Genomic DNA, 52,445 nt, shown 5'->3' on the forward strand with positions numbered 1-52,445 from the left:
TCATGGGGGCGAGGGGCGTGCGAGCGCCGTGCGGACGGCGGCGGCGATCGTGTCGGGGGTGGCTTGCGCAAGGAGCGCAGCGCGGGGGGCGTACGAGCACGAAGCCGCCCGCTGCACTGGGGTCGAGGCCGAGGTGGCGTGCCAGCGTTTCGTCGACCTGCAAGGTGGGCAGGCCGCTGTCGCCGCCCACGGCCAGCAGGCGCAGCGGCAGTGCGGCCGTCGCATCGCATGCGGCCTGCGCCTGCGCGCGAGTCGGTGCGAACCACAGGCCCAGGCACTGCGTGCCCTCGGCCAGCAGTTGCATCAGCGTGGTCTGGCGCCCGTCGGCCCAGCGCAGTGGCAGGTTCTGCACCGTGCGCCCGCCCTCGGGCAGCAGCGGTGCGGCGGGGTAGTCGTTGGCGACCGACATGCGGCCCGTGTTGACCAGCGCCCGCGCGAAGGTGTGGCGCTTGGCCAGTGCCACCACGGCGCGGCGCAGCGTGTGCTCGGCCGGCGAGCGCGGCGCGAGGAAGCGCGCGGAACGGCTCGTGACCGTCAGGTTCTCCTGCGCGGCCGGGCGTCGCTCGGCGTCGTAGCTGTCGAGCAGCGCATCGCCGGCCTTCCCTTGCGCGACCAACGCGAGCTTCCAGCCGAGGTTGGCCGCGTCCTGGATGCCGGTGTTGCCGCCGCGCGCGCCGAAGGGGCTCACTACGTGCGCGGCGTCGCCGATGAAGCACACGCGGCCGTGGCGAAAGCGCTCCAGCAGGTGGTCGCGGTAGCCATACGGTCCGATCCACACGAACTCGAACGCTACGTCGGGCCCGAGCTGTTCGCGCAGCCGCGCGCCGGCCACTTCGGGGCGGCTGATCTCGGCCGGGTCGCAGTCCTCGGGCATCTGGTAGTCGATGCGCCACACGCCGTCGGCCATCAGGTGCTGCCACACGCCGCGGCCTTCGTTGAAGGGCGCATCGACCCAGGTCCAGCGTTCGGTGGGCAGCGGTTTTTCGAAGCGCACGTCGCTGATGCACCAGCGGTCGGTGCTGCGCGAGGCGTGCGATGCCACGCCGAGCTGCGTGCGGATCGGGCTGTTCGCGCCCGTGGCGTCGATCAGGTGGTCGGCCTCGATCGTGTAGCTGCCGGCGGGCGTCTCGATGTCGATGCGCACACCGTCGGCCAGCGGCTCGACGCGCGTCACGCGGCTCTTCCAGCGCAGGTCGGTCACGCCGAGCTCGAGGATGCGATCGACCAGGAACCACTCGATGTAGAACTGCTGCAGGTTCACGAAAGGCGGCTGCGTCGAGACGCTGCTGGCCTGCAGGTTGAAGTTGTAGACCTCCTCGTCGCCCGAGAAGGTGCGCCCGAACGACCAGGTGACGCCCTTGGCCGCGATGCGCTCGTAGATGCCCAGGCGCTCGAAAATCTCCAGGCTCTTTTGCGCATAGCAGATGCCGCGCGACGAGGCGCCGCGCACGCCCACGGTGTCGTCCTCGTCGAGCAGCACGGCGCGCACGCCGCGTTGCGCGAGGTCGCAGGCCAGCGTGAGGCCCGAGGGGCCGGCGCCGACGATCACGATCGGGTGGCGCACCACCTGCGCACTGCCGAGTTCGGGCGGTGGCGTGAAGGGCCAGACCGGCAGCTCGTAGGCCGGTGCGAATGCAAAGTTTTCCATGGCTCTTCTACAGCGCGTGCGCGAACTCGGCGATGGAATCGGCCGCCTGCGGGATCAGCTCGGGCTGGCCCGCCAGGTAGTGGTTGCCGCCGACGATGTCGACGTTGCGGATGCGCGCGCCGCCCGCGGCCATCCAGGCGTCGCGCGTGCTGGGGAAGGTCGACTGGTCGCCGGTGTAGGTCAGCAGCAGTTTCGGCACCGTGGTGCGCGCGAGGTTGGTCGGCCCGTCGGCCTGCGAGCGCGACGACCACTGCGAGAGGAACGCGGTGAGCGAGGTGGTGCGGCCCATCGCGTTGGCCGAATAGTTCACCTGCCGCGCATCGCCCCACACGCTGCCGGGCAGGCGCGCGTTCGCATCGAGCGACAGGTCGACGCAGCGCGGATCGGCGTGCGTGCGGTAGACGACGAAGGTCTGGTCGCGCGGTGCGCCAGGTGTGTTGCGCAGCAGCGCGAGGCGCTCGAGGCACCACTGCTCGATGCGGTCCATCCGCGCCTTCTGCGCCGCGCTGAAGCGGGCGAGAAAGTCGGCCTCGTAGGGCACGCGGTGGCTCGGGTCGTACATGTCGAGCTCGGGGTCGACCGAGAGCGGGTCGTGCTCGTCGGTGACCGACGGGTCGATCCAGTCGCGCATGAGCCGCGTGCGGCCCAGGTGCGCGGCGCACAGCGCGAGGCCGTCCACGGGCGGCAGGTCGCTGGCGTGCAGGTGCGTCGGGTCGCCATCGGGCAGGTGCGTGGCCGTGAGCTGCTCGGCCTGCGCCTGGTAGAAGGCCGAGAGCGCTGCGCCGCCGGAGTTACCGACCAGGAACACCTTCTCGTAGCCGGCCGCGCGCAGGTACTGCACGCCGGCGCCCAGGTCCTGGATCGCGCGCTCCATCAGCAGCACCGTGTCGTTGCCGACGAAGCGCGAGTTCAGGCCCATGCAGCAGATGCCGCGCTCGGCCAGCGGGCCGATGAGGTAGTGGCCCATGAAGTTGCTGGTCGGGTGCATCACGATGGCCGCGATCTTCTTCGGCCCCGGCGGCGCGCGGAAGGCGCCGTAGATGCGCGGGCGCAGCAGCTGCAGGCCCGACTGGCTGTCCATGGCCGCGCCGGGCTTCACGTCGATGACGGCGAGTTGCAGCTCAGACATGCGACGCGCCTTTCGCTGCGCGAAGCGCCGCCTTGCGCGCGGTCCACGCGTCGAGGTCGGCATGGGCATGGCGCGCGTGCGCGTCCATCTCGGTTTGCGGCACGGTCGGCGTGGTGAGTTCCACGCGGATGCCGTTCGGGTCGAAGAAGTAGATCGACTCGATGATGTGGTGGTCGGTCACGCCCAGCACCTCGACGCTCGCGCCTTCGAGCCGCGCCTTGGCGGCCAGCAGGTCGGCCACCGAGTCGACGCGCAGCGCGATGTGGTTCACCCACGAAGGCGTGTTGGGCGAGGGCAGCGCGGCGGTGTCGTCGCCCAGGTCGAAGAAGGCGATGTACGCGCCGTCGCGCATCTGGAAAAAGATGTGCACGTAGGGGCAGTACTCGCCCGTGCTCGGCACGTGGTCGTTCTTGATGACGTGGGCCAGCGGCAGGCCAAGCAGGTCTTCGTAGAAGTGGCGGGTTTCCTCGCTGTCGCGGCAGCGCCAGGCGAAATGGTGCAGCCCGCGAATGGGTGGGGGCGCCGTGGGGGTGGCGGTCGTCGGCATGTCGTGTCTCCGTTGAGGCCGCGATTGGGCAATGCCGCGTCTTATGATGCAATCGAAATTAATTCATCGATTGATGAAATAACCATATATATGAACCTCACCCTGCGCCAGCTGCGCGCCTTCGCCGCCGTGGCCGAAACCGGCAGCTTCACCACCGCCGCCGGGCAGCTGCACCTCACGCAGTCGGCCCTCAGCGTGCTGGTGCGCGAGCTCGAGCGCGAGATGGGCGTGCAGCTGCTCGACCGCAACACGCGCCGCGTGCAGCTGTCGGAGGCGGGGCGCGAGTTCCTGCCCTCGGTGCACCGGCTGCTCGGCGACCTCACGAGCGCGGTCGCGGGCGTGACCGACCTGCGTGACAAGAAGAAAGGGCTGTTGCGGCTTGCAGCGCCGCAGCTCATGGCCTGCACGCTGATGCCGCGCGTGATCGCCGCCTACCGCGAGGCGTACCCCGACGTGGACGTGCGCCTGGCCGACACGTTGCCCGAGCACCTGCTGCTGGGCGTGGCGGCCGGCGACGTCGAACTGGCCGTGGGCCAGGACGTGGCGGTAGACGCCGCCGCCATCGAGCGCCGCACGCTGTTCCGCGACCGCCACTGGCTGATCTGTCCGCCCGGCCACGCCTTTGCCAAGCGCCGCAAGGTGCGCTGGCACGAGCTGGGGCCCTACACCTTCATCGCGCCCACGCGCGACTTCCGCCAGCGCGTGCTGCCCGAGCTGGGGGCCGAGGAGCGCGCCTTTTTGATGCGGCCGGGCACGCAGGAGGTGTCGTACATGACGACCGCGCTGGGCATGGTGGCCTCGGGCCTGGGGCTGACCGTGTGCCCGACCTACTCGGCGTCGCTGGTGCGCGCGCACGGGCTGCAGATGGTGCGGCTCGAGTCGCCCGACTTCCACCGCGAGGTCTGCGTGTACAGCGCGGCGCGGCGCTCGCTGTCGCCCGCGGCGGCGAGCTTCGTCGGCATCCTGGAGCAGTTCGCGACCGCGCAGCCCAAGGCCTGAAAAAGCATCGGCGCCCCGCAAGAGACGCGCAGGGGCGCGAGAGGGTGAAAACTACAATGCGGGCAGTCCCGTCTTTCACCATCCTCAGACCCATGAACGTCATTCGATTCACCGACCTCTGTGCGCAAGGCAAGGCCGCCGGCCAGCGCGTCTTCATCCGTGCCGACCTCAACGTGCCGCAGGACGATGCCGGCCGCATCACCGAAGACACGCGCATCCGCGCCTCGGTGCCCTGCATCCAGTTGGCGCTCGACGCCGGCGCGGCCGTGATGGTCACCTCGCACCTGGGCCGCCCGACCGAAGGCGAGTTCAAGCCCGAAGACTCGCTGGCGCCCGTCGCCCAGCGCCTGGGCGAGCTGCTGGGCCGTGAAGTGCCGCTGGTGGCCAACTGGGTCGACGGCGTCGACGTCAAGCCCGGCCAGGTCGTGCTGCTGGAGAACTGCCGCGTCAACAAGGGCGAGAAGAAGAACGACGAAGCGCTGGCCCGCAAGCTCGCCGCGCTCACCGACATCTACGTGAACGACGCCTTCGGCACCGCCCACCGCGCCGAAGCCACCACCTACGGCATCGCCCAGTTCGCCAAGGTGGCCGCGGCCGGCCCGCTGCTGGCGGCCGAGATCGACGCCATCACCAAGGCGCTGGCCCAGCCCAAGCGCCCGCTGGTCGCCATCGTGGCGGGCTCCAAGGTCAGCACCAAGCTCACCATCCTCAAGAGCCTGTCGGCCAACGTCGACCAGCTGATCGTCGGCGGCGGCATCGCCAACACCTTCATGCTGGCCGCGGGCCTGAAGATCGGCAAGTCACTGGCTGAGCCCGACCTGCTCGACCAGGCCAAGGCCGTGATCGACGCCATGCGCGCGCGCGGCGCCGATGTGCCGATTCCCGTGGACGTGGTCACGGCCAAGACCTTCGCGGCCGACGCGCCCGCCACCGTCAAGGCCGCCACCGACGTGGCCGAGGACGACCTGATCCTGGACATCGGCCCGAAGACGGCCGCCATCCTGGCCGCGCAGTTGCGCGAAGCCGGCACCATCGTCTGGAACGGCCCCGTGGGCGTGTTCGAGTTCGACGCCTTCGCGGGCGGCACGAAGGCCATCGCGCAAGCCATTGCCGAAAGCAGCGCCTTCTCGATCGCTGGCGGCGGCGACACCCTGGCGGCCATCGCCAAGTACGGCATCGAAAAGCAGGTCGGTTACATCTCGACCGGCGGCGGTGCCTTCCTCGAGGTGCTGGAGGGCAAGACCCTGCCGGCCTTCGAGATCCTGGCCAAGCGCGCGGCGGGCTGATTCCGGTGGCGGTCCGGCCACGGGAGGGAAATCCCCCGTGGCGACTGACTTCCGTTCGACACACAAAGTGTATACAGTAGCGAATACAAAACGGAGACCCCCTTCATGAGCTCGGACCGCATCCCCCGCCACGCCACCAAGATCGTCGCCACCCTCGGCCCCGCCTCCAGCACGCCGGAATTGCTGGAACAGATGATCCTGGCCAAGGTCAGCGTGGTGCGGCTGAACTTCAGCCACGGCACGGCGCAGGACCACATCGACCGCGCCACCATGGTGCGCGAAGCCGCCCGCAAGGCCGGCCGCGAAGTGGCCATCATGGCCGACCTGCAGGGTCCCAAGATCCGCGTCGGCAAGTTCGCGCAGGGCAAGATCTGGCTGGAGCCGGGCGCCAAGTTCGTGCTCGACGCCTCGCGCACCGAGCTGGGCGACGTCGACGCCGTCGGCCTGGACTACAAGGACCTGCCGCGCGACGTGAAGCCCGGCGACAAGCTGCTGCTGAACGACGGCCTGATCGTGCTCACGGTCGACGGCGTCAAGGGCGAAGCGGTGCACACCACCGTCAAGCTGGGCGGCGAGCTGTCGAACAACAAGGGCATCAACAAGCAGGGCGGCGGCCTCACGGCGCCCGCGCTGACGGCCAAGGACATGGAAGACATCAAGACCGCGATGAGCTTCCAGGCCGACTACGTGGCCGTGAGCTTCCCCAAGAACGCCACCGACATGGAAATGGCGCGCCAGCTGTGCAACGTGGCGGCCGCCGAGTACGGCCACAAGCCCGGCATGATCGCCAAGATCGAGCGCGCCGAAGCCATTCCGAAGCTGGAAGAAATCCTGCGTGCCAGCGACGGCATCATGGTCGCCCGCGGCGACCTGGCCGTGGAAGTGGGCAACGCCGCCGTGCCGGCGCTGCAGAAAAAGATGATCCGCATGGCGCGCGACATGGACAAGGTGGTCATCACCGCGACCCAGATGATGGAGTCGATGATCACCAACCCCGTGCCCACCCGCGCCGAGGTGAGCGACGTGGCCAACGCCGTGCTCGACGGCACCGACGCCGTGATGCTCTCCGCCGAAACCGCTTCGGGCCGCTACCCGCTCGAGACCGTGCAGGAAATGAGCCGCATCTGCGAAGCCGCCGAAGCCGCCGAAGACAAGACGCTCGACGCCGACTTCAGCGGCAAGACCTACAGCCGCATCGACCAGTCGATCGCCATGGGCGCGCTGTTCACGGCGCACCACCTGGGCGCCAAGGCCATCGTGGCGCTGACCGAGTCGGGCTCCACCATCCTGTGGATGAGCCGCCACCGCGCGCACATCCCCATGTACGCCCTGACCTCGCGCCTGGCCACGCAGCGCAAGCTGGCGCTGTACCGCAACGTGCGCCCGCTGCTCATGGATTCGGAAAGCGACCGCGACACCGCGCTGCGCCAGGCCGAGAGCCACCTGAAGAAGCGCGGCATCGTGCAAAGCGGCGACGTGTACGCCATCACCTGCGGCGAGCCGATGGGCGCGCCCGGCGGCACCAACATGCTCAAGATTTGCCGCGCGAGCTGAGTTCGTTCGCAGCAAGACAAAAGGCCGGCACATGCCGGCCTTTTTCATGGCGCCGTCTGGTTCAGCCGTTGCGGAACAGGAAGCTGTAGGCGTTGAGGGCCGGCACACCGCCCAGGTGCGCGTAGAGCACCTTCGAGCCGGCCGGGAATTCGCCCAGCCGCACCTTCTCGATCATCCCGTGCATCGACTTGCCCTCGTACACCGGGTCGGTCAGCATGCCCTCGAAGCGCGCGCTCAACCGGATCGCCTCCAGCGTGCCTTCGTTCGGCAGCCCGTATTCGGGCCCGCCGAAGCGGCGGTCGAGCACCACGTCCTTCTCGGTGATGTCGCGGCCCAACTCGACCAGCTCGGCCGTGTTCTTCGCGATGCGCAGGATCTGCTCGAAGGTCTGCTGCGGCTTGGCCGAGGCGTCGATGCCGATCACGCGGTCGGCGCGCCCGTCGGCCGCGAAGCCCACCACCATGCCGGCCTGCGTGCTGCCCGTGACCGAGCAGACCACGATGTAGTCGAACTTGAACCCGAGCTCGGCCTCCTGCTGGCGCACTTCCTCGGCAAAGCCCACGAAGCCCAGGCCGCCGCGCGGGTGCTCGGAGCAGCCCGCCGGGATCGGGAAGGGCTTGCCGCCGGCCGCGCGCACGTCGGCCATGGCCTGTTCCCAGCTCTGGCGGATGCCGATGTCGAAGCCCGCCGCGTCCAGCCGCACGTCGGCGCCGAGGATGCGCGACATCTCGATGTTGCCGACCCGGTCGTACACCGCGTCGGAGTAGTTGACCCAGTTCTCCTGCACCAGCACGCACTTCAGGCCCAGGTGCGCGGCCACGGCGGCCACCTGCCGCGTCTGGTTCGACTGGATGCCGCCGATCGACACCAGCGTGTCGTAGCCGCCTTCGAGCGCCTCGGGAATCAGGTACTCCAGCTTGCGCGTCTTGTTGCCGCCGAAGGCCAGGCCGCTGTTGCAGTCCTCGCGCTTGGCGTAGAGCTCGACCTTGCCGCCCAGGTGGGCGCTCAGGCGCTTCAGCGGCTGGATCGGCGTGGGGCCGAAGGTCAGGGCGTGGCGGGGGAATTTCTTCAGGTTCATCGACGCAGCTCCAAAAGCGGTGAGGGTTGAAGCTGTCGATCGTAGGAAGAAGGCTTTGCAATGTGCTTGCGAAGTTGGCTGGCTTCGTCGCTCAAAAGAAGGCAGGATCGCCATACAGAAGGCTTTTCATCCGGAAAGGAAGCCATGAGCACAACAAAGTTGCGTGCCCCGACGGAGCTCGACCGCACCGACCGCGCCATCCTGCGCGCCCTGCAGCGCGACGCCTCGGTGTCGAACGTGGCGCTGGCCGCCAAGGTGAACCTCAGCGCGCCGGCCTGCCTGCGGCGGGTTGAGCGGCTCCGGGCCGCGGGCTTCATCAAGGGCGTGGTCGCCCTGCTGGACCCCGACGCGCTCGAGGTCGGCATGCTCGTGATGATCGGCGTGGTGCTCGACCGCTCCACGCCCGACTCCTTCGCCGATTTCGAGAAGGCGGCGCAGAAGGTGTCGGGCTGCCTCGAATGCCACGTCGTCACGGGCGAATTCGACTACTTCATGCTCGTGCGCACCCGCGACAACGACAGCTTCAACCGCCTGCATGCCGAGCAGCTGCTGTACCTGCCGGGCGTGCGGCAGATCCGGACCTTCGTGGTGCTCAAGCAGGTGCTGTCGACCACGCAGTTGCCGATCTGAAAAAGTTGAAAAAGAGCTGCGCGCCAGTACCCGTGGCGCCCGGGGTGGCGTCGGCCCTGTCCCACAAGGGGGCTCGGTAGAATCGGGGTAGTTTTCTCCCGACTTTCCGCCTTCTCTTTTTCCCGTCTTTTTCTATTCCCACGAGGTATTTCCCATGGCACTCGTCTCGATGCGCGAACTGCTGGACCACGCCGCCGCCAACGGCTACGGCATTCCGGCCTTCAACGTCAACAACCTCGAACAGGTCCAGGCCGTCATGGAGGCCGCCAAGGAAACCGGCGCGCCCGTCATCCTGCAGGCCAGCGCCGGTGCCCGCAAATACGCGGGTGAAGCCTTCATCAAGCACCTGATCCAGGCCGCCATCGAGCAGTACCCGAACATCCCGCTGGTGATGCACCAGGACCACGGCCAGAGCCCGGCCATCTGCCAGGGCGCGATCGACCTGGGCTTCTCGTCCGTGATGATGGACGGCTCGCTGCACGAAGACGGCAAGACGCCCGCCTCGTTCGACTACAACGTCGACGTGACCCGCAAGGTGGTCGAACTGGCCCACAAGGTCGGCGTCACGGTCGAAGGCGAACTGGGCTGCCTGGGTTCGCTCGAAACCGGCATGGCTGGTGAAGAAGACGGCATCGGCGCCGAAGGCGTGCTCGACCACGCGTCGCTGCTCACCGACCCCGAGGAAGCCGCCCAGTTCGTGAAGGCCACGCAGCTGGACGCGCTGGCCATCGCCATCGGCACCAGCCACGGCGCCTACAAGTTCACGCGCAAGCCCACGGGCGACATCCTGTCGATCCAGCGCGTGAAGGAAATCCACGCCCGCCTGCCCAACACCCACCTGGTGATGCACGGCTCGTCGTCGGTGCCGCAGGACCTGCTGGAAATCATCCGCAAATACGGCGGCAACATGAAGGAAACCTACGGCGTGCCCGTCGAGGAAATCCAGGAAGCCATCAAGTACGGCGTGCGCAAGATCAACATCGACACCGACATCCGCCTGGCGATGACCGGCGCCGTGCGCAAGTTCCTGGCCGAGAACCCCGAGAAGTTCGACGCCCGCGAGTGGCTCAAGCCCGCGCGCGAAGCCGCCAAGCAGATCTGCAAGCAGCGCTACATCGAGTTCGGCTGCGAAGGCCAGGGCGCCAAGATCAAGGGCGACACGCTGCAGGTCGTTGCCGCCAAGTACGCCAAGGGCGACCTGGCGCAGCAAGTCATCTAACGAAGACAGACTGCGCGCCGCAGGCCACCGCTCGCGGTGGCTTTTTTCTGCGCGCACAATCCGCTTTTCCCGTCACCGTTTCCCAGCCGAGCATCCGTCCATGACTACCGTTCACACCTCTTCCATCCAGAGCCTGCCCCTGCTTGCGCGCGGCAAGGTGCGCGACAACTACGCCGTCGGCGAAGACCGCATCCTGATGGTCGCGAGCGACCGGCTCAGCGCCTTCGACGTGATCATGGGCGAGCCGATCCCGGGCAAGGGCGAGATCCTCACCAAGATGGCGCTGTGGTGGTTCGACCGCCTGGGCGCGCTGTGCCCCAACCACCTGACGGGCGAGGCGCCCGAGAGCGTGGTGCAGCCCGACGAGGTGGCGCAGGTCACGGGCCGCTCGATGCTGGTCAAGCGCCTGCGTCCGATCCCGGTGGAGGCCGTGGTGCGCGGCTACCTGGCCGGCAGCGGCTGGAAGGAATACCAGGACAACCGCGCCGTCTGCGGCGTGCCGCTGCCCGAGGGCCTGACCAACGCGAGCAAGCTGCCGCGCCCGATCTTCACGCCCGCCGCCAAGGCCGCGGCCGGCGAGCACGACGAGAACATCAGCTACGAGCGCGTGGTCGAGGTCGTCGGCCCCAAGCTGGCCCAGCAGATCCGCGAGGTCAGCATCGTCATCTACGAGGCGGCGGCCCAGATCGCGCTCGCCAAGGGGATGATCATTGCCGACACCAAGTTCGAGTTCGGCCTGGACGAGAACGACACGCTGGTGCTGATGGACGAGGTGCTCACGCCCGACAGCTCGCGCTACTGGCCGGTCGAGGGCTACGAGGCCGCGCTGGCCGCCGGCACCAACCCGCCGAGCTACGACAAGCAGTTCGTGCGCGACTGGCTCGAGGCCACCAAGATCAACGGCAAGCCCTGGGACAAGACGCCCCCGGCGCCGCGCCTGCCGGCCGAAGTCATCGAGAAGACGGCCGCCAAGTACCGTGAGGCGCTGGACCGCCTCACCCACGGCTGATCCGGCTTTTCGTTTTTAGCGTGTCGTGCCGTTGCTGAGCAGCGCCACGGTGCGACCGCTCGCATCGAGCAGCGCGAGCCGCCCCGGCGCCAGCCGGTAGCTGGCCGTGTTCTGCAGCGCCGACAGGAACTGCGCCTCGTTGGCGCCGCGCACCGGGTCCGCGCAGGCCATGCGGGTCGCGGCCATCTGGCCGAGCTTGAGCGACACGCCCGCGCGCGTGAACGACCCCGTGACGCGGTTGCAGCCGCCCGACCCACTGACCCGTCCGCTGTTGCGGTCGAACTGCAGCTGCGCATCGCCGCCGGGCGCGATGGGCTCATCGCCCAGCTGCACCAGGCGCCACACCGGTCCTTCGATCGGCTCGTCGAGGCTGATGCCGCTGCCGCAACCGGTCAGGGCGGTCAGCAGCAGCGCGGCCGAGGCAATGGCGGGGAGCGCGGTACGGCGGGCGAAGGAACGCATGGCCAATTTTCCTTTTCAATCTGCAACAAGTTAAAACCGGCGCCATCGTATGCGACGCCGTGGCCGGTGCGAAGACAGGCCCGATGGCGCATCCGGGCTTCTTCAGGCCCCGAGGGCCGCCAGGGCCACGCCCCCCGCGAGGCGCGCCTCGACGCAGCGGCGCACGCTGGCCGGCGTACCGTCCTGCGCCAGCAGCGCGGGCCACTCGGCCTGGGCCTGGCGCGCCGTGTCGCGCGCGATGGCCATCAGACGCGCTGGCCGCAGCAGCCCGGCCGTGCGCAGCAGCGCCTCCAGCGCCGCCCCGTCGAAGGCGCGCAGCGTGGCGTCGATGGCGCGGTTGACGCCGTAGTCGCGCGCCGGCACGTCCTCGAAGAAGGCGGCCACGCAGACCGGGTCGTACAGCGGCGCGAGCACCGGCGCCACGCCGTCGGGGTAGCGCAGCGCCCAGTTCTTCAGGTGCGCGTCGCTGTTGCCCAGCAGCATGAAGGCCACGAGGCGGCGCACGCACTCGCGCACGTCGGCCACCGGGTTCGGCGACAGGCGGTCGAGCACGCGCAGCATGGCGGGCCAGTCGGTGGCCAGGCCGCGGCCGTACTTCTGGCGCGGCTCGTACTGCAGCACCTGCGCGAACTCTTCCATGTGGATGCGCCCGCCCTCGGGCGTGCGGTCGAAGCGGCGCACCGCCAGGATCTGCGCGAAGGGCACCTGCTCGGGCAGGTCGGCGTCGGCACGGTCGATCACGTGGGCCTGCGCGCAGTCGAGGCCGAGCGCGCCGCACAGGCGGTAGCCGGTGTATTCGTTGGCGACCAGGTCGGGGTGGCGCGTGCTCGGCAGCTTGAGGATGAACGAGCCCGCCGCGCCGTGGCGCTTGACGACGTAGCGCCGCCCGTCCTGCACCGCCGAGAACTTGGTCACCACGCCGGGGATGGCGGCGGCGTCTTCCACCGGCATCTCGACGAAGCCGGGTTCGAGCACGTCGAGCCCCAGCGCCGTGTGCCAGTGGCGCACGGTGTCGGGAATGCCCTCGGACGTCGGCACGGGCTCGACCTCGAGCGCGCCCATGAGGTCGTGGCCGGCGGCGGCCAGCAGCTCGAACTCGTCGTCGGCCGCGCAGCCGCGCTGCTGCGCCAGGCGCTCGCGGTTGTGGCCCTCGGGCAGCAGGTTCTGGAAGTAGCTGGGCCAGCGGCCGTCGCTGCGCGACACGCGGGTGTCGCGCGCCGAAGCGAGGATGGCGCGCGTGGCGGCCTCGTCGGCACCGCGGTACGCGAGGGACAGCGTGGGCCGGCCCGCATCGGCGATGTACGCCTCGTCGAAGGACACGCGCAGGATGTCGCCGTACTGCGAGAGGTAACCGATGGCGCGCCGCCCGCCACCGGGCAGGTGCAGGTGCATCCGCAGGTAGCGGATGCCCGTGTTGAAGGCGGCGCGCGTGCTCACCGCCTCACCGGCTCTCGTCGGCCAGGCTCTGCGCGATGGACGGCGGCGCGCCCACGCCCGCCGGCTGGCCGAGCAGGCGGCCGCCCGAGCGCACGAAGTCTTCGAGCTGCGGGCGCAGGCTGGCGGGCACGGGCATCAGCTCGAGCCCCAGCACGCGCGCCATTTCGAGCAGCGTCGACAGGCGCGGATCGATCTGCCCGCTTTCGATGCGCTGCACCGTCATGCGCGACAGCCCGGCGCGCGTGGCCAGCGCCTCCTGGCTCAGGCCGCCGGCCTTGCGGGCTTTTTCGAGTTCTTCGGTCAGTTGGAGCATTGCAATGCGCTTTTATCGGAAATTGAGTAGTAATGCTATCTATATGGGGCGGTGACGGCAATAAAAAAGCGACTCACAGGTCGCTTTTTTGTTCAATTGCGCACTGAAAGGCGCAATGCGTCGTTCAGCCGTTCAGCTCAACACCACACTGCTCAGGCGGCGGCGGTACGTGGCCACCACCGGATCGTCCGGCGGAATCTGCCCGTCGGCGACCTTCACCTTCGGCGGCTCGATCACGTCGAGGATCGCGATGTAGGTCTTGCGCGCGAGGTCTTCGCTCCAGGTCTTGTCGCGCATGAGGATGTCGAGCAGCTCGTCCATCGCGTCGGTCCAGCGCTGGGCGGCCATCAGCAGGCGGGCGCGGTTGAAGCGGGCGTCGAAGTCGCGCTTGTTGGCCGCGATCTTGTCGTCGAAGTCGCCCAGCGTCGGCGCGGAGCCGGTGACCGGTGCGGCGAAATCGATGGCGTCCATCCAGCGCTGCAGCGAATCGAAGCGGCGCACCAGCGTGGTCTTGGCAATCACCGGGGCAAAGGCGACCTTGGCGTCGTCGATGCGGCCTTCCTGCAGCAGCAGCTTGATGTAGTCGAAGCGCGCGTCGTCGTTGGCCGGGTCGGTGGCCACCGCGTGCTGCAGCTTCTCGAGCGCGCCCAGGGTGTCGCCCTCGGCCAGCGCTTCCTGCGCGGCGGCGCCTTCCGAAGCCGCCTCGGCCTCATCCGCGCCCGGCACGTGCTTGTCGAGGAATTCGCGGATCTTCTCGGCGGGAATGGCGCCCACGAAGCCGTCCACCGGCTGGCCGTCCTTGAACATCACGCAGAACGGGATGCTGCGCACGCCGAACATCTCGGACAGCTGCGAGGAAATCTGCGGCACCTTGTCGGCGTCCAGCTTGGCCAGCGTGAAGCGGCCGGCGTACTCGGTTTCGAGCTTTTCGAGCACCGGGCCGAGCTGTTTGCAGGGGCCGCACCATTCGGCCCAGATGTCCAGCAGCACCGGCGTGGCGACCGAGCCTTCGATCAGCTCGGCCTGGAAATTTTCGAGAGTGATGTCGATCATCGGGAACAGCTGGGGGTGAAACGTAAAATTGAAACCATGAACGAAACCATTCAGGTCGGTGTAGTGATGGGCTCGAACTCCGATTGGGAGACGATGCGCCACGCGGTCGAGATTCTCCAGCAATTCGGAATCAGCCACGAAGCGAAGGTGGTCTCGGCCCACCGGATGCCCGATGCGCTGTTCGCGTACGCCGAAAGCGCCGCCGGGCGCGGGCTCACCGCGATCATCGCGGGGGCGGGCGGCGCGGCCCACCTGCCGGGCATGCTGGCGTCGAAAACCACGGTGCCGGTGCTCGGCGTGCCGGTGGCCAGCCGCCACCTGCAGGGCGTCGATTCCCTCTACAGCATCGTGCAGATGCCCAAGGGCGTGCCCGTGGCCACCTTTGCCATCGGCACCGCCGGCGCGGCCAACGCGGCGCTGTTCGCCGTGGCCATGCTGGCGGTGAACAACCCGGCGCTGCGCGCCCAACTCGACGCCTTCCGCACGGCCCAGACCGCCGCTGCCGAGGCCATGGTGCTGCCGCCGCCCGAAGCGGGCGCGGCGGTGTCGCCTTTCTCGCCGCAAGGCGGGGGTGCACTGTGAGCACCGGTCATTCGGGCCATGCCGGCGATTTGCCCATCCTCCCGGGCGCCACGCTCGGCGTGCTCGGCGGCGGCCAGCTCGGGCGCATGTTCGCGCACGCGGCCCAGCGCATGGGCTACTTCACCGCGGTGCTCGACCCCGACGCCGACAGCCCCGCCGGCCGCGTGAGCCACCACCACATCCATACCGACTACGCCGACGTCGACGGCCTGGCCCGCCTGGCCGGCCTGGCCGACGCGGTGACCACCGAGTTCGAGAACGTGCCTGCGCCCTCGCTGGAGCACCTGGCGGTGGCGCGGCCGGTGTCGCCCGCCGCCTCGGCCATCGCCATCGCGCAGGACCGCATCGCCGAGAAGGCGCACTTCACGCGCTGCGGCGTGCCCTGCGCGCCCTATGCCGTCATCGAGACGGCGGAGCAACTGGCCGCCGTCGATGACCAGCTGCTGCCCGGCATCCTCAAGACCGCCCGCCTGGGCTACGACGGCAAGGGCCAGCAGCGAGTGAAGACGCGCGCCGAGCTGGTCGAGGCCTGGCAGGCCGCCGGCTGCGTGCCCTGCGTGCTCGAGAAGATGCTGCCGCTCGAGTTCGAGTGTTCGGTGATCCTGGCGCGCGGCCGCGACGGCCAGATCGTGCACTTCCCGCCGCAGCGCAACCTGCACCGCGACGGCATCCTCGCCGTGACCGAGGTGCACCCGCAGAACATGCCCAAGACCGTGGCGCAGGGCGCGGTCAATTCCGCCAAGAGCATCGCCAGCGGCCTGGACTACGTGGGCGTGCTGTGCGTCGAATTCTTCGCGCTGGCCGACGGCTCGCTGGTGGTGAACGAAATGGCGCCGCGCCCGCACAACAGCGGCCACTACACGATGGAAGCCTGCGACGTGTCGCAGTTCGAGCTGCAGGTGCGCACCCTCACCGGCCTGCCGCTGACCGCGCCGCGCCAGCACAGCCCCGCCGTCATGCTCAACCTGCTGGGCGACCTGTGGTTCCCGGGCGGCGAGGGCGACGGCGCCAAGCCGGTCGCGCCGCGCTGGAGCGAGGTGCTCGCCCTGCCCGGCACCCACCTGCACCTGTACGGCAAGCTGGCACCGCGCCGCGGCCGCAAGATGGGCCACCTGACCCTCACCGGCGCCACGCTCGAGAGCGTGCGCGCCAATGCCTCGCAGGCCGCGCTGCTGCTGGGCCTGCCGGCGCTCGCATGATCCTCGACGGCCACGCTCCCGACGCCATCGCCGAGGCCGCGCGCGTGCTGCGCGCGGGCGGGCTGGTCGCCTTCCCGACCGAGACCGTCTACGGCCTGGGCGCCGACGCCAGCAGCGACACCGCCGTCGCCGGCATCTTCGCGGCCAAGGGCCGGCCGGCCGACCATCCGTTGATCGTCCACGTGGCGGCGGGCGCCAAGGGCGCGCAGGCGCTGTCGCGTTTTGCCCAGCCGTTGCCGCCTTTCGCGCAGAAGCTCGTGCAGGCCTTCTGGCCCGGCCCGCTCACGCTGATCGTCACGCGCCAGCCCGGCGTGGGCACGGCGGCCGCTGGCGGGCAGGACACCATCGGCCTGCGCTGCCCCGCGCACCCGGTGGCGCAGGCGCTGCTCGAAGCCTGCGCCGAGCAGGGCGTGCCCGGCCTCGCGGGGCCCAGCGCCAACCGCTTCGGCCGCGTCAGCCCGACCACGGCGCAGCACGTGCACGACGAGTTCGGCGACGCGCTGCTCGTCGTCGACGGCGGCGCCTGCGAAGTGGGCATCGAATCGACCATCGTCGACTGCAGCCGCGGCGCGCCCGTGCTGCTGCGCCCGGGCCTCATCACGCGCGACCAGATCGAGGCCGCCGTCGGCGAGCCGCTGCGCGACCGCGAGGTGCTCGACACGCCCGACCCGCGCGCCTCGGGCACGCTGGAGGCGCACTACGCGCCCGACGCCAAGGTGCGGCTGATGGACCCCAAGGCCATCCAGACTGGCCTCGACGTGCTCGGCGCCAACGCCGCGCACATCGCCGTGTGGACGCGCAGCAACGTGCGCAGCCGCTCGCAGCGCGTGCTGCTGCGGCGCATGCCCGATGACGCGGCGGCCACCGCACAGCAGCTGTTCGCGGTGCTGCGCGAGTTCGACGCGCAGGGCGTGAAGCTGATCTGGGTCGAGACGCCGCCCGACACGCCCGAGTGGGAAGGCGTGAAAGACCGCTTGCAGCGCGCTGCAGCGGCCTGATCAACGCCTGATCGGCTGCTTGGCCGCGGGGCTCAGCCCCCGGCCGCCAGCACTCCCTGGAAGAACCCGCGCGCTGCCGCCAGGCAGAACGGTGGCGCCAGCGTGCCGTGGTAGGCCGCGGTCACGGCGCGCGCCTTGTCGGCGGCGCTGCCCGGCGTGCTCTGTGCCAGCAGGTCCTTCGCCTGCGCGAAGCCGGCGCGTGCGGCCGAGTAGCTGTCGGTGGTGCCGCGGTCTTCCAGGTCGACCACCGCGAGCGCGGCGGCCGGCATGCCCTTGGCGCGGAAGTAGCCGGCCGTGGCGCGGGTGCTCAGGAAGTTCACGGTCGGGTCGTTCGCGCCGCTGCACAGCAGCATCGGCTTGGTCGGCACCCAGTTGCGCAGGTCGTTGGCGATGGCCGCCTTGCGGAAGCCCGTGGCGGGCTTGCAGTCCAGCGGCGAGGCCGAACCGAGCGACGCGGCCGTGGCCGGCAGCGCGTTGCCGGGGCAGGGGGCCGACTGGATGTCGGTGGCCGCCTGCGTGAGGAAGCTCTGCTTGATGAGGTTGTTGGCGCCGTAGAAGATCGCCAGCTCGGGGCTCACCGGGCCCGGCTTGCCGTCGGCCGGGAACAGCGCCAGCTGCGGCAGCTTGCCGCTGGAGAACAGCGTGCCCGGCGTGAGGGTGGGCAGCAGGGTGTCGATGCCGGTGGCGTACTGCGCTTCGTAGACGTCGCTGGTGCTGTTGTAGACGTTGCCGAACTGCTGTTGCCAGCTGGTCGACAGCAGCGGCACGAACAGCGTGGCGCCCAGCGCCGGCCAGCCCAGGTAGGTGTAGTCGGTCAAGAGGCTGATGGCCGAGGGCGCGGCCAGCGGGGCCGAGGCCGTCACCGTTTTGCCGGTGGCCTGCATCTCGCGGTGCGCGGCCATCGCCACGTAGCCGCCCTGCGAATAGCCGGTGATGAACAGCGAGCCGGCGTCGTTCGCTCCGATGTCCGAGAAGGTCTTGCGCGCCGCGGTGAGCGCATCGACCATGTCCTTGCCCTGCTGGTCGCCGTTGAGGTACGGGTGGTAGGGCAGCGTCGACTTGTCGTAGCCCGCGTAGTTGGGCGCCACCACGATGTAGCCCTGCGCCGCGAACATGGCGGCCACCATCAGCCCTTCGCCGGCGGCCGGCTGGGTGGTGTCGGTCCACTTGGCGAGGTTGTAGTTGCGCGCCGGCGTGGTGCCGTGCGCGTACAGCACCACGGGGCGCGCGCCGCTGCAGGCGACGTCGGAACCCGAGGGCACCATGATCGCGGCGGTGGCGTTGGTGGCTTCGTTCTTGCCGCCGACGGTGCGGTACTCGAGGTAGCGCATGTCGACGCCGCACTTGGGCGCGCCGGTGACCTGCAGCAGCGCCTTGCCCTGGTCGGAGGCCTGCAGGCTGGCCCTGAACTGGTCGGCCGTGAGCTTGGTGCCCTGCTCGGGCGGGCTGGTGACGACCGAGCCGCGCCCGGTGTCGCTGCCGCCGCCCGGCGGCGGAAAGCCGATGCCGATGCCGCCCCCACCGCCGCCTCCGCCGCAGGCGGCGAGCAGCAACGTGGCGCCGGCGAGCGTCGCCGCGGCGGTGACCCGGCGGGCCGGGAAGGACGAGGGCTGTGAATGCCGTGGGTGCTGCAAGGTCAAGACGCGTCTCCTGGATAGGTATCGAAAACGAACGAGCGTCCGATTCTGGGCAGCGCCATGGCCGCGCGCAAGCAGCGTTTGCGAGCAGAACCTATTCAGTAGCGGGGCGCCTCGGGCCCCGTCCGAATCACTGGTCCTGCGCGGTCCAGTCGATCAGCGCGTCGAAGGCGGCGCGCGCGGCGCCGGCGTTCTCGCCGTTGGCGATGGCCACCAGCACGTAGCGCCGGCCGCTTGCGCCGTGCACGTAGCCGGCCACGCCCGAGGCGTCCCGCAGCGTGCCGGTCTTCAGGTGGGCCGCGCCGCCCGAGCGCAGCGTGCGCCGCTTCAGCGTGCCGTCCACGCCCATCGCGGGCAGCGAGGCCACCAGCTCGGGCATCACGGGCGAGCGCCACGCCACCTGCAGCATCTTGCCGAGCGCGGCGGCGCTGATGCGCTCGTCGCGCGACAGGCCCGAGCCGTTCTCGAACACCGGCGACGCCTCGCCGGTGCCGATGCGCTCGCGCCACCACTGGCCCAGCGCGCTGCGCGAGGCCTCGAAGGTGCCGCGCTGCTTCTGCGTGAGGCCCAGCGTGAGGAACACCTGCTGCGCCATCACGTTGTTGCTGTACTTGTTGATGTCGCGCACCACCTCGGCCAGCGGCGGCGACTCGAAGTCGAAGGCCGGCTTCAGGCCCGCGGGCACGCGGCCCTCGCGCATCTGGCCGCCCACGCGCCCGCCCATCTCGGCCCACATGCCGCCGATGGCGCGCAGGCTGTAGGTGCGCGGGTCGGCGTAGGCCACGGCCCAGCTCTTCTCGCCGCAGCCGGTGGGAAAGCCGCCGTTGAAGCGGATGCGATTCACGTCGCTGAAGTCGGGCTTGAGCGCGCCGCGCCAGTCGCCGCATTCGCCGGGCGCCAGCGGCACGGTGGGCGGCATCGCCACGCTGGCCAGCGGGGGCTCGTAGCTCACGCGCGCGTACTGGCCGGCGCGGTCGGGCGCGAAGGTCATGTTCACCGACTTGAAGTTCACCAGCAGCGCATCGGGCGAGGCGTTGTAGGGGCGCAGCGGCTCGCCGTCGAAGGCGGCCGGGTCGTTCTCGACCGTGGTCTCGAAGGCGCTGCGGTCGATCACGATGTCGCCGCTCACGGTGGTGATGCCCAGGCCCTGCACGTGGCGCAGCAGCAGCCACACGCGCTCCAGCACCAGCTTGGGATCGCCCTGGCCCTTGATGTAGAGGTTGCCGTTGAGCACGCCGTTGGCCACCGAGCCCTCGACGTAGACCGGCGTGTTCCAGCTGTAGGCCGGGCCGAGCAGGTCGAGCGCCGCGTAGGTGGTCACCAGCTTCATGATCGAGGCCGGGTTCACCGGCACCTGCGAGCGCCAGGCCAGGCGCGGTGCGCGGCCCGCGTCGGCATCGGCCACGAGCAGGGTCACGGCCTCGCGCGACACCTTGGCGCGCGCGAGGGCGGCATCGACTTGAGGCGGAAGGGCTTGCTGGGCGAAGGCGCCGGCCGGGGCCAGCAGGGCGAGGGTCAGCGCGAAAGTCTGCGCACGGCGGGAGGCAAAAGGCATCCGCCGATTATCCCGGCGGGAACACGTGCAGCTTCGCGTGGTACAGCAGCATGATCGTCTTGGCGTCGGCGATGCGGCCGTCGGCCACCATGGCCAGCGCCTCGTCGATGCCCAGCTCGAGCACCTCGATGTCTTCGCCCTCCTCCGCCAGCCCGCCGCCCGCGCCCACGCGCATCGAGGCCTCGTAGGGCGCGACGAAGAAGTGCAGCTTCTCGGTCACCGAGCCCGGGCTCATGAAGCTCTCGAACACCTTCTGCACGGTGCCGAGCCGGTAGCCCAGCTCTTCTTCCACCTCGGCGCGGATGCGTTCCTCGGGCGCGGCGTTGTCCAGCAGGCCCGCGGCGGCTTCGATCAGCAGGTCGTCGTGGCCGTTGACGAAGGCCGGGTAGCGGAACTGCCGCGTGAGCAGCACCGTGCGCTGGCCCAGGTGGTAGGGCAGCAGCGTGGCGCCGTTGCCGCGGTCGTAGGTCTCGCGGTGCATGCGCTGCCACTCGCCGTCATTGCGCCGCCAGTCGAAGGCGGTGGTGCGCAGCGTGTACCAGTTGTCGGACAGGAGGGTGACTTCGTGCACCCGGACGCGGTCGTGAATGGTCATGGCGGCGAGCATAAAACTGAGTTCGTGCAATATCAAGAAGATTCGTGCAATAGCGTGCAAACCCGTTACCATCGGCCCATGCTCACCCGACCGCGCAAGCAACACATCCTCTCGGTCCTGCGACGCGACGGCCAGGTCGTCGCCAAGGCGCTCAGCGAGGAACTGGCCCTGTCCGAAGACACCATCCGCCGCGACCTGCGCGAGCTCGCGGCCGAAGGGCTGCTGCAGCGCGTGCACGGCGGCGCGCTGCCGGTCGCGGCGGCCGAGGCCGACTTCAGCGGGCGCCAGCAGCTCGCGCCCGACGAAAAAGTGGCCATCGGCCGCGCCGCCGCGCGCCTCGTGAAGCCGGGGCAGGTCGTGTTCATCGACGGCGGCACCACGGCCGTGCAGCTGGCGCGCCACCTGCCGCTCGCGCTGCAGGCCACGGTGGTCACGCACAGCCCGTCGGTGGCGGTCGAACTGGCGGCGCACGCCGGCATCGAGGTGGTGCTGATCGGCGGGCGCCTCTTCCGGCATTCGATGGTGGCGGTCGGCGCGGCGGCCATGGCGGCCATTTCGCGCATCCATGCCGACACCTACTTCATGGGCGCCACCGGCGTGCACGCCGAGGCGGGCCTGACCACGGGCGACGCGGAAGAGGCCGAGATCAAGCGCGCGCTGATGGCCGCGGCGGCCGAGACCGTCGTGCTGGCCTCGTCCGAAAAGCTCGGGGCCGCGTCGGCCTGGGTGGTCAGTCCGCTGACAGGCGCGACGCAGCTGCTGGTGGCGCCGCAGGCCCCCGAGCAGGCGCTGGCGCCGCTGCGCGCGGCCGGGCTGGCGATCCTGCGCGCCGACGAGGCCGGCTGATTCGCCCCGCCCCTGCGCGGCCGGGGCCTGCCCTCGATAATGGCGGGATGCCCGCCGCGCCCCCGCAGACCTCCCCGCCCCTCCTGTCTCCCCGCATGCTCGGCATCGGCGCGGCCGTGGTCACCGTCGTGGTCTGGACCGCCTTCATCCTCATCGCGCGCGCCTCGGCCGCGCGCTCGCTCACGCCCTTCGACCTGGCCTTTGCGCGCATGTGCGGCGCCAGCCTGGTGCTGGTGCCCTGGGGCGCGTGGCTGGCGACGAAGCACCGCGGCGCGGTGTCCTCGTTCTTCGGCCTGTCGCCGCTGTCGCTGCGCGTGACGGCCACCGCCGGCATCTTCGGCGGCGTGGCCTACGCCCTCATCGCCTACAGCGGCTTCTTCTTCGCGCCGGCCGGCCATGCGGCCGTGCTGATGCCCGGCAGCCTGCCGCTGTGGACCACGCTGCTGGCCGCGCTGGTGCTGCGCGACCGCATCACGCCCACGCGCGCCATCGGCCTGGCGATGATCGTCGCGGGCGACCTCGTGGTCGGCGGGCGCAGCCTGCTGCACGCCTTCGAGGGCGGCGAGGTCTGGAAGGGCGACCTGATGTTCATGGGCGCCGCCTTCTGCTGGGCCTGCTACAGCGTGGTGGCGCGCCGCCATGGGCTGGACGCCGTGCGCGCGACCATCGCCATCACCGTGTTTGCCTTGATGACCTATGTGCCGGTCTACACCTTGCTGGTGGCGTCGGGCGCGGTCGTGAGCCACATCGGCAGCGCGCCGTGGGGCGAGGTCGCGTTCCAGATGGCCTTCCAGGGCGTCGGCTCGGTGGTGATCTCGGGCATCACCTTCACGAAGATGATTCAGCACTTCGGCCCCGTGCGCACCACCATGATCACGGCGCTGGTGCCGGGCCTGTCGGCCTTCGGCGCGGTGCTGTGGCTGGACGAACCGATGCACTGGAGCCTGGTCGCCGGCCTCGCGCTGGTGACGGCCGGCATCCTGTTCGGCGTGCGCGCGGCGGCCGTGCGCGTGGCGCCGGTCTGCCCGACGCCGTGCCCGGCGGGAATGGGGCGTCCGAATGTCTGACAAGCTGCTGGCCTTCGACACGAGCACCGAGCACCTGTCGGTCGCGGTGCGCCACGGCGACCGCGTGCTGGCGCACAGCGGCGTGGGCGGCGCGCAGGCGTCGAGCACGCTGCTGCCATTGATTCGCGAGTTGCTCGCCGACGCGGGGCTCGCGCTGGCCGAGCTCGACGCCATCGTCTTCGGGCGCGGCCCGGGCTCCTTCACCGGCCTGCGCACCGCCTGCTCGGTGGCGCAGGGCCTGGCCTTCGGCGCCAAGGTGCCGCTGCTGCCGGTCGACACCCTGCTGGCCGTGGCCGACGAGGCCCGCCATGCCTTCGGCGCGCAGCGCGTGGTGGCCGTGCTCGATGCGCGCATGGACCAGCTCTACGCCGCGCACTACGACTTCGCCACCGCCGGCCCGTTCGGCGGCGACCCCGAGCCGCTGCTGCTCGCCCCCGAGGCGCTCGAGGTGCCGGCCGGCTGGGCGCTCGCCGGCAACGCCTTCACCGCCTACGGCCCGCGCCTGGCGAGCGCCACGACCCGCCACGAAGTGCTGCCCACGGCCGCCGCCATGCTGCGGCTGGCGCCCGCGCTGCTCGCGGCCGGCCGCACCGTGCCCGCAGCACAGGCCTGGCCACTGTATGTTCGCGATAAAGTGGCGCAAACCACCGAGGAACGCGCCGCCATCAAGGCGGCGGCCGCCGTTCCGCCGAACCCCGCATGAGCGCCGTCCTCCAGTCCGTCGAAGCCCGTCTTGAACCGCTCACCGTCGAGCGGATCGATGCCGTGTGCGCGGTCGAGCAGACGGCCTACACGCACCCCTGGACGCGCGCCAACTTCACCGATTCCATGGCCGTGGGCTACCACTGCCAGTGCCTGCTGGCGCCCGGCGTGGCGCCGGGTGTCGAGTCGCCCTGCACGAGCCTGGGCGAAACGCTGATCGGCTACTTCGTCGCCATGAAGGGCGTGGACGAGGTGCACCTGCTCAACATCACCGTGGCGCCGGCCTTCCAGCGCCAGGGCTGGGCGCCGCTCATGCTCGAGGCGCTGGCCGGCTGGTCGCGCGGCGAGGGCGCGCTGTGGCTCTGGCTCGAGGTGCGCGAAAGCAACCGGCGCGCGCTCGACATCTACCTGCGGCAAGGCTTTCGCAGCGTCGGCGTGCGCAAGGGCTACTACCCGGCGTTCGACGGCAAGCGCGAAGACGCGGTCGTCATGAGCATGCGCCTCAACGAAACAGGCTCCGCCTGGGGAGCTTTGCGATGACGGACACCGCGGTCCACACCCTGCGCCTGGATGCGCGCCAACGCGCCATGCTCGACGAGATGGGCGTGAAGGTCTGGTGGCCCGTGCCACCGGAACCCGAGATCGAAGTCGAAGCCGAGCCGGAGGCTCCCGTGGCCGCTGATTCGGGCATGCCCGACATGCCCGAAGGCCCGCCGTTGGAACTCGACGAGCGCGACCAGCCGTACGACGCGCCGCCTCCGCCTCGCCCGGCCCCGGCGCCTGCCGCCCGCCCCGTGGCCGCCCCGGCACCGCGTCCCGTGGCGGCACCGCCCGTCGCGCAAGGCGCCGCCGTGCTGGTCGAAGCACCCTCCCGCCTGTACGCCGACAAGGCCGATGCCGCGGCGCCGGTGCAGGGCGGCTGGCTGGTCGTGGCCGACATGCCGCCCGAGGCCGACGGTCGCCACGGCGAGCCCTTCGCGGGCGACGCCGGTCGCCTGCTCGACAACATGCTGCGCGCGCTGAAGCTGCACGACGGTCGCACGCCCGTGCACCTGATGCGCACGCACCGCGGCGTGGCCGCCGGCCAGCCCGGCAGCCCGCAGCCGATCGACGCCGCCTTCGACGCCCACGCGGCGGCGCTGGCGCCCAGCATCGTGCTGGCGATGGGCCCGCTGGCCGCGCAGAGCCTGATGCAAAGCCGCGATCCGCTGGGCAAGCTGCGCGGTCGCGCCGTGCCGCTGGCGTCGGCCAACGGCGTGCCGGTGGTCGCCACGTACCACCCCGCCTACCTGCTGCGCAACCCGGCCGACAAGGCCCGCGCCTGGGCCGACCTGTGCCTGGCCGCGGAGCAGGCCACCCCTTCGGCCTGAGGCCGGCGGGCGGGGTCCGTAAAATCGGGCCCCATGACTTTCCTCGACAAGCTGGCCGCTGCACAGCAAACCAACGGTTCGTTGCTCTGCGTGGGCCTCGACCCGGAGCCAGCCAAATTCCCGGGGGCGTACAAGGGCGACGCCAGCCGCATCTATGACTTCTGCGCGCGCATCGTCGACGCGACGGCCGACCTGGTCATCGCCTTCAAGCCCCAGATCGCCTACTTCGCGGCCCACCGCGCCGAAGACCAGCTCGAACGCCTGATGGAGCACATGCGCCGCAACGCGCCCCACGTGCCCACCATCCTGGACGCCAAGCGCGGCGACATCGGCTCCACCGCCGAGCAGTACGCGCTCGAAGCCTTCGAGCGCTACGGCGCCGACGCCGTGACCCTGTCGCCCTTCATGGGCTTCGACTCGGTCGCGCCGTATCTCCAGTACGAAGGCAAGGGCGCCTTCCTGCTGTGCCGCACCAGCAACCCCGGCGGTTCCGACCTGCAGGGCCAGCGCCTGGCCAGCGTCGAGGGCCAGCCCTTCCTGTACGAGCACGTCGCCCGCCTGACGCAAGGCCCGTGGAACCTCAACGGCCAGCTCGGCCTCGTGGTAGGCGCGACCTACCCGGCCGAGATCGAGCGCGTGCGCGAACTCGCGCCGACGGTGCCGCTGCTGATCCCGGGCGTCGGTGCCCAGGGCGGCGACGCAGTCGCCACCGTGCGCGCCGGCTGGCGCGCCGACGCGCCGATCATCGTGAACTCGTCGCGGGCGATCATCTACGCCTCGTCGGGCGAAGACTTCGCCGACGCGGCGAAGAACGCGGCGCGCACCACGCGCGACGCATTGGAAGCAGCGAAGCCCTGACGGGCCTTCAGTTCCGCCGCAGGCGGGTGAAGAGCTCGAACTCCCAGTTGCGCATGCCCAGCAGCAGGGTGTAGCCCTCGCGGTCCTTGGCCGACAGCTTCTGGTCGGTCTGGTGCTGCTGCGCAAAGTCTTGCGCCACGCGCTGCAGCCGCTCCATGAAGGCGGGCGCGAGCGACCGGCTGATCGAGCCGTGCACCAGCAGCAGGCCCTCGGCCGGGCCGTCGAAGCCGCCCTTGTAGTAGTCGAGCACCACGTTCTCGCGGAAGAACTCCATCACCGGGCCGTGCGGGCGCCAGCGGAAGGTCTTCGCGAGCTTCAGGCGGTACCGGTTGAGCGGGCGCAGCTCGATGATGCCGATGCGGTCCAGCTGCGCCAGGCAGCCGATGCACTCGGCCTCGGTGATCCGGTACGACGACACGATCTGCTCCAGCGTCCACTGGCTCAGCACGCTGATCGCCACCAGCAGCAGCTTCTTGTCCTTGACCACGGCCTTTTCCTGCTCGTGGGTCAGCTCCTTCAGCAGCGGCTGGGCGTCGGCCACGCGCCGCGCCAGCTCGGCGAAATCGATCTTCAGGGCGCGGCAGATCGCATCGACGCGCGACAGCGGCATGTCGCTCTTGGCCAGCATGCGCTTGACGCTGGACTCCGCCATGTCCAGCGACCGGGCCAGGTCGGCATACGTCATGCGGGCGCTTTTGAGTTCGTTCTTGAGGGCCTGGACCAGGTCGACGGTGGTGCTCATGAAGGGAGGGTACGGGTTGAAGGTATAGAAAAAGGATACCGAAGGGAGTGAAATAGTGCCTCGTATCGATTCTCGATGCCTGGGGGAGGGCTGGCAACTAGATTCCACCCGCCAGCCACCACCCCACCGAGGAACGCCATGCTTCTGCCCACCCTGACACGTCGCGAACGCGGACTGTTGTTCACCTTCGCGCTGCTCTTGCTGATCGCCTTCTTCGGCCCGGCGCTGCCGGCCGCCGACGTGGCGATCGCCTCCGTGTTCGCCGACAACCGGCCGCTGTTTCATCTGCCCAACGCGATGGACGTGCTGAGCAACCTGCCGTTCCTGGCCATCGGCTGCCTGGGGCTGTACCGGCTCAACCGCATCGACCGCTCGCACCAGGAGGCGCTGGCCGGGTTCCCGCTGGCGCCGCCCGCCAACGACCCGCCCGACAACACGCTGGACTGCGCCTGGCTGTTCTTCGCCGGCCTGATCGCCACCGCCGCCGGCTCGGCCTTCTATCACCTGATGCCCGACGCGCCCCGCCTCGCCGCCGACCGCGCCGGCATGGCCGTGGCCTTCGCGGGCCTGATCGGCATCGCCGTCTGCGAACGCGTCAGCCAGCGCGCCGGCTGGCCGGCCGCCTGGTTCGTGCTCACGGCCGGCCTGCTGGCCGCCGAGGTCTGCCAGGAAACCGGCAACGTGCTGCCCTGGGCGCTGGTGCAGTTCGGCGGCATGGCGGTGGTGCTCACGCTGGCGCTGGCCACGCCGATGCGCGGCGCCGTCGGGCTCAAGCTGGGCTGGGTGATCGCGTTCTATGTGGTGGCCAAGGCCTTCGAACTGGGCGACCACGCCATCTACGAAGCCACCGGCCACCTCGTGTCGGGCCACACGCTCAAGCACCTGGTGGCGTCGCTGGCCGGCCTGCCTGTGCTGATGGCGCTGTACCGTCTTGAAAAGGGCTGGCGCGCCACCCTGCTGCGGCACAATCCCGACCCAGCCGCCATCGCGGCATGACGCGGCTTGGCCACTGGAACGCCGGTGGCGCAGCGGTAGAAGACAAAGAGGAGATTGCATCGCATGACAACCCCCGCCGCCGCCGCGACTGCGCCCGTGGTGCATGAGCCCAACGCCCACGCGAACCAGTTCGCCCTGCTCGGCCAGCGGCGCTTCGCGCCCTTCTTCTGGACCCAGTTCGCGGGCGCCGCGAACGACAACCTCTTCAAGTTCGCCTTCACCGTCATGGTGACCTACCAGCTGCAACTGAGCTGGATGCCGCCGGCCATGGCGGGGCTGGTGATCGGCGCGCTGTTCATCCTGCCCTTCCTGCTGTTCTCGGCCACGGCCGGGCAGCTGACCGACAAGTTCGACAAGACGAAGATGATCCGCTTCGTCAAGAACCTCGAGATCGCGATCATGGTGATCGCCGCCTGGGGCTTCGTGCGCGCCGACGCGGTGGTGCTGCTGGGCTGCGTGTTCCTCATGGGGTTGCACTCCACGCTGTTCGGGCCGGTCAAGTTCGCCTACCTGCCGCAGGTGCTCGACTCGCGCGAGCTCACGGGCGGCAACGGCATGGTCGAGATGGGCACCTTCGTCGCCATCCTGCTGGGCCAGGTGGCGGGCGGGCTGCTGGTGGCGATGCCGCAGATCGGCCACACCACGGTGGCCGTGGCCTGCCTGCTGCTGGCGTTGGTGGGGCGCGGCGTGGCGCAGGCCATTCCGCCCGCGCCGGCCACCGACCCCAGCCTGGTCATCAACTGGAACCCCTTCAGCGAAACCTGGCGCAACCTGATGCTGGCGCGCGAGAACATCGTGGTGTTCCGCTCGCTGCTGGGCATCTCGTGGATGTGGTTCTTCGGCGCGGTGTTCCTGAGCCAGTTCCCCAGCTTCGCGAAGGAAGTGCTGCACGGCGACGAGCAGGTGGCGTCGCTGCTGCTGGTGGTGTTCTCGGTGGGCATCGGCGTGGGCTCGCTGCTGTGCGAGACGCTGAGCCGCCGGCAGGTCGAGATCGGCCTCGTGCCGCTGGGCGCCATCGGCATGAGCGTGTTCGCCATCGACCTGTACTTTGCCTCGCGCGCCTTGCCGCCTTCGGCCGGCATGGGCCTGGGCGCTTTCGTCCACCAGGCCGCGCATTGGCGCGTGATGGCCGACCTCGCGCTGCTGTCGCTCTTCGCGGGCCTGTACAGCGTGCCGATGTACGCCCTGATCCAGTTGCGCAGCCAGCCCACGCACCGCGCGCGGATCATCGCGGCGAACAACATCCTCAATGCGCTCTTCATGATCGGCAGCTCGGTGCTGGCGGGCGCGCTGCTGGGCGCGGGCTTCACCATTCCGCAGATCTTCCTGTTCACCGGCATCGCCAACGCGGTGGTCGCGTTCTACATCTTCATGCTGGTGCCCGAGTACCTGCTGCGCTTCGTGGCCTGGGTGCTGTCGCGCTTCGTGTACCGCTTCGACATCAAGGACGACCAGCACATTCCCACCGAGGGCGCCGCCGTGCTGGTGTGCAACCACGTGAGTTTCATCGACGCGGTGCTGCTGATGGCGGCGAGCCCGCGCCCGATCCGTTTCATCATGGACCACCGCATCTTCAAGGTGCCGGTGCTCGGCTGGCTGTTCAAGCTGGCCAAGGCCATTCCGATCGCGCCGCAGAAGGAAGACCCGGCCGCTTACGAGGCGGCCTTTGCCAAGGCCATCGGCGTGCTGCGCGAGGGCGACCTGCTGGGCATCTTCCCCGAAGGCGCGATCACGCGCGACGGCGAGCTGCAGCCCTTCAAGGGCGGTGTGATGAAGATCCTCGAGGGCGCACGCGCCGAAGGCATCGAGCCGCCCGTGGTCCCGATGGCGCTGACCAACCTCTGGGGCTCGTACTTCAGCCGCATCGAGCTGCGCGGCGGCCAGCAGGTCGCCATGACCAAGCCTTTCCGCCGCGGCTTCTTCAGCCGCGTGGGCCTGCGCGTGGGCCACCCTGTGGCGCCGCAGGAGGTGCAGCCCGAGACGCTGCGCCAGCGCGTGGCCGGCCTGCTGGCCACCTGAGGCGTGCGCCCCAAAGTATCTCTTCGGGATACTGCGGGATGCCAGGATCGCAACTGGTTGAAGTATTCGAGCCCCGCGGCGTGAAGGCGAACCATCATTCGCTCACCTTCACTGCGCAGCGAGGCCTTCATGCAACCCCTCTCATCCTCCACCGTTTCGATCACCCAGCGCGACCTGCCGGCTTCGCGCAAGACCGCCCTGGCGCGGTCGATGGCCGCCCTGGCCTTCGCCGCCTGCGCCGCGTTCGCGGGTGTCGCGACGCCGCTGCCCGCACGGGCGCAGAGCGAGGCCTCGGCCGCGCTGTCGCTGCTGCCCGTGGCCTCGGTGGTCGGTGCTGCGTCGGTCGTCGGCGCCTCGGCCACCGCGGTGGTCGCCGTGCCCGCGGCGCTGTCGGTGGGTGGCTCGGTGCTCACCGTGATCGCGGTCGAGGCCTCGGTCGACGGCACCGTCTACCTGCTCGAACGCGCCTCGGACGGCGCCCGCGCCAGCGTCAAGGTGATGGGGCGTGCCACCCGCGGCGTGTCGGTGGTTGCCGGCACGGCCGTGGTCGTCAGCGTGATCGGCACGGGGGTCGTGCTCTCGGCTGCCGGCGAGGTGCTGGCCTTCGTGCCCAACGCGGTCGGCCGCGCACTGCTCCACAACGAAAGACTGTCGTGAAACCCGCCCTGCGCCCCGCGCTGCTGCTGGCGTTCGCCATCGCTGCGGTGCTGCCGCTGCAGGCGAATGCCGGCCGCTCGTGCGAACAGGTCAGGCCGACGCCGGCGCTGATCGTCAAGGGCATGCAGCTGGCCGAGCGCACCTCGCAGCAGCTCGACGCCAGCGGCGCGCGCGTGGTCATCCTGGCGCGCGCCGGACAGGACCTGAGCAAGTACGGCCTGCGCTATTCGCACCTGGGCATCGCCTACAAGACCGACGAGGGCCCGTGGCGCGTGGTGCACAAGCTCAATCACTGCGGCACGGCGGTGGCCGCGGTCTACCGGCAGGGGCTGGGCGAGTTCTTCCTCGACGACCTGTGGCGCTACGAGGCCGCCTGGTCCGTGCCCACGCCGGCGGTGCAGGCGCAGCTGATGGCCGCGCTGCGCGAGCCCGATGCGCGCCTCGTGCGCCTGAACGTGGCGCCCTACAGCATCGTGAGCTACGCCTGGGGCCAGAAGTACCAGCAGTCGAACCAGTGGGCCATCGAGACCCTGGCCGCCGCGATGGAACCCGCCACCATCGGCACCCGCGCGCAGGCGCAGGCCTGGCTGCAGTTCAAGGGCTACGAGCCCACCACGCTGAACCTCGGCCCGTTGACCCGCCTGGGCGGTCGCGTGGGCTCGGCCAACATCGCTTTCGACGATCATCCGAACGAGAAGCGGTTCTCGGACCGCATCGAGACCGTGACCGTCGACTCGGTGTTCACCTGGCTGCCGCGCGCGGGCCTGGGCGCGGCGCCAGTCACACTCAAGCTCTGAGCGAAACGAAGAAAAGAAAGAAGGAAAGACCATGAGCAAATCCCTGCGCCTGTCCGAGAAGTGGTTCCGCCGCGGCCTGTGGCTGGTGGCGTTCGTGTTCGCGAGCTTCCTGATCGGGCTGGGCAGCACGATCGTGGGCGACCTGCCGCAGGTCGAGCGCGTGCGCGTGCTCGACGACTTCATCGACAAGCCCGCCGCCGAACCGCTGCGCGCCACCATCAAGGCCTCGGAGGCCGTCGAGCTGCAGGCCGCGCGCGACCTCGACCAGGCGCAGCTGCAGCTCAACACCGCGCAGCAGGCCAGCGCCAATGCGCGCGAGACCTTCGGCAACTGGATCGCCACGCGCCGCGCCACCGCGCAGCCCGACCAGGACACCGAGCTCATCGCGCGCACCAAGGCGCTCGACGCCTTCAAGCAGAAGGAAGACGCGGCGCAGCGCAAGGCCGACGCCCAGCGCCAGATCGCGCTGGACGCGCGCCAGGCCGAGCAGCGTGCGCGCGCGGCATTGGGCGTGCTGGAGCACGACGCGCAGCAGCGCCTGGACGCCGAGTACCGCCGCGTCGAACTGCGCGTGTTCGGCTACCGGCTCGCGCTGACCCTGCCGCTGCTGCTGGTGGCCGGCTGGCTGTTCGTGAAGAAGCGCAAGAGCACCTACTGGCCCTTCGTGTGGGGCTTCATCTTCTTTGCGCTGTTTGCCTTCTTCGTCGAGCTGGTGCCCTACCTGCCGAGCTACGGCGGCTACGTGCGCTACGTGGTAGGCATCGTGCTCACGGTGCTGGTGGGGCGCTATGCCATCGTGGCGCTCAACCGCTACCTGGCGCGCCAGAAGCTCGCCGAGCAGCAGCCCGACCAGGTGCGCCGCGAAGAGCTGAGCTACGACGTCGCGCTGGCCCGCCTGGCCAAGAGCGTGTGCCCCGGCTGCGAGCGGCCGGTCGACCTGAAGAACAACGAGATCGACTTCTGCCCGCACTGCGGCATCGGCCTGTTCGACCACTGCGGCCACTGCAGCACGCGCAAGAGCGCGTTCTCCAAGTTCTGCCACGCTTGCGGAACCTCGGCCGCTGCACAGGCGCCGCATACACCTGTGACCGGCACTGCGCAATCGGTCACGCCGGGCGCGCCGGTTCAGCCGGCCACGTAGCGAAAGCGCCGCACGGTCGTGCTACAACCCCGGGCTGCGTCACGCAACGCCGTGCCGCGGGTTTTCCCATTCACATTGACGGAGCACACCCATGAGCATTTTCGGCAAGATTTTTTCCAAGATTTTTCCGTCGGCCAACGCCGCTGAAGTCGTCGCCGCACCGCCGGCGGCTGCACCCGGCGCGCCGGCCGTTGCCGCACCGCCGCCCGCGATCCCGCTGGGCGACGTGCCCGCCGTCCTGGACGCGATGCCAGGTGCCGCCGGCCTGAACTGGCGCACCTCGATCGTCGACCTGCTCAAGTTGCTGGGCCTGGACAGCAGCCTCGCCGCGCGCAAGGAACTGGCCAGCGAAATCCTCTACAGCAACGGCGAACCGGGTTCGGCCGAATGGAACATCGGCCTGCACAAGCAGGTGATGAGCCGCATCGCCGCCAATGGCGGCACGCTGCCGGCCGAACTGCGCGACTGATCGTCCCGCCACCCACGCAGCAAAAAGCCCGGCATGCCGGGCTTTTTCTTTGGGGCGACCGTTAGTTGAAGTGCTTCAGGTCCAGCCTGCGTCCACCACGTAGTCCTGCGCGGTGCACATGCGCGAATCGTCGGCCGCGAGGAACAGCGCCATCGCGGCGATGTCTTCCGCCATCACGCGGCCCGGCAGGCATTGCGCCGCATCGATCTCCGCGGCGGATTCGGGCTTCACCCACAGCTTGATCTGCCGCTCGGTCATCACCCAGCCCGGCATGATCGTGTTGACCCGGATGTTCTGCTTGCCCAGGTCGCGCGCCAGCGAGCGCGTGAGGCCGATCACGCCCGCCTTGCAGGCCTGGTAGACCGGGTAGCCGCGGCCCTTCATGAGCCAGCTGATCGAGCCGAAGTTGACGATCGAGCCGCCGCCCAACGCGCGCATGTCGTCGGCCACGGCCTGCGCGGCAAAGAACTGGTGCTTGAGGTTGACGGCCACGAGGCGGTCGAAGTCGTCGCTGGTCACGTCGGCCATCTCGTGGCGGCGGTCGTTGGCCGCGTTGTTCAGCAGCACCGACACCGGCCCGAAGCGCTGGCGCACCGCGTCGATGGCGGCGGCGAGCGCGGCCGTGTCGGTCACGTCGCAGGGCACGAACAGCGCGGGGTGCGCGCTCTGCAGCTGCGCGGCGAGCGCATCGCCGGCGGCGGTGTCGAGGTCGCAGAAGCCGACCTTCGCGCCTTGGGCATGAAAAGCCCGCACCAGCGATTCGCCGATGCCGCTGGCGCCGCCCGAGATGAACACGGTGCGGTCGGCCAGCGAGGGGTAGCGGGCGGTATAGGCCGTGGGTGGGGAGGCGTTGGTCATGAGGGTGAGGACAACCGCAGTGAAGACAGGGCAAGCGTACCGGATGACGGCGTCCCTGGTACCGGCCGGGCCTCCACCCGGCGTATGGCTTCCGGCCTGTGGGCAGTGCGCCGTGGCAGGCATACGCTTCGGCCCATGAGCTCCTTCAACCGCCGCTTCGTCTTCTGCCTCGCGCTGCTTCCGGCCGCCTTCGCGGCGCGGCACGTCCGCGCGCAGGCACCGGCACCGGCGCCCGTGCTGCTCTTCAAGGTGGTCTCGCCGCGCGACGACATCGTGGTGGGCATCGAGGCGGCCCAGCTGGGCGCCGGCGCGGCGCCGCCCGTGCAGCGGCTGGCCGCCATGCTGGCCGAGAAGGGTCAGCTCACGCTCTGGCAGTACGCCTCGCACAAGGACGCCAGCGGGGCGCTGGTGCAGGCGCCGCTCAGGCAGGTCGTGGTCTTCAGGAACGAGCTGCTGCGCATCGAACCCTACGCGACGCCCCTGGCCATCAGGCCGCCGGGCGCCGCAAAGTCCTAGACGCCGCGCGCGCGATCGGACTTGAACCGTGCGCGGAATTCCGTGAACGTGCCCGCGTCGAGCGCCGCGCGGATCTCCGTCATCAGGTTCAGGTAGTAGTGCAGGTTGTGGATCGTGCACAGCATCGGGCCGAGCATTTCGCCGCAGCGGTCCAGGTGGTGCAGGTAGGCGCGGCTGAAGCCTTCGCGCCCGCCGTCGTTCCAGCTCACGCCCGAGGTGCCCGCGCAGGCGTGGCAGGTGCAGCTCGGGTCGACCGGCTGCGGGTCGCTCTTGTGGCGCGCGTTGCGCATCTTCAGGTCGCCGAAGCGCGTGAACATCGTGCCGTTGCGCGCATTGCGCGTGGGCATCACGCAGTCGAACATGTCGACGCCGTCGGCCACGCCCTGCACCAGGTCCTCGGGCGTGCCCACGCCCATCAGGTAGCGCGGCTTGTTCGCGGGCAGCCGGTGCGGCGTGTGGCCCATGATGTGCAGCATCTCTTCCTTGGGCTCGCCCACGCTCACGCCGCCGATGGCGTAGCCGGGGAAGTCCATGTCGACCAGCGCCGCCAGCGACTCCTCGCGCAGGTTCTCGAACATGCCGCCCTGCACGATGCCGAACAGTGCGTTGGGGTTCTGCAGGCGCGTGAACTCCGCCTGGCAGCGCTTGGCCCAGCGCAGGCTCAGTTCCATCGAGACGCGCGCCTCGGCCTCGGTCGTGATGTGGCCCTTGGTGTCGTAGGGCGTGCACTCGTCGAACTGCATCACGATGTCGCTGTTCAGGATGGTCTGGATCTGCATCGAGACCTCGGGCGTGAGGAACAGCTTGTCGCCGTTGACGGGCGACGCGAACTTCACGCCCTCTTCGCTGATCTTGCGCATCGCGCCCAGCGACCACACCTGGAAGCCGCCCGAGTCGGTGAGGATGGGCTTGTCCCATTTCTCGAACTGGTGCAGCCCGCCGAAGCTCGCCATCACGTCCAGGCCCGGGCGCATCCACAGGTGGAAGGTGTTGCCCAGGATGATCTGCGCGCCCATCTCTTCGAGGCTGCGCGGCATCACGCCCTTGACGGTGCCGTAGGTGCCCACGGGCATGAAGATCGGCGTCTGGACCTTGCCGTGGTTGAGCGTGAGCGTGGCGCGGCGCGCGTGGCTGTCGGGGTCGGTCTTGAGGAGTTCGAAGTTCAGCATGATGTCGTTCAGTCCTGGGTGCGTGCGAGCAGCATGGCGTCGCCGTAGCTGAAGAAGCGGTAGCCGTTGGCGATGGCGTGGGCATACAGCGCCATCACGCGCTCGTAGCCCGCGAAGGCCGAGACCAGCATCATCAGCGTGCTCTTGGGCAGATGGAAGTTGGTCACCAGCACGTCGACGTGTTCGAAGGCGAAGCCCGGCGTGATGAAGATGCGCGTGTCGCCCGTGGCCTCGCCGCTTTTTGCCCACGACTCGAGCGTGCGCACCGTGGTCGTGCCCACGGCGACCACGCGCCCGCCGCGGGCCTTGCATTCGGCAATGGCGCGCTGCGTGGCCTCGGGCACTTCGTAGCGCTCGGCGTGCATCGTGTGTTCGGCGATGTTCTCGGTCTTCACCGGCTGGAAGGTGCCGGCGCCCACGTGCAGCGTGACGTTGGCGCGCTGCACGCCGCGCGCTTCGAGTTCGGCCAGCAGGCCTTCGTCGAAATGCAATGCGGCCGTGGGCGCGGCCACGGCGCCGGGCACGCGCGCGAACACGGTCTGGTAGCGGCTCTCGTCGTCGGCCGAATCGGTGTGCGTGATGTAGGGCGGCAGCGGCACATGGCCGCAGCGCTGCATCAGCGCGTACGGGTCTTCGCCCGCGTCGCTCTCGAAGCCGAAGCGGAACAGCGCGCCGTCTTCCTCGGGCCAGCGGCCCAGCAGCGTGGCGCGAAAGCCGCCCACCATCTCGAGCGTGGTGCCCACGGGCGGCTTCTTGCTGACCTTCATGTGCGCGACCACCTCGTGGCCCTGCAGCACGCGCTCGACCAGCAGCTCGAGCTTCCCGCCGGTCGGCTTCTCGCCGAACAGGCGCGCCTTGACCACGCGTGTGTCGTTGAAGACCAGCAGGTCGCCCGCGCGCAGCAGCGAGGGCAGTTCCTTGAAGATGCGGTCGGCCGGGGCGGGGCCTGTGCCATCGAGCAGACGGGAGGCAGTGCGTTCGGTGGCCGGGTGTTGTGCCACCAGCTCGAGCGGCAGATGGAAATCGAAATCGGAAAGCGTGAAGGCGCGCATGGTGCTTGAGGGCCGGACGGGCCCGTGCCAAGGAGGCATGGGAAGAGAAAAAGGCGGAGAGCGGCGATTGTCCCATGGCCCGGAATCACGGGCGCCGCCGGGGGTTGCCGAGGCAGAATCGATGCATGGTCGATTCTTCCGTCGCGCGTGTCACGCCGTCCCCTGCCCCTCCTTCCGAAGGCGAGCTCTTCAAGAAGATACTGGGCGGCGCCTGGATGGGGCTGCACCCCGACATCCGCCGGCGCTTCGACAAGAACCCCCTGCCGGGCAAGGCGCTGCACTACCTGGGCGCGCTCAGCGAGCTGCGCTGCTCGCGCTTCGGCAAGCTCTTGGGGCACCTCACGCAGCCGATGATCCAGGGCGCGCTGATCCCCTACAGCGACAGCCACTTCCCGGTCGAGATCCAGGTCTACGCCCGGCCCGACGACCCGGCCATCTACAAGCAGCGCATCTACCGCCTGCACGGCCGCCAACCCATCCAGTTCACCAGCTTCATGCGCGAGAGCGAACGCGGCGAGGTGCTGGAGTACGTGGGCATGGGGCTGGGCATGAAGCTGGTGCTGAGCGTGGAACCCAACGGCAGCCTGCATTTCCAGAGCGACGGCTATTTCTGGGAGCTGTTCGGCTGGCGCATTCCGCTGCCGGGCCTGTTCACGCCGGGCAAGACTTTTCTCTGGCACCACAACGAGACGCCCGAGCGCTTCAACATCCGCATCGAGATCCGCCACTGCCTCATGGGCACGACCTTCACGCAGGTCGGCGTGTTCGAGGAAGTGCCGGAGCCGCAGGCGCAGGCGGTGTCCGCATGATCGACACGCACCTGCTGGCCCTGCAGCTCATGGCGGCGCAAGGCGCGCTGGGCGCCTTCGACACGCTCTACCACCACGAAGGCACCGAGGCGCTGCCGCGCCGCGGCACGGCGGGGCGCGAGCTGGCGATCCACGCCACGCGCTCGTCGATTTATTGCGCGCTGTTCCTCGGCCTGTCGGCATGGGCCTGGCACGGCGCGTGGGCGTGGGTGCTGCTCGTGGTGTTCGGCGTCGAGATCGTGCTCACGCTGTGGGACTTCGTGGTCGAAGACGGCAGCCGCCTGCTGCCGCCCACCGAGCGCGTGACGCACACAGTGCTGGCCATCAACGCCGGCGCGTTCATCGCGCTGCTGGCGATGAGCGCGGTCGGCTGGGCAGCGCAACCGACGGCGATGGTGTGGCAGCCGCACGGCTGGCTCAGCGCCTTCCTGGCGTTGTGCGGCGTGGGTGTCGGTATCTCGGGCCTGCGCGACGGCTTCGCGGCGCGCGCCTTGTTCAAACAGCAGAAGCAGGCGCAGGTGCGCGCCGTCGAGGCCCCGGTGCATTTCGGCACGACGCCGCAGCAGGTGCTGGTGACGGGCGGCACCGGCTTCATCGGCCAGATCCTCGTGCGCCACCTGCTGGACGACGGCCATGCGGTGACGGTGTGGACGCGCGACGCGCGCGCCGCCGCCTGGGGCTTTGGCGGCGCGGTGCGCTGCGTGCAGTCGCTCGACCAGATTCCCGCCGCGGACGCCGTCGACGTGGTCGTCAACCTCGCGGGCGCACGCATCCTCGGCCAGCGCTGGAGTGCACGGCGCCAGCAGCAACTCCTGCAAAGCCGCGAAGGCCTGACGCAGCAGCTCGTCGCATGGATCGCCACGCGCCCGCGCAAGCCGTGGCTGCTGCTCTCGGGTTCCGCCATCGGCTACTACGGCGTGCAGCCGCAGGGCGACGCCGCCGAACTCACCGAAGACGCGCCACCGCAGAACATCTTCATGTCGACGCTGTGCCAGCGCTGGGAGCGGGCCGCGCACGCGGCCGTGGCGCACGGCGTTCGCGTGGCCTGCCTGCGCTTCGGCTTCGTGCTGGGCCACCAGGGCTCGCTGCCGCAGCTGCTGATGCCGGTGCAGCTGGGCATGGGCGGGCGCCTGGGCAGCGGGCGGCAGTGGCTGTCGTGGGTGCATGTGCATGACCTGATCCGCGCCATCGCGCATGTGTGGACGGTGACGGAGTCCGCCACCGACCCTGTCGCCGCGCAGGCCTTCAACGTCACCGCGCCGGGTGCAGTGAGCCAGGAGGCCTTCACCCGCGTCGCCGCCGGCGTGCTGCACCGCCCCTGCTGGATGCCCACGCCCGCCGCGCCCGTGAAGCTGCTGCTCGGCGAGCAGGCCGACCTGCTGCTCGAAGGCCAGCGCGTGGTGCCGGCGCAGCTGCTGCGCAGCGGCTTCCAGTTCATGTTCCCCGATGCCCGCAGCGCCTTGACGGACCTTTGCCGTCCACGCTAGAAGCCTTGTCCGTGCCCGCCAAGAAAGAACCGACTCCCCCCGCCGCGCCGGCGTCACCGCCCGGCACCGGCCTGAGCCTCGTGCAGCGCGCGCTGCGCAAGCTCGGCCTCGTGCGCGACATCGACTTCGCGCTCTACCTGCCGATGCGCTACGAGGACGAGACCCGCATCGTGCGCCTGGCCGACACGCGCGACGGCGACATGGCGCAGGTCGAGGGCGTGGTCACCGAGTGCGAGGTGGTGTTCCGACCGCGCCGCCAGCTCATCGCCACCATCGACGACGGCAGTGACACCTGCCAGCTGCGCTTCTTCAACTTCTATCCCTCGCAGCAGAAGCAACTGGCGGTGGGCGCCCAGGTGCGCGTGCGCGGCGAGATGCGCGGCGGTTTCGTGGGGCGGCAGATCATGCACCCGACCGTCAAGGCGGCCGGCACGGCGCTGCCCAACGCGCTCACGCCGGTGTACTCGACCGTGGCCGGGCTCGCGCAGCCGGTGCTGCGGCGCGAGGTGCGCTCGGGCCTGGCGCGCGCGCTGCTCGACGAGACGATTCCGGTGCAGATCGGCCTGCGCGGCGCGTGGGACCTGCGCAGCGCGCTGAGCTTCCTGCACTACCCGACGCCCGACGTGTCGATCGCCGCGCTCGAAGACCACAGCCACCCGGCGTGGCAGCGCATCAAGGCCGAGGAGCTGCTGGCGCAGCAGCTCTCGCAGCTGCAGGCGCGGCTGGAGCGCGCGGCGCAGCGTGCGCCGGTGCTGCCTGCGTCTACCGACGCGGCGGCGAGTTCGCTGCATGCGCAGTTGCTCGCCGTGCTGCCCTTCGGCCTCACTGGCGCGCAGCAGCGCGTGGGCGAGGAGATCACGGCCGACCTGCACCGCCAGGTCCCGATGCACCGCCTGCTGCAAGGCGACGTGGGCTCGGGCAAGACCGTGGTCGCGGCGCTGGCCGCGGCGCGCTGCATCGACGCGGGCTTCCAGTGCGCGCTGATGGCGCCCACCGAAATCCTCGCGGCCCAGCACTTCGGCAAGCTGGTCGGCTGGCTCGATCCGCTGCTGGCCGAGCGCGGCCTGCGCGTGGCCTGGCTCACGGGCAGCCAGAAGAAGAAGGAACGCGACGAGATGTCGGCCGCTGTCGAAAGCGGCGAGGCCGCGCTGGTCATCGGCACGCACGCGGTCATCTCGGAAAAGGTGCGCTTCAAGAACCTGGCGCTGGCCATCATCGACGAGCAGCACCGCTTCGGCGTCGCGCAGCGCCTGGCCTTGCGCGGCAAGGCGGGCGGCGACCTCGAACCGCACCTGCTGATGATGAGCGCCACGCCGATTCCCCGCACGCTCGCGATGAGCTACTACGCCGACCTCGACGTCTCCACGCTCGACGAGCTGCCGCCCGGCCGCACGCCCATCGTCACCAAGCTGGTGGCCGACCACCGGCGCGACGAGGTCATCGACCGCATCCAGGCGCAGATTTCACAAGGCCGGCAGGTCTACTGGGTCTGCCCGTTGATCGAGGAGAGCGAGGCGGTCGACCTGCGCAACGCCACCGAGACGCGCGACGAACTCGCGGGCACGCTGGGCGACCACATCCAGGTCGGCCTGCTGCATTCGCGCATGCCCACGGCCGAGAAGCAGGCGGTGATGGCCGCCTTCACCGCCAACGAGATCCAGGTGCTGGTGAGCACCACGGTGATCGAGGTGGGCGTGGACGTGCCCAACGCCTCGCTGATGGTGATCGAGCATGCCGAGCGCTTCGGCCTCTCGCAGCTGCACCAGTTGCGCGGGCGCGTGGGGCGCGGCGCGGCGGCCTCGGCCTGCGTGCTGCTCTATGCGCCGGGCGACAGCGGCCGCGTGGGCGAAGCGGCGCGCGCGCGGCTCAAGGCCATGGCCGAGACCGGCGACGGTTTCGAGATCGCGCGGCGCGATCTCGAGATCCGTGGCCCCGGCGAGTTCCTCGGCGCGCGTCAGTCGGGCGCGCCGCTGCTGCGCTTTGCCGACCTCGCGACCGACACGCTGCTGCTCGACTGGGCGCGCGAGCTCGCGCCGGTGATGCTGCAGAAGCACCCCGAGCTGGCGCAGCGCCACATCGACCGCTGGCTCGGCACCAAGGCCGAGTACCTCAAGGCCTGAGAAGGTCGAGGAGTCCGTCGAGCCCGCCCTCGTCGATCGACAGCATGGCGGCCTCGCGCACCAGGGGCTTGGCGTGGTAGGCCACCGACAGCCCGGCCACACGCATCATCGGCAGGTCGTTCGCGCCGTCGCCCACGGCGATGGCCTGGGTCGGCGATATGCCCATCGCGCGGCAGCATTCGAGCAGCTTGTCCTTCTTGGCCTCGCCGTCGCAGATGTCGCCCCAGGGCTGGGGCAGCATGCGCCCGGTGAGCCGGCCGTCTTCGATCTCCAGCACGTTGGAGCGCGTGTCGTCCAGCTGCAATCGATCGCGCAGGCGGTCGGTGAAGAAGGTGAAGCCGCCGCTCAGCAGCACGACACGCAGGCCGGCTTGCTTGCACGCGGCGATCAGCGTCTCGGCGCCGGGGTTCAGGTGCAGGCGCTGGTCGTACACGGTCTGCAGCGTCGACAGCGGCACGCCGCGCAGCAGGGCCACGCGCCGGCGCAGGCTGTCCTTGTAGTCGGTGATCTCGCCGCGCATCGTGGCCTCGGTGATCGCCGCGACCTCGCGGCCGCAGCCCGCGATGTCGGCGATCTCGTCGACCGTCTCGATGTCGATCAGCGTCGAGTCCATGTCGAAGGCGATCAGCTTGAAGTCCGACAGCCGCAGGGTGGGGGAAGAAGTGGTCTTGTTCATGGCGTGGGGTGTGCGGCGTTCCAGTGCTGCGTGCCGAGCCAGTCGACGAACTGCCGTGCCAGCGCGGCCACCGGCCCTTCGGTGCGATACAGCGCATAGACGCCCGAGGCCGGCAGGCGCGGCTCGGGAAACACAAGGCGCAGCCGGTCGGTGCGGATGTCTTCCTCGAGCAGGCACCAGGGCGCCAGCGCGAGCCCCAGGTCGTTCATGGCGGCCTGCATGCAAAGAAACTGGTGGTCGAACACGGGGCCCGGCAGCTGGGGCGGCACGCGCACGCCGGCCAGCTCGAACCAGCGCGGCCAGTTCTCCACTTCGCCGGCGGCCTGCAGCAGCGGGTGGCCCAGGCAGTCGGCCATGCTGGCGATGCGGTGTCGCTCGATGAAGCGCGGCGATGCCACGGCCACGAGGTGGTCGTCCAGGCAGCGCACGCAGGTGTGGTCGGGGCGCTGCATGGGAATGCGGCGGATCAGCACGTCGCTGCCGGCCTCGGCCTGGTCGAAGAATTGGCGGCCGAGGGTCGACAGCTGCACGTCGGTCTGCGGCGCCAGGGCCTGGAAGCCGGCCAGCCGCGGGATGAGCCACTTCATCGCCAGCGAGGGCGTGGTGCACACGCGCAGGCTGGCGCGCTGGTGGGGCGACTTCAGCGCGGCCGTGGCGCTGGCGATGCGGTCCAGGCTGGCCTGCACCTCGGCGAAGTAGTCGCGCGCATGCGGCAGCAGCGTCGCGCCGCGGGCCTCGCGCGCGAACAGCGGCTGGCCCAGGTAGTCCTCCAGCAGGCGGATCTGCTGGCTGACGGCGCTGTGCGTGATGCTGAGTTCGTCGGCGGCCGCGGTGAAGTTGGCATGGCGCGCCGCCGCTTCGAAGGCGCGCAGCGCCTTCAAAGGGGGGAGGCGTCGGGTCACCACATGCGTACCTTGGCGAGCGGGCTTGTCTTCCTCATGTTCTTTTCGTGTTCGGTTGCGTGCCGCCCGGGGTTGGAGGCCGGCGCGCATCGTAGACCGGGAAGCCTGCAGAAAAACTAACCGGCCGCCTTAAAAAATACGGCTGGTGGCACGCAGGGGGCGCACCTAGCATCGCGCTTCCTTCCACCCTGAACAAGAGACATGGCTTCCATCACCATCGACAACGTCGTGAAGCAGTTCGCCAACCAGACGGTGCTGCAGAACCTGTCGCTGCATGTGCCCGATGGCGCCTTCTACACCCTGCTGGGCCCCAGCGGCTGCGGCAAGACGACCCTGCTGCGCTGCATCGCAGGCTTCAACGAACCCGACGGCGGCCGCATTCTTTTCGACAAGGACGACGTGACGCGCGTGTCCACCCACCACCGCGACATCGGCATGGTGTTCCAGGACTACGCGCTGTTCCCCGACAAGACGGCGTTCGACAACGTGGCCTACGGCCTGCGTGCGCGCAAGGTGCCCAAGGCCGAGATCGCCCGGCGCGTCAACGAGGCGCTGGACAAGGTGAGCCTGCTGGCACTGGCCGACCGCTACCCCGCGCAGATGAGCGGCGGCCAGCGCCAGCGCGTGGCGCTGGCGCGCGCGCTGGTGATCCGCCCGCGCGTGCTGCTGATGGACGAGCCGCTGTCCAACCTCGACGCCAAGATGCGCCTGCAGATGCGCGACGTGATCCTGGACCTCGTGCGCGAGGCCGGCATCACCACCGTGTTCGTCACGCACGACCAGGAAGAGGCGCTGGCCATGTCCGACCGCATCGCCATCATGGACCGCGGCAGCATCGCGCAGCTGGGCACGCCCGAAGAGCTGTACGGCACGCCGGTGAACGCCTACGTGGCGGATTTCATCGGCTCGGCCAACGTGATCCCGGTGCCGGCCGAGTCCGCCGGCGGCGCCGCGTCGCACGTGCGCTACCAGCTGTGCGGCCAGCAACTGGACGGCAAGCAGGGCGGCGCCGCGCTGGGCGCGCAGGGCATCCTCATCGCGCGCCCCGAGGCGCTGTCGCTCATGGCGCCCGCGCCCCACGTGCCCAACGCCATCGCGGGCGAGGTGCTGCGCCGCCAGTACCTGGGCTTCAAGACCGCCTACCGCATCCGGCTGCACGACCAGTCGGAGATCCGCGTCGAGCTGCACGCCGGCAACATGGTGGCCGACTTCCAGGCCGGCGATGCGGTGCAGGTGCTGGTGCCGGCCGACAGCCGCGTCGTCGCCGCCTGAACGGACACGCACGCCATGAAAATCAACTGGTGGCCCTGGGGTTTCCTGACCCTGCTCAGCCTCGTGCTGTTGCTGTTCTTCGTGTTCTACCCGCTGGGCACGCTGTTCGTGAACAGCGTGCGCGACGAGTCGGGCGCGTTCTCGCTGTCCGGCTTCATCACCTTGCTGCAGGACAGCGAATACCTGCTCGCGTTCCGCAACACGCTGGTGCTCGGCGTGTCGGTCACGGCCTGCACCGTGGCCGTGGGCGTGCCCTTCGCGTACATGGTGGCGCGCTACGACTTCCCGCTGAAGAACCTGGTGGCGGTGCTGCCGATCATGACCATCGTGATCCCCGAGATCATCGTCGGCCAGTCGTGGCTGCTGCTGCTGGGCAACAACGGGCTGGTGACCAACCTGCTCGCGGGCGCGGGCATCACGCTGCCGACCTTCTACGGCTGGACCGGCATGGTGTTCTCCATGACCCTGGTCTACTACACCTACATCTACCTGGGCGTGCTGGCCGCGCTGCGCGGCTTCGACGGCCAGCTCGAAGAAGCCGGCCTGAGCCTGGGCACCTCGCCGCTGGTGACCAAGCTGCGCGTGCTGGTGCCGGTGATCCTGCCGGCGGTGCTGGTCAATGCGCTGGTGGTGTTCACGCTGGTGGTGGGCAACTTCGCGCTGTCGGTGGTGCTGGGCAGCAGCGTGCCGCTGCTGTCGGTCATGACGTACAACGCCTTCGTCGGCGAGATGGGCGGCAGCCCCACGCTGCAAAGCGCGATGTCGGTGGTGTCCATCGGCATCGTGGCCATCGTGCTGTTCTTCCAGAAGCGCGTGGTCGAACGCAAGATCTACACGATGACGCAGGGCCGCGCGCCCGCCGTGGTGCGCGTGCGCTCGGGCGCGGCGGTGTTCTACACGCTCAGCGTGGGCGTGATCATCGTGCTGTCGATGCTGCCGCTGCTCATCGTCTTCGTGGGCGCTTTCACCGAGACCAGCGGGCCCGTGATGCGCTGGGGCCAGTGGTCGCTGTCCAGCCTGGAACGCGCGCTGCGCGGTGCGCCCGAGCCGATCATCAACTCGCTGAAGTTCGCCTCGATGGCCACCGTGGTGGGCGTGGCCTTCGCGGTGCTCGTGAGCTACCTGACGATCAAGAAGCGCAACCCCTTCACGCAGCTGCTGGACTACATCGTGGTGCTGCCGCTGACCATCTCGGGCACGGTGCTGGGCATTGCGCTGGTGCAGACCTTCAACACCGGCTGGCTGGTGCTGGCGGGCACCTCGGGGATCATGGTGCTGTGCTACACGGTGCGCCGCCTGCCCTTCGCGGTGCGCAATGCGTCGTCGACGCTGTTCAACATCTCGGACTCCATCGAGGAGGCCTCGATCAGCCTGGGCGTGTCGCCGCTGAAGACCTTCTTCAAGGTGCTGCTGCCGGCCATGAAGGCCTCGATCATCTCGGCCGCCATCCTGATGTGGGTGACCACGATCTCGGAGCTGTCGGCCTCCATCGTGGTCTACACGGGCGGCCTGGAGACCATGCCGATCGCCATCTTCCGCCAGGTCGACGGCGGGCGCCTGGGCCTGGCCTCGGCCTACGGCGCGGCGCTGGTCAGCGTGATCCTGCTGCCCATCGTGGTGGCGATCAAGGTGTTCCGCATCAACCTCTTCTCCAGCAAATGACCCACCCATTCACTTCAACCTGCGAGGTTTTCATGTCCTTCAAGTCCCTGGCGAAATGCGCGTTCGCGACCCTGGCCCTCACGGCGGGCATCGCGGGTGCGCAGACGGTGGTGCTCTATTCGTCCAACAACACCGAGACCGTCGAGACCGCGCTGGCCGTGGTCAAGAAGAAGGCGCCCGGGCTCACGGTGCAGCAGGTCACGGGCGGCACCGGCACGCTGATGAAGCGCATCCAGGCCGAGGCCAAGAACCCGCGCGGCGACGTGCTGTGGAGCGGCGGCTTCGGCACGCTGGGCGCCTACAAGGACCAGATGGCGCCCTACAAGTCGCCCGACCTCGCGGCCGTGCCCGCGGCCTTTCGCGGCCCGAACGACCTGTGGGTCGGCACCAACGTGCACGTCATGGTGATGATGGTCAACGAGCGCCAGCTCAAGGGCATGCCCGCGCCCAAGACCTGGTCGGACCTGATGCGCCCCGAGTGGAAGGGCAAGTTCGCCATCACCGACCCGAGCAAGAGCGCCACGGCCTACATGCTGGTGTATGGCCTGCTCAAGCAGTTCGGCCGCGACGGCCTGGGCAAGCTGGCGGCCAACGCGGTCGTCACCGCGTCGTCGGGCAGCACCTACAAGGGCGTGGCCGCCGGCGAGTACCCGGTGGGCCTGACCATCGAGTACGCGGCGCAGGAGTACGTGGCGGGCGGCCAGAAGGAGATCAAGCTGGTCTATCCCACCGAGGGCAGCTACCTGGCGCCCGAAGGCATGTTCATCGTGAAGGGCGCGAAGAACATGGACGCCGCCGTCGCGCTCTACAACGGCCTCCTGAGCAAGGAGACGCAGCAGGAGCTGCTGGTGAAGAACTTCCGCCGTCCGGTGCGCAGCGACATCGCGGTGTCCAAGCTCACCTCGCTGCCCGACCTGAGCGCCATCAAGGTCTTCCCGCTCGACCAGGAAGCGGCCTCGGCGGAGTACGAGCAGCTCGTGGCGCTATGGAACCTGGCGGTGAAGGCGCGGTGACGAGCACGGCGAAGGCGCCTTCGACGCCGGTCAGCGCCTTCGATCTGTTCAAGATCGGCATCGGCCCCTCGAGCTCGCACACGGTCGGGCCGATGATCGCGGCGCGGCAGTTCGCCTGCCTGCTGCAAGCGCGGGGCCCGCTGCCGCAGGTGGCCGCGCTGGTGACGCAGCTGTACGGCTCGCTGAGTGCCACCGGCCGCGGCCACGGCACCGACCGCGCCGTGCTGCTCGGGCTCGCAGGCCACCGGCCGGACCGGATCGATCCCGACACCATCGAGCCCACCATCGCCGCCATCCGGCGCGAGCGGCGACTGCACCTGCTCGGGACGCACGCCGTGGCGTTCGATGAGAAAGAGCACCTGCTCTTCCTGCGCAAGAGCCTGCCCCGGCACCCGAACGGCCTGCGCTTCATCGCGCTGGATGCGCAGGGCCAGGCCCTGGTCGAGGCCGACTACTTCTCGGTCGGCGGCGGCTTCGTCGTCGATGCACAGGGCGAGAGCGTGCGCAACGAAGCCGGCGTGCAGCGCCCGGCACCGGCCGCCTTGCCCTTCGCCTTCGACACCGGCGCGGAACTGCTCGCGCAATGCCGGGCGCAGGGCCTGTCGATCGCCGCGCTGATGATGGCCAACGAAACGCAGTGGCGACCGCAGGCCGAGGTGCGATCGGAATTGCTGCAGGTGTGGGACGCGATGGCCGGTGCCGTGCGGCGCGGCTGCGCGAGCACCGGCACCCTGCCCGGGCGCATGCAGGTGCGGCGGCGCGCGGCCGATCTGTTCGGGCAGCTGCAGGGCAATGGCCCGGCGCAGGCCGCGCCCGACCCGCTCGCGGCGATGGACTGGGTCAACCTGTACGCCATGGCCGTCAACGAAGAGAACGCGGCCGGCGGGCGCGTGGTCACCGCGCCCACCAACGGCGCGGCGGGCGTGATCCCGGCGGTGCTGCACTACCACCAGCGCTTCTTTCCCGGCGCGGGCGACGAAGCCGTGGTCGAGTTTTTGCTCACCGCCGCGGCCATCGGCATCCTCTACAAGAAGAACGGCTCGCTCTCGGGCGCCGAGGTCGGCTGCCAGGGTGAGGTCGGCGTCGCCTGCTCGATGGCGGCGGGCGCGCTCGCCGCGGTGATGGGCGGCACGCCGGGGCAGGTCGAGAACGCCGCCGAGATCGGCATGGAGCACAACCTGGGCATGACCTGCGACCCGGTCAGCGGGCTGGTTCAGATCCCGTGCATCGAGCGCAACGCGATGGGCGCGGTGAAGGCCATCAACGCGGCGCGCATGGCCTTGCGCGGCGACGGCTCGCACTTCGTGTCGCTGGACAAGGTCATCCAGACCATGATGCAGACCGGCGCGGACATGAAGACCAAGTACAAGGAAACATCGCGCGGCGGCCTCGCCGTGAACATCGTCGAGTGCTGACCGCCGCGCGGTCGGCCATTCAACCTGCAGGCCGGCGCGTGAGCGCGAGGATCAGCCCGAAGCCGACCATCATGCTGCCGCTCACGCGGTTGAACCAGCGCATCGCGCGGCTGCCGTTGGCCAGCCGGCGCATGCGCGCGCCGAGCAGCGCATACAGCGCGATCGCGATCAGCTCGAACACCAGGAAGGTCACGCCCAGCAGCACGTAGCTCGACGCGTACGCACCGGGCACCACGAACTGCGGGAAGAAGGCGGTGAACACCAGGATCGCCTTCGGGTTGCCGGCCGCCACCGTGAACTCCTGGCGCACCAGCGCGCGCATCGACGGCGGTGCGGCCTCGTGCGCCTGCACCTGCGCGGTCGGTGCCGGCGCGCGCAGCAGCCGGACGCCGATCCACACGAGGTACGCGGCGCCGATGTACTTGATGACGTCGAAGGCCAACTCTGAAGCCACCAGCACCGCGCCCATGCCCAGGCCCGCGATGGCGATCATGACCGCGAAGGCCACGAGCCGGCCGCTCGCCGCGATCACGGCCGGCGACACGCCGTGCTTCGCGCCGTTGGTGACCGACAGCAGGTTGTTAGGGCCGAACGCCATGTTGATGGCGAAGCAGGCGGGCAGGAACAGCAGGTAGGCGGACAGGGTCATGGCGCATCCGGCGGTGGGGGTGGCGGGGTGGTCATTATTTCAGCAGTCCGGGGCGGCGCGTCGCTCTGCCTGCGGTGCTCGTTTGCCCTCGCGCGCACCCCACGAATCACCAAGGCGCCGCTGTGCAGCGTTGGTGGGCGCGTCCTTCATCTCGCGGGTTTGCACCAATTTCATGACGAATATGGTGGGGCATCATTCGATTAATTGTTCAACAAAACAGTAATCTAAGCTCAACCAAGATCAAATGGTTGAGACCTGAATGCATGGTGGTGTTGACCAATTTCCGAGGCTCACGGCAACCGGCCGCGAGGCTTTCCTTGTCTGCACACACCACATTCATGGGAGCGATTCGTCATGGCAAGCGACTTTCATCCGAGCCCCTCTGCGGGGGACGACTGCGAAGCGAAGGACGCAGCGGGCGTCCCGCAGGGCGGCATCTCCTGGCGTCGGAATGCACTGGGGCTGGGCATCTGCGCGGCGGTACTGGCGGGATGCGGTGGTGGCAGCGGAGGTGGCGGGGCTGACCCGGCCACCGTCGCGGCCATTGCAGCAGCGATCGCCGCTGCCAACGCACCGCCGCCCGCACCGCCACCCACGACGAATCCCCCACCACCCGCGCCGCCGGCGATCCAGGCCAGGTGCGCGATGGACACCGGCGTCGCGGCCTCGTACGAAGAGCAGCGCCTGCCCAACAAGCTCAGCGCCAGCGATGCGGCGAGCTTCTCGCAGCAGGTGCTGCAGGCCAGCGGCTTCGACAAATTCGGGCCGGCGTTCGCACTCAAGCTGTGCAAGGACGGCCTGGCCGGCGCGTCGAGCTACGACGCGGCCGTGGCCCTGCTGAAGGCCGAGGGCCAGCAGCTGTGGCAGGCCGCGGTGGACCGGGTGCAGGGCCGCAAGGTCGAGGGCAGCCTGCCGCAGAGCGACGACCGCATGCTGTACTGGGCGCGCCTGACGATGACGTTCGCGCTGCGCCAGTGGAAGCCCGACTTCCCGCTCGACGACGCACAGCGCGCCGCACTGGAGAACGAATTCGAGCGCGCGTCGCGCGGCCAGTACGCGATCGACTTTCCGGAAGGCGCGGGCCACAAGCGCATCCTCGTCAGCGGCTTCGATCCCTTCACGCTGGGCACGCCGGGCGTCCACGACAACCCGAACATCCGCATCGGCAATCCCTCGGGCGCGACCATCCTCTCGCTGGACGGCAACACCGTGGCGCTGGGCGACGGCACCACGGCGGTCATCCGCACCTTCATCCTGCCCGTGAACTACCCGCCCTTCCTGCAGGGCATGCAGGAAGACACGCTGGGGCCGTGGTTCAAGCCCGGGCCCAAGCGCGTGGACGCATCCATCTCCATGAGCCAGGGCGGCGGTGCCTTCCACCTGGAGCACTTCAACGGCCGCTACCACCTGGCCAGCATCCCGGGCAACGACAACGTCTGGCCCGCCTGCATGGACGGCGACAGGTTCCCGTCGGTGCTCGACTGCGACATCTATCCGCCGGAGCGCTGGCTCGGCTTCCTGCCGCGGCCCTGGGCCAAGGAGACGCCGCCGCAGTTCACGGTGTCGACGCTGCCGTTCCAGGCCATGATCGACGCGAAGACGGGCGAGGGCGTCATCAACCGCGACACCGGCACGCCCGGCGGCTGGGACGTGCTGCGGCGCGACACCTACAGCGTGCAGCCGTGCAAGAAAGACGCGCTGGGCCCGCTGGACAACAACTGCGCCAGCCGGGGCGGCGGCGGCAACTACCTCTCCAATGCGAGCGCGTACCGCAACACGCTGCTGCGCGACACCTTCAAGCTGAACATTCCCGCCGGGCACATCCACACGCCGGTCATGACGCGCTTCGGCGCGGGCAGCGACGGCAAGATCACGGATGCAACCTTCGAGGGCTTCCGCGACTCCATCGTGGCCCAGGGCCGCAACCTGGTGATCGCGATGGCGAAGACCCTGTCGGCGCCGGCACCCTGACAACGTTGCATCACAAGAAGGCATGGACATGAAACACCAACTCTTCATCGGCATCGTCGGCCTGGCGTTGTCGGGCGCGGCCCTGGCCCAACCCACCGAGAGCTTCTACCTGATGCGCAACAAGGTCAGCGGCAAGGCCGTCTGCGCGCAGCATCCGATCAGCCCCGACTGGGTGCGCGAGGCCGGACCCTTCAAGGACCAGGACTGCAAGGTCGCGGACAAGCCCGAGCCCCGGCGCTCTGACCTGCCGGCCAGCCCGCTCGAGCTGGCCCCCAAGAAGAAGGAATAGCCGGCTTGGCCGTCGGCGCCACGGCGTGCATGGATTGCACGCCGCGGCTTCGCCTCGTTCATTCGTTTTCTCTCCCTCTCTTTTCCCTCTTTGCACTCCTGGAGCGTTTCCATGCGAAATCCCTACGCGCACGCCGTCGTCACTGCCTTCGCGGGCCTGGCCTTTTCCCTCGGCGCCCACGCCCAGACCAAGTGGGATCTGGCCAATGCCTACCCCGCGACCAACTACCACACCGAGAACATCACGCAGTTCGCCAAAGACGTGGACGCGGCCACCGGCGGCAAGCTGAAGATCACGGTGCATGCGAACGCGTCGCTGTTCAAGGCGCCCGAGATCAAGCGCGCCGTGCAAAGCGGCCAAGCCCAGGCCGGCGAGATCCTGCTGGCCAACTACGCCAACGAGAACCCGATCTACGCGCTGGACGGCGTGCCCTTCCTGGCCACCACGTATCCCGAGGCCCGCAAGCTCTACGACGCCTCCAAGCCCGCGATGGACAAGCTGCTCGTCGCCCAGGGCATCAAGGTGCTGTTCGTGGTGCCGTGGGCGCCGCAGGGCATCTACACCAAGAAGGAGATCGGCTCGGTGGCCGACCTGCGCGGCATCAAGTGGCGCGCCTACAGCCCGGCCACGGCCAAGATCGCCGAGCTCATCGGTGCACAGCCCGTGCAGATCCAGCAGGCTGAACTGAGTGCGGCGATGGCCACCGGCGTGATCGAGAGCTACATGAGTTCGGGCTCCACCGGCTACGACACCAAGACCTTCGAGCACATCAAGAACTTCTACGACACGCAGGCCTGGATTCCGAAGAACGCGATCCTTGTGAATGCCAAGGCGTTCGATGCGCTCGATGCGACCACCAAGGCGGCAGTGACCAAGGCCGCGGCCGACGCCGAGGTGCGCGGCTGGAAGGTCGCGCAGGAGAAGAACGACGAGTACAAGCGCCTGCTCGCCGAGCGCGGCATGAAGGTGCACAAGCCTTCGCCCAAACTGGACACCGACATGCGCCAGGTCGGCGGCATCATGCAGGCCGACTGGCTCAAGGCCGCCGGTGCCGATGGTGCGTCCATCGTCGACACCTACAAGAAGAAGTAAGCCGTGCGCCGCTTCCTCGATCGCCTGTACGACGGTGCAGGCGCGCTGGGCGCTTTCTGCGTCTTCCTGATCTTCGTGCTGATGATCGTGGCCGGTGTGGGCCGGCAGATGAACTGGCACGTGAGCGGGCTCAACGACATCGTCTCCTGGCTGTGCGCTGCTGCGGCCTTCTTTGCGATGGCGCATGCGTTCCGGCATGGTGACTTCGTTCGCGTGACGCTGCTGCTGGACGCAGTGCCGCTGAAAGTGCGGCGTGTGCTGGACGTGATGTGCCTGCTGATCGCGGCAGTGTCGGTGGCCTACCTCACCTACTGGGCCACCAGCTTCACGTACGAAAGCTACGAGTTCGCGGAGATGGCCACAGGGTTGGTGGTCATTCCGATCTGGATTCCGCAGTCCGCCTTCGTGATCGGCTGTTGGCTGCTCCTGATCGCCATGCTCGATGAGCTGGTGGGCGTGGTGCGCGGCGAGAAGCCCAGCTACCAGCGCGCCATCGAAGAGCGGCACGCAGCCGGCGATTTTTCCTCCGACGTCTGAACGCTCCCTATGCTCGAAACCCTGCTCATGGGCGCGCTCTTGCTCGCCATCATGCTTCTCTTGCTCGCCGGCGGCGTGTGGATCGCCATGACCCTGGCCATCGTCGGCTGGGTCGGCCAGGCCTTCTTCACCAACACACTGCCCGGCAAGAACCTGTTCTCGGCCTTCTGGGAAAGCAACGCGAGCTGGGAGCTGGCGGCGCTGCCCCTGTTCATCTGGATGGGCGAGATCCTGTTCCGCACCAAGCTCAGCGAAGAGATGTTCGAAGGCCTGAGGCCGTGGCTCAACCGCGTGCCCGGCCGGCTCATGCACACCACCATCCTCGGCTGCGGCGTGTTCGGCTCGGTCTCGGGCTCGTCGGC

At 69.5% G+C, this 52,445-nt stretch carries 51 protein-coding genes and 1 pseudogene; 34 read left to right on the forward strand and 18 right to left on the reverse strand.

What is annotated here, in order from left to right; translation table 11 throughout:
- From AC07YS_RS24800 to AC07YS_RS24810, 3 genes and pseudogenes are all read right to left on the reverse strand, one after another.
- Positions 1-1,648 (reverse strand): annotated as a pseudogene (locus AC07YS_RS24800) (FAD-dependent oxidoreductase).
- Positions 1,649-1,655: 7 nt separating this feature from the next.
- Positions 1,656-2,777 carry an alpha/beta hydrolase gene (locus tag AC07YS_RS24805; RefSeq protein ID WP_495270089.1) on the reverse strand — a complete coding sequence of 374 codons (1,122 nt, stop codon included), beginning with the start codon at positions 2,775-2,777 and terminating at the stop codon, positions 1,656-1,658.
- Positions 2,770-3,324 carry a VOC family protein gene (locus tag AC07YS_RS24810; RefSeq protein WP_495270088.1) on the reverse strand — a complete coding sequence of 185 codons (555 nt, stop codon included), beginning with the start codon at positions 3,322-3,324 and terminating at the stop codon, positions 2,770-2,772. Before AC07YS_RS24810 ends, AC07YS_RS24805 begins: the two co-directional genes overlap by 8 nt.
- 90 nt (positions 3,325-3,414) lie before the next feature.
- Between AC07YS_RS24810 and AC07YS_RS24815 the strand changes: the two genes are divergently transcribed.
- From AC07YS_RS24815 to pyk, 3 genes are all read left to right on the forward strand, one after another.
- The gene (locus AC07YS_RS24815; RefSeq protein ID WP_062478283.1) at positions 3,415-4,323 is read left to right on the forward strand and encodes a LysR family transcriptional regulator; all 909 of its coding nucleotides are present in this window, start codon (positions 3,415-3,417) and stop codon (positions 4,321-4,323) included.
- Between the two features lie 92 nt (positions 4,324-4,415).
- Entirely contained in the window at positions 4,416-5,609 is a 1,194-nt protein-coding gene (locus AC07YS_RS24820) for a phosphoglycerate kinase (RefSeq protein ID WP_159274104.1), read from the forward strand.
- A 105-nt stretch (positions 5,610-5,714) separates the two neighbouring features.
- Positions 5,715-7,163, forward strand: a complete 1,449-nt coding sequence (gene pyk, locus AC07YS_RS24825; RefSeq protein ID WP_062478290.1) for a pyruvate kinase — start codon at positions 5,715-5,717, stop codon at positions 7,161-7,163.
- A 61-nt stretch (positions 7,164-7,224) separates the two neighbouring features.
- Here pyk and AC07YS_RS24830 read toward each other — a convergent pair whose 3' ends face one another.
- Complete coding sequence (locus AC07YS_RS24830; RefSeq protein WP_495270087.1) at positions 7,225-8,241, reverse strand: 1-aminocyclopropane-1-carboxylate deaminase; 1,017 nt, start codon at positions 8,239-8,241, stop codon at positions 7,225-7,227.
- 144 nt (positions 8,242-8,385) lie between these two features.
- Here AC07YS_RS24830 and AC07YS_RS24835 point away from each other — a divergent pair, with 144 nt between their 5' ends.
- The 3 genes from AC07YS_RS24835 to AC07YS_RS24845 all read left to right on the forward strand — a co-directional run bounded on the left by AC07YS_RS24835 (position 8,386) and on the right by AC07YS_RS24845 (position 11,099).
- Positions 8,386-8,871: an Lrp/AsnC family transcriptional regulator gene (locus AC07YS_RS24835; protein WP_070063218.1), complete on the forward strand. Its 486-nt coding sequence runs from the start codon at positions 8,386-8,388 to the stop codon at positions 8,869-8,871.
- 154 nt (positions 8,872-9,025) lie between these two features.
- A complete protein-coding gene (fba, locus tag AC07YS_RS24840) occupies positions 9,026-10,090 on the forward strand; it encodes a class II fructose-bisphosphate aldolase (protein ID WP_062478296.1) in 1,065 nt (354 codons plus the stop codon).
- 100 nt (positions 10,091-10,190) lie between these two features.
- The gene (locus AC07YS_RS24845) at positions 10,191-11,099 is read left to right on the forward strand and encodes a phosphoribosylaminoimidazolesuccinocarboxamide synthase (protein ID WP_495270086.1); all 909 of its coding nucleotides are present in this window, start codon (positions 10,191-10,193) and stop codon (positions 11,097-11,099) included.
- 15 nt (positions 11,100-11,114) lie between these two features.
- Here AC07YS_RS24845 and AC07YS_RS24850 read toward each other — a convergent pair whose 3' ends face one another.
- From AC07YS_RS24850 to AC07YS_RS24865, 4 genes are all read right to left on the reverse strand, one after another.
- Positions 11,115-11,561 (reverse strand): META domain-containing protein, encoded by a 447-nt coding sequence (locus AC07YS_RS24850; protein ID WP_095950501.1) that lies wholly within the window; start codon positions 11,559-11,561, stop codon positions 11,115-11,117.
- 102 nt (positions 11,562-11,663) lie between these two features.
- Positions 11,664-12,953, reverse strand: coding sequence for a type II toxin-antitoxin system HipA family toxin (locus AC07YS_RS24855; RefSeq protein ID WP_495270091.1), 1,290 nt, complete (start codon positions 12,951-12,953; stop codon positions 11,664-11,666).
- A 49-nt stretch (positions 12,954-13,002) separates the two neighbouring features.
- Complete coding sequence (locus AC07YS_RS24860; protein WP_095950502.1) at positions 13,003-13,311, reverse strand: helix-turn-helix domain-containing protein; 309 nt, start codon at positions 13,309-13,311, stop codon at positions 13,003-13,005.
- 132 nt (positions 13,312-13,443) lie between these two features.
- Complete coding sequence (locus tag AC07YS_RS24865; protein WP_159274101.1) at positions 13,444-14,364, reverse strand: tetratricopeptide repeat protein; 921 nt, start codon at positions 14,362-14,364, stop codon at positions 13,444-13,446.
- A 36-nt stretch (positions 14,365-14,400) separates the two neighbouring features.
- Here AC07YS_RS24865 and purE point away from each other — a divergent pair, with 36 nt between their 5' ends.
- Genes purE through AC07YS_RS24880 form a run of 3 tightly spaced genes read left to right on the forward strand, consistent with a single transcriptional unit; the run spans position 14,401 to position 17,143 of the window.
- Positions 14,401-14,946 (forward strand): 5-(carboxyamino)imidazole ribonucleotide mutase, encoded by a 546-nt coding sequence (gene purE, locus AC07YS_RS24870; RefSeq protein WP_159274100.1) that lies wholly within the window; start codon positions 14,401-14,403, stop codon positions 14,944-14,946.
- Positions 14,943-16,145, forward strand: a complete 1,203-nt coding sequence (locus AC07YS_RS24875) for a 5-(carboxyamino)imidazole ribonucleotide synthase (RefSeq protein ID WP_493195071.1) — start codon at positions 14,943-14,945, stop codon at positions 16,143-16,145. The genes purE and AC07YS_RS24875 overlap by 4 nt, the downstream gene beginning before the upstream one ends.
- Positions 16,142-17,143 (forward strand): L-threonylcarbamoyladenylate synthase, encoded by a 1,002-nt coding sequence (locus AC07YS_RS24880; RefSeq protein WP_062481928.1) that lies wholly within the window; start codon positions 16,142-16,144, stop codon positions 17,141-17,143. Before AC07YS_RS24875 ends, AC07YS_RS24880 begins: the two co-directional genes overlap by 4 nt.
- 32 nt (positions 17,144-17,175) lie before the next feature.
- Here AC07YS_RS24880 and AC07YS_RS24885 read toward each other — a convergent pair whose 3' ends face one another.
- The 3 genes from AC07YS_RS24885 to AC07YS_RS24895 form a co-directional block, all read right to left on the reverse strand.
- The gene (locus AC07YS_RS24885; RefSeq protein ID WP_495270090.1) at positions 17,176-18,777 is read right to left on the reverse strand and encodes an alpha/beta hydrolase family protein; all 1,602 of its coding nucleotides are present in this window, start codon (positions 18,775-18,777) and stop codon (positions 17,176-17,178) included.
- 133 nt (positions 18,778-18,910) lie between these two features.
- On the reverse strand, positions 18,911-20,335 hold the full coding sequence (gene dacB / locus AC07YS_RS24890) for a D-alanyl-D-alanine carboxypeptidase/D-alanyl-D-alanine endopeptidase (RefSeq protein ID WP_492743115.1): 1,425 nt from the start codon (positions 20,333-20,335) through the stop codon (positions 18,911-18,913).
- A gap of 7 nt (positions 20,336-20,342) precedes the next feature.
- Complete coding sequence (locus tag AC07YS_RS24895) at positions 20,343-20,930, reverse strand: NUDIX hydrolase (RefSeq protein ID WP_070063371.1); 588 nt, start codon at positions 20,928-20,930, stop codon at positions 20,343-20,345.
- 78 nt (positions 20,931-21,008) lie between these two features.
- Between AC07YS_RS24895 and AC07YS_RS24900 the strand changes: the two genes are divergently transcribed.
- The 6 genes from AC07YS_RS24900 to pyrF all read left to right on the forward strand — a co-directional run bounded on the left by AC07YS_RS24900 (position 21,009) and on the right by pyrF (position 25,773).
- The gene (locus AC07YS_RS24900) at positions 21,009-21,776 is read left to right on the forward strand and encodes a DeoR/GlpR family DNA-binding transcription regulator (RefSeq protein WP_062481934.1); all 768 of its coding nucleotides are present in this window, start codon (positions 21,009-21,011) and stop codon (positions 21,774-21,776) included.
- A 95-nt stretch (positions 21,777-21,871) separates the two neighbouring features.
- Positions 21,872-22,843, forward strand: coding sequence for a DMT family transporter (locus tag AC07YS_RS24905; protein ID WP_235944244.1), 972 nt, complete (start codon positions 21,872-21,874; stop codon positions 22,841-22,843).
- The gene (tsaB, locus tag AC07YS_RS24910; protein WP_495269905.1) at positions 22,836-23,546 is read left to right on the forward strand and encodes a tRNA (adenosine(37)-N6)-threonylcarbamoyltransferase complex dimerization subunit type 1 TsaB; all 711 of its coding nucleotides are present in this window, start codon (positions 22,836-22,838) and stop codon (positions 23,544-23,546) included. The genes AC07YS_RS24905 and tsaB overlap by 8 nt, the downstream gene beginning before the upstream one ends.
- Positions 23,543-24,085 (forward strand): ribosomal protein S18-alanine N-acetyltransferase, encoded by a 543-nt coding sequence (gene rimI, locus AC07YS_RS24915; protein WP_062483095.1) that lies wholly within the window; start codon positions 23,543-23,545, stop codon positions 24,083-24,085. The genes tsaB and rimI overlap by 4 nt, the downstream gene beginning before the upstream one ends.
- Positions 24,082-24,915, forward strand: coding sequence for a uracil-DNA glycosylase family protein (locus AC07YS_RS24920; RefSeq protein ID WP_495269906.1), 834 nt, complete (start codon positions 24,082-24,084; stop codon positions 24,913-24,915). The genes rimI and AC07YS_RS24920 overlap by 4 nt, the downstream gene beginning before the upstream one ends.
- Positions 24,916-24,948: 33 nt before the next feature.
- The gene (gene pyrF, locus AC07YS_RS24925) at positions 24,949-25,773 is read left to right on the forward strand and encodes an orotidine-5'-phosphate decarboxylase (protein ID WP_495269907.1); all 825 of its coding nucleotides are present in this window, start codon (positions 24,949-24,951) and stop codon (positions 25,771-25,773) included.
- A 7-nt stretch (positions 25,774-25,780) separates the two neighbouring features.
- Here pyrF and AC07YS_RS24930 read toward each other — a convergent pair whose 3' ends face one another.
- Complete coding sequence (locus tag AC07YS_RS24930) at positions 25,781-26,515, reverse strand: helix-turn-helix domain-containing protein (RefSeq protein ID WP_062477478.1); 735 nt, start codon at positions 26,513-26,515, stop codon at positions 25,781-25,783.
- A gap of 138 nt (positions 26,516-26,653) precedes the next feature.
- On the opposite strand from AC07YS_RS24930, the gene AC07YS_RS24935 reads away from it, so the two are divergent.
- From AC07YS_RS24935 to AC07YS_RS24960, 6 genes are all read left to right on the forward strand, one after another.
- Complete coding sequence (locus AC07YS_RS24935) at positions 26,654-27,511, forward strand: hypothetical protein (RefSeq protein ID WP_095747243.1); 858 nt, start codon at positions 26,654-26,656, stop codon at positions 27,509-27,511.
- 63 nt (positions 27,512-27,574) lie between these two features.
- On the forward strand, positions 27,575-29,530 hold the full coding sequence (locus AC07YS_RS24940; RefSeq protein ID WP_495269908.1) for an MFS transporter: 1,956 nt from the start codon (positions 27,575-27,577) through the stop codon (positions 29,528-29,530).
- Positions 29,531-29,740: 210 nt separating this feature from the next.
- The gene (locus tag AC07YS_RS24945; protein ID WP_495269922.1) at positions 29,741-30,187 is read left to right on the forward strand and encodes a hypothetical protein; all 447 of its coding nucleotides are present in this window, start codon (positions 29,741-29,743) and stop codon (positions 30,185-30,187) included.
- Positions 30,184-30,984: a DUF2145 domain-containing protein gene (locus AC07YS_RS24950; protein WP_487847595.1), complete on the forward strand. Its 801-nt coding sequence runs from the start codon at positions 30,184-30,186 to the stop codon at positions 30,982-30,984. Before AC07YS_RS24945 ends, AC07YS_RS24950 begins: the two co-directional genes overlap by 4 nt.
- Positions 30,985-31,015: 31 nt before the next feature.
- On the forward strand, positions 31,016-32,125 hold the full coding sequence (locus tag AC07YS_RS24955) for a serine endopeptidase (protein WP_495269909.1): 1,110 nt from the start codon (positions 31,016-31,018) through the stop codon (positions 32,123-32,125).
- 91 nt (positions 32,126-32,216) lie between these two features.
- Positions 32,217-32,594 carry a DUF3597 domain-containing protein gene (locus tag AC07YS_RS24960; RefSeq protein WP_070063202.1) on the forward strand — a complete coding sequence of 126 codons (378 nt, stop codon included), beginning with the start codon at positions 32,217-32,219 and terminating at the stop codon, positions 32,592-32,594.
- Positions 32,595-32,669: 75 nt separating this feature from the next.
- Here the strand turns inward: AC07YS_RS24960 and AC07YS_RS24965 are convergent, their stop codons facing one another.
- Positions 32,670-33,452, reverse strand: coding sequence for an SDR family NAD(P)-dependent oxidoreductase (locus tag AC07YS_RS24965; RefSeq protein WP_495269910.1), 783 nt, complete (start codon positions 33,450-33,452; stop codon positions 32,670-32,672).
- A 135-nt stretch (positions 33,453-33,587) separates the two neighbouring features.
- Between AC07YS_RS24965 and AC07YS_RS24970 the strand changes: the two genes are divergently transcribed.
- A complete protein-coding gene (locus AC07YS_RS24970; RefSeq protein WP_495269911.1) occupies positions 33,588-33,968 on the forward strand; it encodes a hypothetical protein in 381 nt (126 codons plus the stop codon).
- Here the strand turns inward: AC07YS_RS24970 and tgt are convergent.
- Together tgt and queA are read right to left on the reverse strand one after the other, a co-directional pair.
- Positions 33,965-35,137 (reverse strand): tRNA guanosine(34) transglycosylase Tgt, encoded by a 1,173-nt coding sequence (gene tgt / locus AC07YS_RS24975; protein WP_390347903.1) that lies wholly within the window; start codon positions 35,135-35,137, stop codon positions 33,965-33,967. The genes AC07YS_RS24970 and tgt overlap by 4 nt on opposite strands.
- 8 nt (positions 35,138-35,145) lie before the next feature.
- Positions 35,146-36,189, reverse strand: a complete 1,044-nt coding sequence (gene queA / locus AC07YS_RS24980) for a tRNA preQ1(34) S-adenosylmethionine ribosyltransferase-isomerase QueA (RefSeq protein ID WP_495269912.1) — start codon at positions 36,187-36,189, stop codon at positions 35,146-35,148.
- A 125-nt stretch (positions 36,190-36,314) separates the two neighbouring features.
- Between queA and AC07YS_RS24985 the strand changes: the two genes are divergently transcribed.
- Genes AC07YS_RS24985 through recG form a run of 3 tightly spaced genes read left to right on the forward strand, consistent with a single transcriptional unit; the run spans position 36,315 to position 40,605 of the window.
- On the forward strand, positions 36,315-36,998 hold the full coding sequence (locus AC07YS_RS24985) for a DUF4166 domain-containing protein (RefSeq protein WP_495269913.1): 684 nt from the start codon (positions 36,315-36,317) through the stop codon (positions 36,996-36,998).
- The gene (locus AC07YS_RS24990) at positions 36,995-38,485 is read left to right on the forward strand and encodes a TIGR01777 family oxidoreductase (protein ID WP_495269914.1); all 1,491 of its coding nucleotides are present in this window, start codon (positions 36,995-36,997) and stop codon (positions 38,483-38,485) included. The genes AC07YS_RS24985 and AC07YS_RS24990 overlap by 4 nt, the downstream gene beginning before the upstream one ends.
- Before the next feature lie 11 nt (positions 38,486-38,496).
- Positions 38,497-40,605, forward strand: a complete 2,109-nt coding sequence (recG, locus tag AC07YS_RS24995) for an ATP-dependent DNA helicase RecG (protein WP_495269915.1) — start codon at positions 38,497-38,499, stop codon at positions 40,603-40,605.
- Here recG and serB read toward each other — a convergent pair.
- Positions 40,595-41,281 carry a phosphoserine phosphatase SerB gene (serB, locus tag AC07YS_RS25000; RefSeq protein WP_495269916.1) on the reverse strand — a complete coding sequence of 229 codons (687 nt, stop codon included), beginning with the start codon at positions 41,279-41,281 and terminating at the stop codon, positions 40,595-40,597. The two genes, recG and serB, sit on opposite strands and share 11 nt — an antisense overlap.
- Positions 41,278-42,186: a LysR substrate-binding domain-containing protein gene (locus AC07YS_RS25005; protein ID WP_495269917.1), complete on the reverse strand. Its 909-nt coding sequence runs from the start codon at positions 42,184-42,186 to the stop codon at positions 41,278-41,280. The genes serB and AC07YS_RS25005 overlap by 4 nt, the downstream gene beginning before the upstream one ends.
- A gap of 198 nt (positions 42,187-42,384) precedes the next feature.
- Here AC07YS_RS25005 and AC07YS_RS25010 point away from each other — a divergent pair, with 198 nt between their 5' ends.
- Genes AC07YS_RS25010 through AC07YS_RS25025 form a run of 4 tightly spaced genes read left to right on the forward strand, consistent with a single transcriptional unit; the run spans position 42,385 to position 47,545 of the window.
- A complete protein-coding gene (locus AC07YS_RS25010; RefSeq protein ID WP_062477439.1) occupies positions 42,385-43,455 on the forward strand; it encodes an ABC transporter ATP-binding protein in 1,071 nt (356 codons plus the stop codon).
- Between the two features lie 15 nt (positions 43,456-43,470).
- Positions 43,471-45,117, forward strand: a complete 1,647-nt coding sequence (locus AC07YS_RS25015; RefSeq protein WP_062477436.1) for an ABC transporter permease — start codon at positions 43,471-43,473, stop codon at positions 45,115-45,117.
- A 32-nt stretch (positions 45,118-45,149) separates the two neighbouring features.
- Complete coding sequence (locus AC07YS_RS25020; RefSeq protein WP_492682295.1) at positions 45,150-46,130, forward strand: ABC transporter substrate-binding protein; 981 nt, start codon at positions 45,150-45,152, stop codon at positions 46,128-46,130.
- Positions 46,127-47,545 carry an L-serine ammonia-lyase gene (locus tag AC07YS_RS25025; RefSeq protein ID WP_495269918.1) on the forward strand — a complete coding sequence of 473 codons (1,419 nt, stop codon included), beginning with the start codon at positions 46,127-46,129 and terminating at the stop codon, positions 47,543-47,545. The genes AC07YS_RS25020 and AC07YS_RS25025 overlap by 4 nt, the downstream gene beginning before the upstream one ends.
- 19 nt (positions 47,546-47,564) lie before the next feature.
- Here AC07YS_RS25025 and AC07YS_RS25030 read toward each other — a convergent pair whose 3' ends face one another.
- Positions 47,565-48,194 (reverse strand): LysE family translocator, encoded by a 630-nt coding sequence (locus tag AC07YS_RS25030; RefSeq protein WP_495269919.1) that lies wholly within the window; start codon positions 48,192-48,194, stop codon positions 47,565-47,567.
- A gap of 354 nt (positions 48,195-48,548) precedes the next feature.
- On the opposite strand from AC07YS_RS25030, the gene AC07YS_RS25035 reads away from it, so the two are divergent.
- From AC07YS_RS25035 to AC07YS_RS25055, 5 genes are all read left to right on the forward strand, one after another.
- On the forward strand, positions 48,549-50,165 hold the full coding sequence (locus AC07YS_RS25035; RefSeq protein ID WP_495269920.1) for a PA0049 C-terminal domain-containing protein: 1,617 nt from the start codon (positions 48,549-48,551) through the stop codon (positions 50,163-50,165).
- A gap of 28 nt (positions 50,166-50,193) precedes the next feature.
- On the forward strand, positions 50,194-50,454 hold the full coding sequence (locus AC07YS_RS25040) for a hypothetical protein (RefSeq protein WP_225616844.1): 261 nt from the start codon (positions 50,194-50,196) through the stop codon (positions 50,452-50,454).
- Between the two features lie 111 nt (positions 50,455-50,565).
- The gene (locus tag AC07YS_RS25045; RefSeq protein WP_495269921.1) at positions 50,566-51,546 is read left to right on the forward strand and encodes a TRAP transporter substrate-binding protein; all 981 of its coding nucleotides are present in this window, start codon (positions 50,566-50,568) and stop codon (positions 51,544-51,546) included.
- A 3-nt stretch (positions 51,547-51,549) separates the two neighbouring features.
- Complete coding sequence (locus AC07YS_RS25050) at positions 51,550-52,083, forward strand: TRAP transporter small permease (RefSeq protein WP_095747225.1); 534 nt, start codon at positions 51,550-51,552, stop codon at positions 52,081-52,083.
- A gap of 9 nt (positions 52,084-52,092) precedes the next feature.
- A partial coding sequence (locus AC07YS_RS25055; RefSeq protein WP_495273940.1) for a TRAP transporter large permease subunit occupies positions 52,093-52,445 on the forward strand: 353 nt, incomplete at its 3' end.

The sequence above is a fragment of the Variovorax sp. GW458-11-26-14-LB1 genome, from assembly GCF_059423965.1.

What these genes read in the sequence shown, in the direction of transcription:
- AC07YS_RS24805 (WP_495270089.1), bottom strand. Translation starts at nt 2,777, where the DNA reads ATGTCTGAGCTGCAACTCGCCGTCATCGACGTGAAGCCCGGCGCGGCC.
- AC07YS_RS24810 (WP_495270088.1), bottom strand. Translation starts at nt 3,324, where the DNA reads ATGCCGACGACCGCCACCCCCACGGCGCCCCCACCCATTCGCGGGCTG.
- AC07YS_RS24815 (WP_062478283.1), top strand. Translation starts at nt 3,415, where the DNA reads ATGAACCTCACCCTGCGCCAGCTGCGCGCCTTCGCCGCCGTGGCCGAA.
- AC07YS_RS24820 (WP_159274104.1), top strand. Translation starts at nt 4,416, where the DNA reads ATGAACGTCATTCGATTCACCGACCTCTGTGCGCAAGGCAAGGCCGCC.
- pyk (WP_062478290.1), top strand. Translation starts at nt 5,715, where the DNA reads ATGAGCTCGGACCGCATCCCCCGCCACGCCACCAAGATCGTCGCCACC.
- AC07YS_RS24830 (WP_495270087.1), bottom strand. Translation starts at nt 8,241, where the DNA reads ATGAACCTGAAGAAATTCCCCCGCCACGCCCTGACCTTCGGCCCCACG.
- AC07YS_RS24835 (WP_070063218.1), top strand. Translation starts at nt 8,386, where the DNA reads ATGAGCACAACAAAGTTGCGTGCCCCGACGGAGCTCGACCGCACCGAC.
- fba (WP_062478296.1), top strand. Translation starts at nt 9,026, where the DNA reads ATGGCACTCGTCTCGATGCGCGAACTGCTGGACCACGCCGCCGCCAAC.
- AC07YS_RS24845 (WP_495270086.1), top strand. Translation starts at nt 10,191, where the DNA reads ATGACTACCGTTCACACCTCTTCCATCCAGAGCCTGCCCCTGCTTGCG.
- AC07YS_RS24850 (WP_095950501.1), bottom strand. Translation starts at nt 11,561, where the DNA reads ATGCGTTCCTTCGCCCGCCGTACCGCGCTCCCCGCCATTGCCTCGGCC.
- AC07YS_RS24855 (WP_495270091.1), bottom strand. Translation starts at nt 12,953, where the DNA reads ATGCACCTGCACCTGCCCGGTGGCGGGCGGCGCGCCATCGGTTACCTC.
- AC07YS_RS24860 (WP_095950502.1), bottom strand. Translation starts at nt 13,311, where the DNA reads ATGCTCCAACTGACCGAAGAACTCGAAAAAGCCCGCAAGGCCGGCGGC.
- AC07YS_RS24865 (WP_159274101.1), bottom strand. Translation starts at nt 14,364, where the DNA reads ATGATCGACATCACTCTCGAAAATTTCCAGGCCGAGCTGATCGAAGGC.
- purE (WP_159274100.1), top strand. Translation starts at nt 14,401, where the DNA reads ATGAACGAAACCATTCAGGTCGGTGTAGTGATGGGCTCGAACTCCGAT.
- AC07YS_RS24880 (WP_062481928.1), top strand. Translation starts at nt 16,142, where the DNA reads ATGATCCTCGACGGCCACGCTCCCGACGCCATCGCCGAGGCCGCGCGC.
- dacB (WP_492743115.1), bottom strand. Translation starts at nt 20,335, where the DNA reads ATGCCTTTTGCCTCCCGCCGTGCGCAGACTTTCGCGCTGACCCTCGCC.
- AC07YS_RS24895 (WP_070063371.1), bottom strand. Translation starts at nt 20,930, where the DNA reads ATGACCATTCACGACCGCGTCCGGGTGCACGAAGTCACCCTCCTGTCC.
- AC07YS_RS24900 (WP_062481934.1), top strand. Translation starts at nt 21,009, where the DNA reads ATGCTCACCCGACCGCGCAAGCAACACATCCTCTCGGTCCTGCGACGC.
- AC07YS_RS24905 (WP_235944244.1), top strand. Translation starts at nt 21,872, where the DNA reads ATGCTCGGCATCGGCGCGGCCGTGGTCACCGTCGTGGTCTGGACCGCC.
- tsaB (WP_495269905.1), top strand. Translation starts at nt 22,836, where the DNA reads ATGTCTGACAAGCTGCTGGCCTTCGACACGAGCACCGAGCACCTGTCG.
- rimI (WP_062483095.1), top strand. Translation starts at nt 23,543, where the DNA reads ATGAGCGCCGTCCTCCAGTCCGTCGAAGCCCGTCTTGAACCGCTCACC.
- AC07YS_RS24920 (WP_495269906.1), top strand. Translation starts at nt 24,082, where the DNA reads ATGACGGACACCGCGGTCCACACCCTGCGCCTGGATGCGCGCCAACGC.
- pyrF (WP_495269907.1), top strand. Translation starts at nt 24,949, where the DNA reads ATGACTTTCCTCGACAAGCTGGCCGCTGCACAGCAAACCAACGGTTCG.
- AC07YS_RS24930 (WP_062477478.1), bottom strand. Translation starts at nt 26,515, where the DNA reads ATGAGCACCACCGTCGACCTGGTCCAGGCCCTCAAGAACGAACTCAAA.
- AC07YS_RS24935 (WP_095747243.1), top strand. Translation starts at nt 26,654, where the DNA reads ATGCTTCTGCCCACCCTGACACGTCGCGAACGCGGACTGTTGTTCACC.
- AC07YS_RS24940 (WP_495269908.1), top strand. Translation starts at nt 27,575, where the DNA reads ATGACAACCCCCGCCGCCGCCGCGACTGCGCCCGTGGTGCATGAGCCC.
- AC07YS_RS24945 (WP_495269922.1), top strand. Translation starts at nt 29,741, where the DNA reads ATGGCCGCCCTGGCCTTCGCCGCCTGCGCCGCGTTCGCGGGTGTCGCG.
- AC07YS_RS24955 (WP_495269909.1), top strand. Translation starts at nt 31,016, where the DNA reads ATGAGCAAATCCCTGCGCCTGTCCGAGAAGTGGTTCCGCCGCGGCCTG.
- AC07YS_RS24960 (WP_070063202.1), top strand. Translation starts at nt 32,217, where the DNA reads ATGAGCATTTTCGGCAAGATTTTTTCCAAGATTTTTCCGTCGGCCAAC.
- AC07YS_RS24965 (WP_495269910.1), bottom strand. Translation starts at nt 33,452, where the DNA reads ATGACCAACGCCTCCCCACCCACGGCCTATACCGCCCGCTACCCCTCG.
- AC07YS_RS24970 (WP_495269911.1), top strand. Translation starts at nt 33,588, where the DNA reads ATGAGCTCCTTCAACCGCCGCTTCGTCTTCTGCCTCGCGCTGCTTCCG.
- tgt (WP_390347903.1), bottom strand. Translation starts at nt 35,137, where the DNA reads ATGCTGAACTTCGAACTCCTCAAGACCGACCCCGACAGCCACGCGCGC.
- queA (WP_495269912.1), bottom strand. Translation starts at nt 36,189, where the DNA reads ATGCGCGCCTTCACGCTTTCCGATTTCGATTTCCATCTGCCGCTCGAG.
- AC07YS_RS24985 (WP_495269913.1), top strand. Translation starts at nt 36,315, where the DNA reads ATGGTCGATTCTTCCGTCGCGCGTGTCACGCCGTCCCCTGCCCCTCCT.
- AC07YS_RS24990 (WP_495269914.1), top strand. Translation starts at nt 36,995, where the DNA reads ATGATCGACACGCACCTGCTGGCCCTGCAGCTCATGGCGGCGCAAGGC.
- serB (WP_495269916.1), bottom strand. Translation starts at nt 41,281, where the DNA reads ATGAACAAGACCACTTCTTCCCCCACCCTGCGGCTGTCGGACTTCAAG.
- AC07YS_RS25010 (WP_062477439.1), top strand. Translation starts at nt 42,385, where the DNA reads ATGGCTTCCATCACCATCGACAACGTCGTGAAGCAGTTCGCCAACCAG.
- AC07YS_RS25015 (WP_062477436.1), top strand. Translation starts at nt 43,471, where the DNA reads ATGAAAATCAACTGGTGGCCCTGGGGTTTCCTGACCCTGCTCAGCCTC.
- AC07YS_RS25020 (WP_492682295.1), top strand. Translation starts at nt 45,150, where the DNA reads ATGTCCTTCAAGTCCCTGGCGAAATGCGCGTTCGCGACCCTGGCCCTC.
- AC07YS_RS25030 (WP_495269919.1), bottom strand. Translation starts at nt 48,194, where the DNA reads ATGACCCTGTCCGCCTACCTGCTGTTCCTGCCCGCCTGCTTCGCCATC.
- AC07YS_RS25035 (WP_495269920.1), top strand. Translation starts at nt 48,549, where the DNA reads ATGGCAAGCGACTTTCATCCGAGCCCCTCTGCGGGGGACGACTGCGAA.
- AC07YS_RS25040 (WP_225616844.1), top strand. Translation starts at nt 50,194, where the DNA reads ATGAAACACCAACTCTTCATCGGCATCGTCGGCCTGGCGTTGTCGGGC.
- AC07YS_RS25045 (WP_495269921.1), top strand. Translation starts at nt 50,566, where the DNA reads ATGCGAAATCCCTACGCGCACGCCGTCGTCACTGCCTTCGCGGGCCTG.